This window comes from Pseudomonas sp. IPO3749 (assembly GCF_013386605.1).
GTDB lineage: Bacteria > Pseudomonadota > Gammaproteobacteria > Pseudomonadales > Pseudomonadaceae > Aquipseudomonas > Aquipseudomonas azotoformans_A.
Map to the genome: position 1 here is coordinate 1 of NZ_JACARN010000031.1, position 42,765 is coordinate 42,765.

Below are 42,765 nucleotides of genomic sequence, written 5' to 3' on the forward strand. Positions count from 1 at the left end.
GCCTCTCGCTCAACGCCTCAGGAAACGCCCATGCCCGCCCTCACCTTGCGCAACGCCCTACCCGCCGACGCCGCCCGCTGCTTTGACATCGAGATCAGCGCCTACGAGGGTGACGAAGCCGCGACCCTGGAGAAGATCGCCACGCGTATTGCCCAGTACCCGCAAGGCTTTCTGATCCTGGAAGCCGCGGGTGAAGTGGTGGGTTTCATCAATTGTGGTTGCGCCCACGAAGTGGTGATGTCGGACGAGGCGTTCAAGGAGTTGGTGGGCCACTCGGCCGACGCGCCGAATGTGGTGATCATGTCGGTGGTGGTCGACCCGGCGCATCAGGGCAAGGGCTATTCGACAATGTTGATGACTGAGTTTGTGCAGCGCATGAGCCGCATGGGCAAGCAGACGATTCATTTGATGTGCAAGGAGCAACACGTGCCGCTGTATGAGCGCATGGGCTATCAGTATGTGCAGCCGTCGCCGTCGGATCACGGTGGCATGGCGTGGCATGAAATGGTCATGGCGCTCTAGAGATGAACGCAGCGCATATTGAAATCAGCGACCAACCCAATCCCGACGCCGAGCGTATCCTCGGCGGCGGCTTGGCGGCGTTCAATGAAGCCATCACCGGCTATAACGATCGGCGTCTGCTGACGGTTTTGATCAAGGATCCCGAGACCCAGCAAATCCTCGGTGGCATCACTGGCAAGACCACACTGGGCATGGCCTTTCTCGACCTGTTCCACCTGCCCGACTCGCTGCGTGGCACCGGACTGGGCAGCCAGTTACTGCAAACATTCGAAGAGGAGGCCCGGCGCCGGGGCTGTCGCAACGCGGTGCTGTACACCCTGAGTTTCCAGGCGCCGGGGTTTTACGAGAAGCATGGCTGGGTACGTTTTGGCGAGCTACCGTGTGAGCCAGAGGGCAGCAGCCGGGTATTTTTGTCTAAATCGTTGTGACGCCCAGGGCTCTGCCAAGCAACCCATGCTGCCTCTGCGGATTTGAAGATGCGGTGAGTCCGATACTGCTCAGCGCCAGGTTTTGGGGCCGCTNNTTTTGGGGCCGCTGCGCAGCCCAACGCGGGGCAAGCCCGCTCGCCACACGTGCACTAAAAACCTGAGCCCTTGCTACCAACTGCCGGACGCCCCGCCGCCGCCACTGGAGCCACCGCCGCCGGATGAACTGCTGCTGGAACTGGAGCTGCTGGAGCTCGAACTCGAGCCACCGCCCGAAGACCCCGAGCCGCCGCTGGTCTTGCCAAAGATGAACAGCGCCGCAAACGAGGCAATCGGGAACGCGAACAGCCAGCCATCACGGCCGAGTTCCAGTAACACCCCCGCCGCCACATACACCCCCACCGCCGCCAACAGCCGCGCGATAAAACCCACGCGGCTCTGCTTCCAGGCATCCTTCATGATCACCAGCAGCACCAGGTACAGTCCCAGCACCACCAGCGCGCCCAGTGGAAAGACCAGCCAGTGGATGAAGTTGACATCGGCATAGCGCTGATCAACCACCACCAAGCCCAGGATGTAGGCCAGCAGCCCGATCACGCCGTAAAACACCGAACGCGCCATCCACAATGCGCCGAAGGTCGCGCCGCCGATCAGCAGGGTCAATGGCAGCACCAGCAGGAACATCAGCCAATCGCGGCCCCCGCCAAAAATCGCCAATAACACGGTGACCGCTACCGCGGCAATCAAGGCACGGCGCCAGTGCAGCTTGCCGGCGCTGATCAGCACACCGCCCAGGGCGCCGATAACAAACGCCAGCGCTATCGCAATGAACTGGGGGTTGATCCCTGGCCCGGCCATTGTGGGCAGGTCGCCGCCGTCCACCAGCACCACCAGGTCGCTGACGCCTTGGGAGACACCCCCGACGAAATCACCCTGGCGGAAGGCCGGGGTGATGTGTTCTTCGATGATGCGGTGCGCGAGCAAATCGGTGACCGTGCCTTCCAGGCCATAGCCCACCTCAATGCGCACCTTGCGGTCTTCCTTGGCCACCACCAGCAGGATGCCGTCGTTGACGTCCTTGCGTCCCAGCTTCCAGGCGCGGAACAGTTGGTTGGCGTAGTCCTCGATGCTCACGCCGCCGGTGGTCGGCACCAACAACACGGCCACTTGTGAGCCTTTGCGCTGCTCAAGGTCGGCCAATTGGGTTTTCAGACGGGTGGTGGTCGAGGCATCCAGGGTGTTGGTGAGGTCGATCACCCGCTGGTCGAGGGCGACGCCAATCGGTGAAATGTCTGCCTGGGCGGTGCCTACCAGGCCCAAGACCACCAGTGCCACCAGACTCAAGACGGACTGCCGCAGAATCGCCATCATGTTTGTTACCTGAAGTTTCTTCCTGAAGGCGGCGACTTTACCTTATCCGCGCTATATCGCGTGACCCCGCGCCGTTGACTATCTAAACTCCCTGTACGCATAGCAAAACGCCATAACGGGAAGCCCATGGACCTACACCACCGTAACAATGTCAGTGTGATGGGCAACGGCCGCTCGACCCTGGTGTTTTCCCACGGCTTCGGCTGCAACCAGGCCATGTGGAACTACCTGGCACCGCAATTTTCCGAACGTTTCCGCGTGGTGATGTATGACTTGGTGGGCGCCGGTCTGTCGGACCTCAGTGCGTTCGACAAGACCAAATACAGTGCCCTGGACGGCTACGCCCGTGATTTGAACGAAATCATCGACGCCTTCGCGGTAGGCCCGGTGATCCTGGTGAGCCATTCGGTGAGCGCCATGATCGGCACACTCGCCGACCGCCAGACCCCCGGCCGCATTGCCGCCCACGTCATGATCGGCCCCTCGCCGCGCTATATCGACGCCGACGGCTATGTCGGCGGCTATGTCGGCGGCTTCAAACTGGCGGATATCCAGGACCTGCTCGACACCCTCGACAGCAACTACCTCGGCTGGTCCAGCGCCATGGCCCCGGTAATCATGGGCGCGCCTGGGCAACCGGCGTTGAGCGAGGAATTGACGGACAGTTTCTGTCGCACCGAACCTGAGATCGCCAAGCAATTTGCGCGAGTGACGTTCATGTCGGACAACCGCCAGGACGTGATCGGCCTGGCCACTCCGGTGCTGATCCTGCAATCGAGCGACGACCTGATCGCCCCCGTGGCCGTGGGCGAATACCTGCACAGCGTGTTGCCCAACAGCATCTATTGCCTGGTGGACAACGTCGGCCATTGCCCGCACATGAGCGCGCCGCAAGCGTGCGCGGCAGCGATGGAAAGCTTCCTGGCGCCGTGGACGGCCGCCCATGCCGGCTGAGTTGTTTGACAGTGCCGCCTGCGCCCTCGCTGTGACGGCTGAGGATGGCACGATCCTGCAAGCCAATACGCGTTTCAGCGAGTGGCTGGGGTTCAGCACCACGGAGCTGTGCGGTAAGCGTTTCCAGGATTTGCTGACGATGGGCGGGCGGATCTTCCACCAGACCCACCTGGCGCCGATGCTGCGCCTGCGTGGCAGCGTCACCGAAGTGAAACTCGACATGCTGCACCGTGACGGCCACAAGCTGACCGTGCTGCTCAACGGCATCAAGCGCGAGCAGGACCACGGTGCGGTGTACGACCTGGCGCTGTTCGGCACCACCGACCGCGACAAGTACGAGCGCGAGTTGCTCAATGCACGCAACTTTGCCGAAGCACTGTTGCAGGAAAAGACCGCCACCGAACTCGCGCTCAAACTGGCCCAGGCCGAATTGAGCGAGGCCTATGCCATCGCCCAGCGCCGGGCGCTGTTTGCCGAGCAGATGGTGGCGATTGTCAGCCATGACTTGAAGAACCCGCTCACGGCCATTCGCATGGCCTCGGATTTTCTCAACCGTGGCGAACGCACTGCCAAGGAACGCCAACTGCTCGGGCACATTGGCCAGTCGTCCGAGCGTGCCCAGCGCATGATCGCCGACCTGCTGGACTTCACCCAGGCGCGCGTCGGCCAGGGCATTACCATCAAGGCGGCGCCGTTGGACCTGCATGAGGTGATTCATCGGGCCGTGGATGAACTGCGCGTGGCGTTTCCCACGGCAACGTTGACGCATCTCGCCGAGGGCAGTGGCGAGGCTTGCCTGGACGCCGACCGCGTGCAGCAGATCATTGGCAACCTGGTGGCCAACAGCGTGGCGTATGGCGACCTGCAACGGCCGATCACCGTCACGTCACGGCTGGGACAGGATAGCTGCGAAGTCTCAGTACACAACCACGGCAAGGTAATCCCCGAAGCCTTGCTCGCCGAACTGTTCGAACCCATGACCCGTGGCACCGACCAAGGCAGTGATGTGCGCAGCGTCGGCCTCGGCCTGTATATCGTGCGCGAATTGGCTAAGGTGCATGGCGGCGACGTGGCCGTGAGTTCCTGTGCCACGGGCGGCACCACGTTTACCGTAAACTTTCAGCCTATATAGGCGCTGCCCTGCATCACCGGCTCGACGCTGCCCGTCAGTACCACCCCGCCATCGCCCGCCCAGTGCACGGTTACCGTGCCGCCGTCGCAATGCACTTCGACGGTATCGTCCAGCAGCCCACGACGAATGCCATTGACCACCGCACCACAGCAACAGGAACCCGAGCCCAACGGCACGCCGCCGCCGCGCTCCCAGATGCGCAGGCGGATGTGGCTACGATCAAGCACCTGCACGAAATGCACATTGGTCTTGGCCGGGAACAACGGGTGAATTTCCAGCGCCGGGCCCAAGGCCGCCACGTCGACAGCCGCGATGTCGTCTACAAAAAAGGTGCAATGCGGGTTGCCCATGCTGCACGCCGCCGGGTTGCCATCGATGGGCAAGGTGCGGGTGTCCAGGGCCTCGGCCAGCGGCACGGCTGACCAGTCCAGCGACGGCTCGCCCATGTTCACCGACACCTGCCGCCCCGCTGCCCGCACACAGGTCAGCAAGCCCCGATCGGTACGCAGCACCACCGAGTCCGTGCCGGCTTCACGCATCAAGCGATCAGCCACGCCACGGGTGGCGCTGCCGCAGGTGGCCAGCGGCGTGCCGTTGGGGTTCCAGAACTTGATGCGCGCCGCGGCGTCGTCACAATCGAGCAGCACAGCCAGTTGGTTGAAACCGATACCGGTGTGGCGGTTGCCGAGTTGGCGGGCGATTTTCGCGGTGATCGGATCGTCCAGGCCACGGCGGTCGATGATGATGAAGTCATCGCCATGGGCGTGCATTTTCACAAACGGCAGGGGCATGGGCTGTCCTGTGGTCGACCGGTGAGGAACTGAAGGATACCCTGAACCGGCCCAACCTTATCGAGAGCCCCCCATGCTAATTGTCTTCAGCGGACTGCCCGGCACCGGCAAGACCACCCTGGCCCAGGCACTGGCACGCCAGATCGGCGCGGTGTATCTACGCATTGATGTGATTGAGCAGGCGATCCGTGATGCGGGCGTGCTGGCGGGCGATGTGGGCGCCAGCGGTTATGGGGTGGCGAATGCTTTGGCGTTGAGCAACCTGCAATTGGGGCAGATGGTGGTGGCTGACTGCGTGAACCCGGTCAGGGAAAGCCGGGAGGCATGGAAGACAACGGCGGCAATGGCCGGTGTGGCGTTGCTGGATATTCGGGTGATTTGTTCTGACCGGCAGGAACATCAACGGCGGGTGGAGACCCGAACGGGGGATATTCCCGGCCTGGTTCCACCCAGTTGGGAGTCGGTGTTGGCGCATGAGTACGAAGACTGGGATGAAATACCGCTGACGGTCGACACGGCCTTCACGGCGCCAGATCAGGCAATGGCGGTGATTTTGACGGACCTCACCGCTATGGCGAACTAAGTCTCTCTGTAGTGAGCGGGCTTGCCCGCGCTGGGTGGCGAAGCCGCCCCAAGAAGACCGCCGCGTTTTTTCTGTGAGACCACATGGCACGATTTTAGGGCTGCTGCGCAGCCCAGCGCGGGGCAAGCCCGCTCACCACAGCAAGCCCGCTCACTACAGAAGCACGCTTCAGAGCACACTCCCCATCGCCTTCATCAACACCAGGTCCCGCCCATAGATATCCGGCGCATACACCAACCCGCCCTCGCGATTGACCTCCACCGTCCAGTAACTCAACAACACCGGAACCGGCGTGGCCAGCCGGAATTCATGGGTCACGCCGGTGGCCAGTAGCTCATCGGTGCGAGTACGTTCGGCCGGGCTCACCAGCAAATCCCGCAGCAACAACGGTTGCTCGACCCGCACACACCCGGAGCTGAACGCCCGCGGCCCTTTGGTGAACAGCGGCTGGCTCGGCGTGTCGTGCAGGTAGACCGAGTACGGGTTGGGAAAGCGCATCACGATCTTGCCCAGCGGGTTGCGCGGCCCGGCTTCCTGGCGCAGCAGGATATTACCAGGGCGGGCCCAGTCGATTTGCTCGGGCGCCAGCGGGTGGCCTTCGGCGTCGAGTACTTGCAGGTTCTGCTGGCGCAGGTATTCGGGGTTGAGGCGGATGGCCGGGAGCTTATCCTCGCGCATGATGGTGGGCGGGATGGTCCAGGTGGGGTTGAGGGTCAGGCGGGTGATGCGCGACTTGAGCAGTGGCGTCTGGCGTTCGGCGCGGCCGACTTGCAGGCGGGTTTGCCACACCGGGATGCCGCTCTGGTATACGCTCAGTTGCGCGGCGGCGACATTCACCAGCACGCCTTCTGGCTCCAGGTCCTGGGCCAGCCAGCGAAAGCGTTCAAGGTTGATACGCAGTTGTTCGCGGCGCACCAACGGGCTGATGTTCAATTCGGCCACGGTGCCGGCGCCGATCACGCCATCGGCCTGCAACGAGTGACTGAGCTGGAAGGCCTTCACTGCCTTGACCAGTTCATCGCGGTACTGCTTGCCACTGGGCGCGTTGGCGAGGTAGCCACCACTGACCAGGCGCCGCGCCAGCTCCGGCACGCGGGGGTCTTCCATGCCGGGGCGCAGCAGCGGGCCGCTGGCGACCGGGTCCCAATGCGGCAACGGCTGCTGGCGCACGGTGGAATAGGCGTTGCGCAGGCTGCGGTACAAATCGGCACTGGGCCGCGCCTGGTCGAATGCCTGAGGCATGTCTTGCAAACCTGTGGCGGCAAAGGCCAGCACTTCGACGTTGGGGTCGCGCGTAGGCGGCTGGGAATGCCACAGGGGTTCGAAGCGCGATTGTTGCAGGCGGCCGTAATGCAAATCCTGCAAGGCTTGCAGGTAACGCTGGCTGGTGGCTATATCGCTGCACAGCACGTTGGCCGTGGCATCTGGCGCAGGCAAGCTATAGTGGGTGGGGTCCAGGCCGTCATCGGCGAGCATCAGCAACTGAGATTGCAGGGCTTGTCGACGTGCATCGGCGGACCACAACGGCGCGTTGCCTTGCTGCTGGTAAAAGGCTTGCAGGCGCAGTTGCGTAGCGGCGTCGAGCTGCGGCGCCAGGCCGGGGCAGACACTCGGCAGTTGCGCCAACGCCTGTTGCACATGCGCCAGATCGACCGGCGCCGGCACCGTCACCGGCAACGGCTCGACCGGCAGGGCGTCGGCTGTCGCGACCAATGGTGCAACGAGCAGGCAAATGCTCAAGTAACATGCGTGTTTTTTGAACAATTGACCAGGCTCCAATCCACACCGGGGGACACTTCGTAGATGCTGACTTTCATGCGCCGCCTCGGTTTGATGACCGTGGCGTTGGCTACCTTGAGCAATTTTGCGCTCGCCGCCAATCAGACCTCTCCTAACTTGTATAGCAGCCTGGCGCGCTCGGCTCCAGAACTCAATCCCACCGTACTCAAAAGCGCCCTGAACGCGGTGCAGTGCGCGGTCAATAACGGCGAGGAACGTTCCGAGCGCCTAGCGGTTATTGACTACTCCCAGCCTTCGACCGCCCGTCGGCTGTGGATCTTCGATCTGCGCAAGAAAACCCTGGTACTACGCGACCTGGTCGCCCACGGCGCCAAATCCGGGGAAAACTTCGCGACCCAGTTCTCCAACCTCGAAGGCAGCCACCAGTCCAGCCTTGGATTGTTCCGTACCCAGGAAAGCTACCTGGGCACCCACGGCTACTCACTGCGCATGGATGGCCTGGAACCGGGTTTCAATGACCAGGCCCGCGACCGCGCTATCGTCATCCACGCCGCCGACTACGTGAGCCCCTTGTGGAGCAAGCGCGAAGGCCGTATCGGCCGCAGCCAGGGTTGCCCGGCCGTGCGCCCACAGGTGGCACGCCAGGTGGTGGACAAGCTCAAGGATGGGCAGTTCATGTTTTCGTGGTACCCCGACCAGCGCTGGTTGAAGTATTCGACCTACCTCAATTGCAAACCCCAGCAGGTGGCGAGTAGTCGTACAATCCGTGGCGGATAGCCTGTCCCCATAGATAAGAGAACCTCGCATGCTTCTACATAAGTCCACCTGGATCGAGATCGGGCAGTTTCTGGAACGCAGCCGCACGGTGGTGATCCCCATCGGCTCCAACGAACAGCACGGCCCTACCGGCCTGCTGGGCACCGACTGGATGTGCCCGGAAATCATCGCCCATGAAGCGCAGAAGAACGCCGACCTGCTGATCGGCCCCACCTTCAACATCGGCATGGCCCAGCATCACCTGGGCTTTCCCGGCACCATTTCCCTGCGCCCTTCCACCTTTATCGCCGCGATTGGCGATTGGGTGCGCTCGCTGGCCGGACATGGTTTCGAGAAGATCCTGTTTCTGAACGGCCACGGCGGCAATATCGCCACCATCGAAGCGGCGTTTTCCGAGCTGTACGCCGAAGCCAGCTTCGCCCGCCGCCCGGCCGGGTTTGCCTTGAAACTGGTGAACTGGTGGGACCTGGAAGGCGTGAACGACCTGGCGCAACGCCAATTCCCGGTGGGCCATGGCAGTCATGCCACGCCGTCGGAGATTGCGGTGACGCAGTGGGCCTATCCGGACTCGATCAAGACGGCCGATTATTCGCCGCAGATCGCCAGCACCGGGCCGATCCGTGAAGCGCTGGACTTCCGCGCGCGCTTCCCGGATGGGCGCATGGGCTCGGACCCGGCGCTGGCGACGGTAGAAAAAGGTGGGGAGTTGGTGGCGTTGGCGGCGCAAGGGCTAGTCAAGACGGTGAATGCCTTCAGCAACGAAGCCAAGCCCTAGGCCATACGCAAAATTATTGGCATTCCTTGGCGGCAAGCTCAAGCCGCGACGGCGTAATCGTCGACGCCAGCGGCTTGCGCTCATACAGGAACACTTTGCCGCCGTCCTGGGACTTGTAGGCTTCCAGCACATCATCGGCGGCAATCTTGCTGGTCAACACCACCTTGGCGTGGCGCGAGTTCTGCGTCACGGTGGAGGTGATCTTGTGTTTTTCCAGTTTGGGCAGCACGCACTGCACATAGGCTTCAGGCGTTTTGCTGGTCTGCAAGGTCAGGGTGGGCGCGTTGGGGGCGGACACACAACCGGCCAGCAACAGGGAAGCAAAGGCCAAGGCCGGGGCGAAAAAAGCGCGCATGAAAAATTCCTGATTATAAAAATAAAGGTTCACATCAACCGGCACGGACCAGCGCTTTGAGCGACGCATCGAACTGCTTCAAGGCATCCAGTTGCACATCGCGCTGCTGCTCGATCTGCGCGGCAATTTCCGGCGCTGCCTTGTCATGCACCCACACCGACGGCACCTGCTTGTGCACCGAGCCTTCGGCCTTGGCGATGTATTGCAGGTTCGCATCATAGAACCGCGCAATAAAACGCGCCTCGACCTGGTCGTTGCGCTGGGTCAATAGTTGGTTATGGGTATCGAGCATCACCACCACATCGGGGTGAGCCTGCACCAAGGCATCCAGGTTGTCGTAGACCGTCACCGACAAAAACGTGCCTTGCAGCGAGCTCATCAACCAATCGATGGCCAGTTCCGGGTCGGAACTGTTGACGAACGCCTGGCGGATACGCCCGTCGAGGGCATCCTTGGCGCCATTCAAGGCCATGTCGTGGTAGCGTTCAAGGTAGCTGAGGTTGTCGCGGGTGTTGTCACTCAGCAATACACCCACCGACTGCGCGTGCTGCAGGGAGTCTACGCTACCGTTGATCGGTAGCAAATGGTTCATGGGCTGATCATCGGCAATTGCCGCGTTGTTGATGGCAACCGTGCCAAGCATCAAAGCCATCAACGCCAGCTGAATAAACGTCCTCATCGCGCATTTCCTTGAACAGCGTCTCGATAGCGTGATTTTCCGCTTTTCCCGCAAAAACAGAACTTGCGATCCTTGATGGTGACTATTATCTGAACCGATAGTGCTGACATAAAACTTATAAGGACCACGCCATGAAGCCCCACCAGAAAACCTTCGACCGCATCCGAGAAGCCGTACTACCGGAGTTTCGCGAGCGGGTCGCCGATTACCTGGTCGACTATGAACACGTGCTGCAGGACGAGGCAGCCGACGCCGATCAAATCAGCGCCAGCGCCCAGCAACTGCGGGGTTACCTGCGGGGTTTGAACACCACACGGGTGCTGGGCATGGCGGACTGGGAAGACCTCGACCGCCGTGTCGTGCAAATCACTGAACGTTCTACAGCGCAGGACGTTGCTGATTGACCCACGCCTGCACGGAAGGCCGCTGCCACTGGCGCTGCGCGTATTCCACCAACTCGACGGGCACGCTGTCGCCGTTGAGGATCAGCCGATTGAGCATCACCGCCAGGTCCACATCGGCAATCGACCACGCGCCGAACAGATAGGCTCGATTACCCGCCAACAGCGCCTGGGCCGCGTTGATCAGCTTGCGCGCCGCCGCTTCGGCCACGGGGGACAAGGGCGGCATCTTCTGCCCGTAGAACACCACCATCGTCGAACGCTCCTGGCGGATCGCCAGCAAGTCACTGCGCAACCACGCCTGCACCTGCCGCGCCCTCGCCCGCTGCTGGGGTTCGGTCGGATAGACCGGCGTCTCGGGGTAAGTCTCTTCCAGGTACTCGGTAATTGCCGAAGACTCCGACAGCGCAAAGTCTGCTTCTACCAGCGTCGGTACGCGCTGGGTCAAGGACAGTTGGGCGAAGTCGGCGGTCTGGTTCTGCGCGGCGTCCAAGTCCAGGGTCAAGGTGTCGAACACCAGGCCTTTTTCCCGCAGGGTGACGAACACCGACATCGCGTAGGGGCTGGTGTACAAATGATCAACATACAGGCGCAACGGACGCTGGCTCATAACGATTCTCCATGAGTGGAACACCACGCTACGAGATGTGCGGCGAGAAAGACAATGCGCTGTTTTTATGGGGGCATTCCTACTCGGAATACTGGGCTAACCGGCAAAGCCACCCTTGTCTAAAAAGGCGCGCTCCTCCTGCGTGGTCTCTCGCGCCAACACGCCATTACGATGGGGAAAACGCCCAAACCGCTCGATGATGTCGGCGTGCTCCTTGGCCCAATGGTAAGTGTTGGCGTCCAGTTGCTGGTTCAGGACCAGGGAGCGCTGTTGATCCGCCGAGTCTTCAGAATGTTCGAACGGCAGGTAGCAGAATGCGCGCAATGCCGGCTCAATCTGCTGATCCAATTCGGCGTCGACCATGCGCCTGGCATACAGGCGGGCCAATGGGTCGGTGGCAAACATATGGGCGGTGCCACGAAAGGCGTTGCGCGGGTATTGGTCTAGCAGGATCAGCAGCGCCAGGGCGCCTTGCGCCGAATCCAGCCAGTGTTCCAGTTCGCGCCGGGCGGCTTGCAGGTGGGCGGTATGGAAGGTGTCGCGGAAGATGGCGTCGAAGGCGTCATCCTTGGCGAACCACTGTTTGGGGCCAGCGTGTTTCCAGAAGTCGAGGACAGATTGTGGGGTGTGTTCGGTCGCACTCACGGGGACTATCTCCTTTAGAAGCCGGCTTGCCGGCTCCTACAGTTGACCGTGTTTACCCGCTAGAAGTCCACCGTTGCGGAGAGTTTGACCGTGCGCGGCTCACCCTGGGTCAGGTAGTTGTTGGCCGTCGACGCCGACGCCCAATACGCCTTGTTCGCCACGTTTTCGACGTTGGCGCGCAGCGTGATGTACTTGTCATCGGCCTTGAAGCCATAACGAGCGCCGAGGTCGATACGGGTCCAGGCGGGGATGCTCAGGCTATTGGCCGCGTTGACGTACTCGCCACCGGTGCGCAGCATCCGCGCGTTGACGGCGGCGCCCTGGAGGCCGGGAATGTCCCAGTCGGCACCGACGTTGTACTGGAAACGTGGCACGCCAGCCGCGCGGTTACCGTCGTTGAGGCCGTTGGAGGTGTTCTTCAGTTCGGTGTTCATCCAGGTCGCACCGGCCAGCAGGCGCAGGCCGTCAACCGGCTCACCGAACACGTTCAATTCCACGCCTTTGTTGATCTGCTCGCCATCGACGCTGAAGGTATTGGTGCCATTCGGGTTAGTGTTGGTGGCGCTGCTGGGCTGCTCGATTCGGTAGACACCCAAGGTCGCGCCAAAACTGTCCCAATCCAGCTTGACCCCGGCTTCGGTCTGCTTGCTGCGGTTAGGCGCAAAGACCTCGCCGGGGTTGGTGACGTTGGTCAACGGCGCGGTCGGCCCTTGGGCCAAGCCTTCGATGCGGTTGGCGTAGAACGACACGTGCTCCCACGGCTTCACCACCAGGCCATACACCGGCGTAGTGATGCTCTCGGCATAGTTGGCGTTGCGCACGCCGGTGGTGGTGTTCCACGCGTCTACCTCAATGGTCTGGCGCCGCACGCCCAGGGTCAGCAGCACACGATCATCGATAAAGCCCAGGGTGTCGGACACTGCCGCACTTTTGATGCGATTCTTGCCGACGATGCGCGGGTCGTGGATGTCGCTGCCGAAGTAAGTAACGGACGGACGCGGAATCTGGGTCGGGTTATAGAGGTTGCCCGGCCGGCGATTGGCTTGCAGGATCGCTTCAAACGCCGAACGTTGCTCCCCCCAGATGCCGGACAAACCGAAGTTCACCTGATGGCTCACCGGGCCGGTGTTGAAGCGCCCGTTCAAGCCGGCCATGGCGCTCTTGTTGTCCTCGTCGTGAGGCGAGTACAAAAAGCCCACACGGCCACTGCCATCGTTGCCCACGTACAGCGATGAATACTGCCCGTTCTCCCGCGTGTGCTTGGCCCCGCCACCTACGTAGGCGGTCCAGCTGTCATTCAAATCGTATTCGGCATTGAACATGCCATAGGTGTCTTCCAGCTCCGACCAGCTCCAGTCCTGGGCATAGTTGTGCTTGGCCGATGGCGCCTTCGGTACCTGTGTGCCGTTGGGATAGACCACCGAGCGACCGCTGTTGATACGCTCTTTCTGGTAGCCGAAGTCGGTGGACACGCGCAGTCGATCGCCCCGGTAATCCAGGGCGACGGCCACCAGTTGCGAGCTTTTGAATTCGTCCTCGATGGCCGTGTCGCCGCCATGCTTGGCCAGGTTGACCCGCGCGCCAAAGCGGTTGTCTTCACCGAAACGCTGGCCCAGGTCGAGGTGGCCGCCGCTCTGGCCATCGGTAGTGGTGTCGAGGCTGACGCTACGGGTTGGCACATCTTCGGCACGCTTGGGCACCAGGTTGACGCTGCCGCCAATGCCGCTGCCGGCTGGCGATACACCGTTGACGAAGGCGTTGGGGCCTTTGAACAACTCGACCCGCTCCAAGGCTTCGGTGGTGATGATCTGCCGTGGCAGCACGCCGTACAGGCCGTTGAAGGCAATGTCATCGGTATTCAGCGGCAGGCCGCGAATGGTGAACACCTGGGAAAAGTTGCCGAAGCCCGCCGACTGGCGCACCGACGCATCATTGAGCAGCACATCCCCGACAGTGCGCGCCTGTTGGTCGGCGATGGTCTTGGCGGTGTAGCTGACCACGCTGAACGGCACGTCATTGATCGAGCGATTGCCCAACACGCCCAGGCGCGCCGATCGGGCGACCTGGCCACCGGCATAGGTATCCGCCTGCGCCCCGCTCTCGCCGCTGATGGTGGTCGCACCCAACTGCACGGCGTCACCCGCCATTTCAGGCACCAAGGTATAACCACTGGCGCCGGTGCTTTGCAGTGCATAGCCGCTGCCTTGCAGCAGTTGCATGAAGCCCGCCTGCGCGGTGTAGCTGCCTTGCAAACCAGCGCTTTGCTGGTCGTTGAGCAGCGTGGAATCAAATGACAACGGCACCCCGGACAACGCCGCGAATTGCGCCAACACATTGCCCAACGGCCCCGGCGCAAGGTGGTAGCTGCGTGTCGCACTGGTCGACGGGGCGTCGGCTGCCATGGCGCTGTGTAGCGGCGCGATGGCAGCCAGGGCGACAGCCAGGCTCAAGGCCTTGAAGGGGCGGATCGGGTGCGGGGTGAAGGTCATGGGGGTTCCTGTCGACGCGGTGCAGAGTTGAGGGTTCTCCCCTACACCGGGCGACAACTGAAAAGGTATCAGCGAAACGGGAAAAAAATTCAGCGCGGTTCGATCGTCACCCAGTAGCCGGTCAAGCTGCTGACCTTGACCGGCAGGGTTTCCTGCAACAAACGCAGACTGGCGTCGGTGTCCCGCAGGGGGAACGCCCCGGACACGCTCAGCCCGGCGACGCTGTCGTGGCAGCGCAACACGCCGTGGCGGTAGCGTCCCAGCTCATCGAGCAAGTCCGCCAGGCGCATCTGCTGGGCCAGCAGCATGCCGTTTTCCCAGGTGGTGGCGCCGGCCTCCAGCGGCTGCACCGCGGCCACACTGTCACTGCCGAATGCGCTCTGCTCGCCGGCCTTGAGGATCAGCCCACGACGGGCGTGTTGCGGCAGCATTTCCACCGCACCGTCGAGCACCGCCACGCGGCTGCTCTGCTCGTCCACCCGCACGCTGAAATGCGTGCCCAGGGCGCGGGCGGTGCCGTGGCGGGTCTGCACCACAAACGGACGATGGGTCGGCGCGGGGTCCTTGGCGGTGGTGATCATCACTTCACCCTGCAGCAACTCGAGACGTCGAATCTGGTCGGTGAAGGCGATATTCAATGAGCTGGCCGTGTTGATCAGCAGGCGTGTGCCATCCGGCAAAGTGAGGTTGCGTTGCTCGCCAACGGCGGTGTGCTGGTCGGCGGTCCACGGTTGCCACGGTTTTTGCCGGTAGGCCAGCCAGGCCGCCGGGCCCGCCAGCAGCAACAGGCCAAGGGCCTGGCGGCGGCCGAGGGATTTTTTGCGGCCGATACGCTTGAGGGTGTCGCCCGCAATCGCTGCCGGCACGCTGTTGAAATCCCCCAGAATCGCCTGGGCCCGTTGCCAGGCCTGGGCGTGCTGGGCGCTGCGGCCTTGCCATTGGGCGATGGCGCGACGGTCTTCGTCGGTGGCGCTGCCGGACTGCAGCTGCACCATCCAGTCGGCGGCCTCACCGAGGATCAGCGGGTCGATGGACGGGTTCATGCCACGCTCAGGCACGCAAGGAACGCATCGCGCATGTAGCGTTTGACCGAGACCAGCGACACCTTCAATTCGTCGGCGATCTGCTGATAGGTCAAGCCATCGAGCTGTGACATCAGGAAGGCCTGGCGGGTCTTTTCCGGCAAATCCCGCAACATGGCTTCGATGCGATACAACGCCTCGAGGATCAGCCAGCGGGTTTCCGGCGACGGCACTGCCTGCTCGGGCAGGTGCGCGATGGTTTCCAGGTAGGCGCGCTCGACTTCCTGGCGACGCCAGCTGTCGATCATCAGTCCCTTGGCAATATGGGTGAGCAACGCGCGCGGCTCGCTGCCGAAACCGGCGCTGTTTTGGCGGGTGAGCAGGCGCATGAAGGTGTCGTGGGCCAGGTCGGCCGCATCGTTGGCATTGCCCAGCTTGCGGTCGAGCCAGCGGTACAGCCAACCATGATGTTCGCAGTACAACGCCTGGACAGGCAGATGGAGCGAAGACGACATGCCGATCACCCGAACCCGGTAGTAATTAAGAATTGATCGCATTCTAATCTGGGCAACGAATCGCGGCAACGCGTTAATTAATGTTATAGGATAACAACCCATTTCCGCCCTGCCCTGTGACTTTCGCCCATGACCGATGCTGTTCCCCTGCGCCAACGCCTGCTGTCCATCGATGCCCTGCGCGGCCTGGTGATCCTGTTCATGCTGCTTGACCACGTGCGCGAGACCTTCCTGCTGCACCGTCAGGTCAGCGACCCGATGACCATCGACAGCACCGAGCCCGCGCTGTTTTTCAGCCGCACCCTCGCCCACCTGTGTGCGCCAGTGTTTGTGTTGCTCACGGGTTTGTCGGCGTGGCTGTACGGCCAGAAATATCAGGGCCGGCGCGATGTGTCGGCGTTCCTGTTCAAACGTGGGCTGTTCCTGGTGGTGCTGGAGTTCACCCTGGTCAACTTCGCCTGGACCTTTCAGCTGCCGCCCAGCGTGATCTATCTGCAAGTGATCTGGGCGATTGGAGTGAGCATGATCGCCCTTGCGGCGCTGGTGTGGTTGCCGCGTCCGCTGCTGATCGTGTTGGCCGTGGTGATCATTGCCGGGCACAACCTGCTGGACGGGCTGCACTTCGACGCCGGTTCGGCACTGCATATTCCATGGACGATCCTGCATGAGCGTAGCTGGATCGAAGTGGGCGACTCGCTGCGCCTGCGCATCACCTATCCGGTGCTGCCGTGGATCGGTGTGATTGCCCTGGGTTACAGCCTCGGCCCGTGGTTTGCCCAAGGCATGCCGCCGGCGCTGCGTCAGCGTTATCTGTTGCTCGGCGGTATGAGTGCATTGATAGGGTTCGTGGTGTTGCGAGCAGCCAACGGGTATGGCGAAAAACCCTGGCAAGCCTATGACAATGGCGTGCAGACCCTGATGAGCTTTTTCAACATCACCAAGTACCCGCCTTCGTTGTTGTTTCTGGCGCTGACGCTGGGGATCGGCTTGCTGCTGTTGCTGGCGTTCGAGAAGGCGGGAAGCAAGCGTTGGATCGGCCTGCTCGCCACCTTCGGTGCAGCGCCGATGTTCTTCTATCTGCTGCACCTGTACGTGCTGAAAATCCTCTACGTCGCGTGTGTGGCACTGTTTGGCCTGAACCACGGCAACTACTTCGGCGTCGACGGCATGGGCGCCATTTGGCTGGTGGCGTTGCTGCTGCCGCTGGCGCTGTACGCGCCGGTCCATTGGTTCGCCGGGATCAAGACGCGACGCCGCGACCTGGCCTGGCTCAAGTACCTGTAGAAGCTCGATCTATGCGTGAGTCGAGGTGACAAGCCCCACTCATGTGGCGACCAGATGCACATAGAACGCGTGAAACATGAAATACGCACACACCGCCAGCGCCAGGCCCATGCAGCGGTTGAACACGGTAAACGCCGACGTCCCGTTGATCCGCCGCCCCAGCAATGCGCCGAGCAACGCATAGATCCACGGCGCACCAAATGCGCCAAAGGCCAGCAACGCCGACACCAGCGCAATCGACACCCCAGTGATATGCGCCGCCGGCAGCATGACGCTGGTGATCGGCAGCACCGCCATGATGCCCTTGGGGTTGAGCAACTGGATCACCAGGCCGTTCCAGAACGTGAGCGTCTTGGCCGGTGCGGTAGAGACTTTTTCATCGACCACCGTGCGCGCGGTGAACACCTGATAAGCCAAGTACAAGGTGTACACACCGCCAATCAACGAGATATAGGGCAACACCGCCTGGGAAATGATCGCCTCGCCGGTGTAGCCGAACAGCAAGAACAACACCAGCATCGCGCAGCCTACGCCGATGAAAAACCCGGTGGAGCGCCGGAACTGACCGGTGAGCCCGGCGTTGAGGCCCATGAAGTTCACAGGGCCGGGGCTGTACATGACGCTGAAGGCGTAGAGGAAGATGTCCATGGAAAACCTGCAATAGAGGGAGTGCGGCGAGTCTACTGAGGGGGGTTGGGGGGATTCTTGTACGTTTGTGGTGGGGCTGGATGGGGATGCTGCGCATCCCAGCGGGAGCAAGCTCCCTCGCCACAGGAAGCTCGCTCCGGCGAGGGCTTTACATCAACGGAATCGAGTAATTCACAAACACCCGATTCTGGTCCTGGTCGCGCGCCACTTCACTGCGCGACACGCCGTTGCGCCAACCGAACCCGACGTTCTTGAACGTGCCACTCTGCACCACGTAATCCAGCGAGATATCACGCTCCCACTCGCTGGCGTCGTTGCCGCTGGCGGTGAGGATGTGGTCGCCCTTCAAGTACATCACCGACGCCTTCAACCCCGGCACACCGAGTGACGCGAAGTCGTAGGCGTATTGCGCAAAGGCAGTGCGCTCGCCGGCCTGGATGAAGGTTTGCACGGTACGGTCGGTGTAGAGGTACAGGCTGGAACCGCCCTCCCCTTTGTTCACCAGGCCGCCCTGGTTGAGCTGGGCGAAGTTGCTGTCGTCCGAGACTTGCTGGTAGCCGGCGGTGATCGCGTGCGGGCCCAGGGAGTAGATGAACGCCGCGCTCCAGGTGTTGTTGTCGATTTCACCCGTGCCGTTCTTGGTGTAACCGCCGAGCTTGTAACCTTCGGCACGGCCGGCGGCGCTGCTGTTTTTGCCGTCGGAAGTGGTCTTGAAGTAGCGCAGGTCGGTTTTCAACGAGCCGTAGTCGCCCAGCGGCAATACGTGGATCAGCCCGGCGAAGTGCTGTTGGTAATAGTCTTCAAGGTTGGCGTAGTAGTACTGGACCATCAGGTCCTTGGTCACCTGGTAATCGGCACCGGCGTAGTTGAATTTGTTGCTTTCCTGGGTGCCGCCCGCCGCCGCCAGGCCGCTGCGGTCGCTGGAGCCACGGCCGGTGGTGTGTTGCAGTTGGCCGCCGATCAGGGTCAGGTTGTCGATGTCCTTGCTGGTGATTTGCCCGCCTTCGAACGACTGCGGCAACAGGCGGCCGTCGTTGCTCACCAGGATCGGCAGGTTCGGCCGCAGGTAGCCGTAGCGCAGTTCGCTCTTGGCAAAACGCGCCTTGGCCGTAGCGCCGCCACGGGCCCAGTTGTCGGTGGCCTTGCCGTCGTCGTTGGGGATCATCGAGCTGCCCACGTGGCGGCCGGCACCGCTGTCCAGGGTGATGCCGAGCATGCCGATGGCGTCGAGACCAAAACCGACGGTGCCGTCGGTGAAGCCCGACTGGTAGTTGAGGATAAACGCCTGGCCCCACTCTTCGGTCTTCGACGGTGCGGCGGTGCCGTCCCGGTTGTCGTTGTTGAAGTAGAAGTTGCGCATACTCAAATTGGCTTTGCTGTCACTCAAGAAGTCCGCCGACGCCAAAGGGCTCAGGGCAACGCCCAGGCCGCCGGTCAACACGCTTAACACATTCAAAGTGGCTTTCATCACAACCTCAGTCAATTAACCCATGAGCGTCATAAAACGGATACGGCCCCGGGTACTCCCCGAATACGCCGTTGTGGCTGATCAAACCCTGTTGCGCCTCCCAGCGATGCAACAGATAGCCCGCCGGCTCCAGGTTGAAATGCGCGGGCGCCGCTTCTTGTAGGTCCAACACGATCTGGTGCGAGGTGCCGGGGCACACACAACTCAGGCTGCCGCCAAAACGGCGCTGCATCGGCCGGTGCAAATGCCCGCACAGCAGGCGCTCGACTTGCGGATGGCGGGCGACCACCTGCTCCAGCGCCGCCGCATTGATGAAGGGCTCGCGGTCCATATGGCCGATGCCGCTGACAAATGGCGGGTGATGCAAAATCAGCAAGGTCGGCGCATCCGGGCGCAGCGACAATTGCGCGTCGAGCCAGTGCAATTGACTGTCGAGCAACTGGCCGCCGTGGCCGCCGGGGATGGTGGAGTCGAGGCCGATCAGGCGCAGCGGATGCTCGTCCACCACCCAGTCCAACGGCCCCTCTGCGGACACAGGCAAATACGCGTGATCCCGGAACGCCTCCAGCAGCGGCCCGCGCGTATCGTGGTTGCCGGGCACCAGGTAGCACGGCATGTGCAGGCGGGCGAGTTCGGGGTGCAGCACGGCGTATTCATCGGCGCGGCCGAAGTCCACCAGGTCACCGCTGATCACCACGATATCGGGGCGTGGGTAACTGGCGTTGAGGTGGTCGACGGCGCGGCGCAGTGCGCCCAAGGTATCGACCACCCCATAAGTGAGGCGCTGGCCGGCTTTAAGGTGCAGATCGCTGATCTGCGCGACAAGAAACGGACGATTCACAGTAGATTCTCAAGCATTCAGGGTGAACAACATGTGCGGCGCAATCGCCAGGGCGATCGGCGCGCCGACGGCGTACAGCTGGTTGTCGCTGCTGTCGACCAACAGCGGTTGCGGGCCGCCCACATCCACCAGCAGGCGGCTTTGTGCGCCCTGGAAAAACTGCGCCAACAGACGGCCATGCAAGTGCCCTTCTCCCTCCATCACCTTCAGGTGTTCCGGGCGGCAATAAACCGTGCTGGGCCGCTCGGCGGCCTGCCACGGCAACTCGCCGCCGTGGACTTTCAAGCCATGGGCCGAGAGCTCGATTACCGCAAAGGCATTGAGGTTGCCGACGAAGCCCGCGACGAAGGCGTTGGCGGGTTTCTGGTAGATGTCACGCGGGCTGGCCAGTTGCGCGACACGGCCGTGCTCCATGACCAGGATGCGGTCGCCCAGGGCCATGGCTTCACCCTGGTCGTGAGTGACGAACACCGAGGTGATGCCAAGGCCGCGCAGCAGGTCATTCAGTTCGCTGCGCAGGCGTTCGCGCAATTGCGCGTCGAGGGCCGCCAGAGGTTCGTCCAGCAACAGCACTTTCGGACGCGGCGCCAAGGCACGGGCCAATGCCACGCGCTGGCGCTGGCCGCCGGAGAGTTCGTGGATGCTGCGCTTGCCGTGATGCTGCAAGCCCACCAGCTCCAGCAACTCGTCGCAGCGTTTGTTGCGTTCAGGCACCGACATCCCGCGAATCTTCAAGCCGTAGACGATATTTCCCGCCACATCCAGGTTGGGAAACAACGCGTAGTTCTGGAACACCATGCCCACATCACGGCGCTCGATGGGCAGGCGCGTCACGTCCTGGTCACCGAACAACACCTGGCCCACATCCGGACGCTCCAGGCCGGCGATCAGGCGCAAGGTGGTGGTCTTGCCACAGCCGGACGGGCCGAGAATCGCCAGGGTTTCGCCGCCTTCGACGGTCAGATTCAAGTCATGCACGGCCACGGTGCCGTCGGCGAACGCCTTGCGACAGCCTTGCAGGCGGATAGTGATAGCGGTCATCGACGCTCTCCACGGGACAAACGGGCGCTGATGGCCTGCAACGCAATCAGCAGCGGCACGATCATCAGCAAAAAGATAAGGGTGTAGGCGCTGGCGATTTCCAGGCGCGCCGAGGCGTAGCTGTCGGCCAGGCCCACGGGCAGCGTCTTGGTCATGGGGGTGTGGAGCATCCAGGTCAGGTTGAATTCACCCAGGGACAAGGTCACCACCATCAGCACGCCGGCCAGGATTCCCGCGCGGCAGTTAGGCACCACCACACTGAAAAAGCGCTTGATCGGACCGGCCCCCAAACTGGCCGCCGCCTCTTCCAGCACCGGCAGTTGCTGGCGTTGCATCACCGCCATCACCGGGCGTACCAAAAACGGCAAGGTGAACAGCACATGCCCGACCAGGATGAACAGCCAACTGCTGCGAAAGCTGCCGAACTGGCCGTAGGTGAGCAGCAACGCCAACGCACTGGCCAACCCCGGCATGGCCACGGGCAGCACCATCAGTTCTTCGAAGGCGCGGCTGAAGCGGTTGTTCATCCGCACCAGGGCGTAGGCCGCCGGCACGCCGATCACGCAGACACACACCGCGCAGGCCAGCGCCAATTGCAGCGACAACCACACGGTGGGCGAATAGGCCTGCCACACCTGGACCAACCAATCGAAGGTCAAGCCGCTGGACAGACCGACGAAGAAGTTGCGGGTCAAACCCGCCAGCAACGACATCACCACCGGCACCAACATGAAGGCGCACACCAGCAGGGTAAACAGCAGTTGCAGCACAAACAGCGATGAGCGTTTCACAGCACAGTCCCCGCGTTTTTCACCAGGCGCCGCGTCAGCAGCAACACCGCCCAGGTCACCCCGCCCAGCACCACTGACAGCGCAGCGGCGACGGCAAAGTTGGCGTAGTTGGTGAATACGTTGTAGATCGCCACCGGGGTGACATTCAGGCGCGTGCCCAAGGTAAACGCCGTGCCGAAGGCGCCCATGGACGTGGCAAAACAGATCGCCCCGCAGGACGCCAACGCGGGCGCCAGGCCCGGCACGATCACGTCACACACCACGCGCCAGTGCCCGGCACCCAGGGAGTGCGCGGCTTCTTCCAGGCTGCGATCAAGGCTCTCGCAGGCCGCCATCACCGTGAGGATCACCCGTGGGATCGAGAAGTACAGGTAGCCCACGAACAGCCCCGCCAGCGAGTAGGCAAAGATCCAGCGCTCGCCAGCCAGTTGCAGGCCCAGTGAGGCCAGCAGGCCTTGACGACCGGCCAGCAGAATCACCAGGAAGCCGACCACCACACCGGGAAAGGCCAAAGGAAAAGTGAGCAACGCCACCAGCGCCGAGCGCCCGAAAAACTGGTGCCGGGCGAGGAACACACCGCTGATACCGCCGATCACCAGCGCCACCAGCGTCACCACCACGGCCAGGATCAGCGTTTGCCCAAGGCTGCCCAGATACTGCGCGCTGCTGAGCACCTGCCAGTAACCGCTACCATTGCTGTCGCGACTCTCGGCGCCGAGCACCATCAAGTGCGCCAGCGGCAACAGCCAAAAGGCGAGCAGCACCGCAAAGGCCGGGGCCAATGCCCAGGCGGCATGTTTTGCCGATGCTGCCACTTACTTGACCTCGTTCAGGTAACGGGCGGCGAAGGCTTCCTGCACAGCGGCCATTTTTTCGTAGTCCACTACCCCGGCGCGGGCGTAGTCGCTGTCGGGCAGGAACTGTGCGGCCACGTCAGCCGGCATTTTCATTGGGCGCACTGGGCGCAGGTAGGCCTTGGCCCAGAGTGCCTGGCCTTCGTCCGACAACACGAAGTCGAGGACCTTTTGCGCATTGGCGCGGTGCGGTGCGTTGGCCACCAGGCTCATCACGTAGGGCACGCTGATGCTGCCTTCCTTCGGGATCACGAAGGCGACATTAGCCTTGTCTTTGTAGCGTGCGCGGTAGGCGTTGAAGTCGTAGTCCACCAGGATCGGCAACTCACCGGACAGCACCCGCGCATAGGCCGTTTGCTTGGGCACGATGGGCGCGTTCTTCGCCAACTTCTGGAAGTAGTCGATGGCCGGTGCGAAGTTGTCCAGGTCTCCGCCTAAAGCGCGGTTGATCGCCACGGCCGAGACGTAGCCGACGAAGGCACTGGACGGGTCGAGGTAACCAACCATGCCTTTGTATTCGGGCTTGAGCAGGTCGGCCCAGCTTTGCGGCACCGGCAAACCACCCAGCGCATCAACATTGACCATGATGCCCAAGGTGCCGGAGTGGATCGCGAACCAGTGGCCGGCCGGGTCTTTCAAGCCAGCGGGAATCTGCTCCCAGGCCTTGGGTTTATAGGTGTCGACCACCTCGGCTTTTTGCGCCTGCAGGCCGAAGGTCACGCCGTAGTACACGACGTCGGCCACCGGCGCGGCTTTTTCCGCCACCAACTGCGCCAGGGACTGGCCGGAGTTCTTGTTATCCAGCGGTACTTGCACGCCGGTGCTGGCGGCGATGGCCTTGAGCTGGGTGCCCCAGTCGGCCCAGTCCGGCGGGCAGTTGTAGCAGATCGCGGTTTCGGCGGCCTGGGCCAGGCTGGCCGCACCGCACAGCAGCACGGCTGCCAGGGTTTTACTGAGTGCGCGCATCAAGGGTTTCCTCGTGGGGTTGAGTACTGTCGCCCGGCCGGATATGGCAAGGCAGGCAATGGGACGTCGGAGCGTTGCCGGCGATCTGCGCCAGCAGTTGGTCAATCACGGTGCTGGCCAGCAAGGCGATGGGCTGCACCACGCTGCACAGGGTCGGGTGCATCTGGGTGCCGAGGCTGATGCCGTCGAAGCCCATCACCGACAGTTGTTCGGGCACGTTCCAGGCGTTGCGGCGCAGTTCGGCGATCAGGCTGATCGCCAGGAAATCGTTGGAGCACACCAATGCAGTCGGGGCCTCGGTGCCTCGCAAAAAGGGTTCGATGGCGGCGAATTCGGCCTGGGTGTGGGCCGGCATTTCGATCACCGCGCGGGGTTCCAGGCTGTATTCGCGCATGGCGTCGCAATAACCGGCGTAGCGCAGGCGGGCACGGTCGGACTGCAACGCAGGGCCGGCGACCATGCCGATGCGTCGGTGCCCCGCTTCCAGCAGGTAACGCGTGGCCAGCGCCATGCCCGCGCGGTTGTCCACTGACACGGCGCTGTAGTTGGGATTGCTCGGTTGGTGATAAGCCAGCACGAACGGGGTTTGCTCGGTGTTCAAGCTGCTGAGCACGCTGTTGCTCTCGGCATCGGTGACCGTCAGCACCAGGCCATCGACGCGCTGGCGCAGCAGTTCTTCCACCACGATACATTCGCGCTCGCTGCTGTAATCGGTGGTCGCCAGCAACAGGCTGTAGCCCCGCGCCCGAGCGGCGCGTTCCATGGCCTGGAACTGTTCGGCAAACACCGGGTTGAGCAGGTTCGGCACCACCACACCAATCAACTGGGTGGTTTGCAGGCGCAGCTGGCGGCCCAGCAGATTGGGTCTAAAACCCAGCTCACGGGCGGCGGCGAACACTTGCTCACGGGTGGTCGGGCGCACCTGGTCGGGGGAAGCAAAAGTGCGGGCGGCGGTGGCGCGGGATACGCCCGCCAGCCGGGCTACGTCTTTCAGGTCAGTCATTGTCACTCGCTTGAGATCGATCTCATTGGCGAGGACAGTAGCGGGGGAATGTGGCAGTTCGGCGGTAAGGAGATGACAGTTTGATGGCACCTGGCTTGCTACCCATTGATCCGGGGTATGCCCATAGATGGTCATACTCAGCGGGTATCATTGAAACCAAGGGCAGCAAAATCCGCCCACTAACCTTTCGATTCGATCCAAGTGCGGGCACAATGCGTGTCCTTTTTTGGCAGGCACCGCCGCAGGCTCTCAAAAATGATCAAAACGCCGTACTACCTCATCGATAAACAGAAGCTTCTGGTCAACATGCAGAAGATTGCTTACGTGCGCGAGCAGTCCGGCGCCAAGGCGTTGCTGGCGCTCAAGTGCTTTGCCACCTGGTCGGTGTTCGACCTGATGCAGCAATACATGGACGGCACCACCTCGTCGTCGCTGTATGAGCTCAAGCTCGGTCGCCAGAAGTTCGAAGGCGAGGCGCACGCCTACAGCGTGGCCTGGGCCGACGATGAAATCGAAGAGATGCTGGATAACTGCGACAAGATCATCTTCAACTCGATCAGCCAATTGCAGCGTTTTGCCGCACGTTCCGAAGGTAAGACCCGCGGCCTGCGCGTCAACCCGCAGGTGAGCAGCTCCGACTACCTGCTGGCCGACCCGGCGCGCCCGTTCAGCCGCTTGGGTGAATGGGACCCGGTGAAGATCGAAGGCGTGATCGAACAGATCTCCGGCTTCATGTTCCACAACAACTGCGAGAACGGCGATTTCAGCCTGTTCGACAAGATGCTGGGCACCATCGAAGAACGCTTCGGCGCACTGCTGCATAAGGTCGAGTGGGTCAGCCTCGGCGGCGGCATCCACTTCACCGGTGAAGACTATGCGGTGGACGCGTTCTGCGCACGCCTGAAGGCGTTCTCCGAAAAGTACGGCGTGCAGGTGTACCTGGAACCCGGCGAAGCGGCGATCACCAACAGCGCCTCCCTGGAAGTCACCGTGCTCGACACCCTCTACAACGGCAAGCACCTCGCCGTGGTAGACAGCTCCATCGAAGCCCACTTGCTGGACCTGCTGATCTATCGCCTCAATGCCAAGCTGGCGCCAAGCGACGGTGAACACACCTTCATGGTGTGCGGCAAATCCTGCCTGGCCGGGGACATCTTCGGCGAGTATCAATTTGATCGTCCGCTGGCCATCGGCGATCGGCTGTCGTTCATCGACACCGCAGGCTACACCATGGTCAAGAAAAACTGGTTCAACGGCCTGAAAATGCCGTCCATCGTAGTGAAACAACTCGACGGTACAGTCGAGCTGGTTCGTGAATTTGGTTACGACGACTACCTGTCCAGCCTTTCGTAAGCTGGCGGATAAAGGAGAGATAAAGCAATTGAAAAAGAACGTTCTTATCATTGGTGCAGGAGGTGTCGCCAAGGTGGTGGCCCACAAGTGCGCGCAGCACAACGACGAACTCGGTCGTATTGCTATCGCGTCGCGCAACATCTCCAAATGCCAGGCCATCATCGACAGCGTCAAGGCCAAGGGTAGCCTCAAGGTTCCCGCCGACATCCAAGCCTTCGCGCTGAACGCCCTGGACGTGGAAGCGACCAAGGCCCTGATCCGCGAGACACAATCGCAGATCGTCATCAACGTAGGTTCCGCGTTCCTCAACATGTCGGTACTGCGTGCCTGCATCGACACGGGCGTTGCCTACCTCGACACCGCCATCCACGAAGAGCCGGGCAAGGTCTGCGAGACCCCGCCGTGGTACGGCAACTACGAATGGAACCACCTGGAAGAGTGCAAACAGAAGAACATCACCGCCATCCTTGGCGTGGGCTTCGACCCGGGTGTCGTCAACGCGTACGCCGCGCTGGCGCAGCAACAGCATTTCGACCGTATTGATTCGATCGACATCCTCGACGTCAATGCCGGCTCCCATGGCAAATACTTCGCCACCAACTTCGACCCGGAAATCAACTTCCGCGAGTTCACCGGACAGGTGTGGAGCTGGCAGAACAGCCAGTGGACCAGCAACACCATGTTCGAAGTCAAACGCACTGATGACCTGCCGGTCGTCGGTTCGCAGAACCTCTACCTCACCGGCCACGATGAAGTGCACTCGCTGTCGAAAAACCTCGACGTGCCCAACGTGCGTTTCTGGATGAGCTTCGGCGAACACTACATCAACGTGTTCACCGTGCTGAAAAACCTCGGCCTGCTCTCCGAAAAACCGGTCACCACCGCCGAAGGCCTGGAAGTCGTGCCGTTGAAACTGGTCAAGGCCGTGCTGCCCGACCCGTCTTCGCTCGCCCCCGGCTACACCGGCAAGACCTGCATCGGTGACCTGGTCAAAGGCACCAAAAATGGCCAGCCCCACGAGATGTTCATCTACAACGTGGCCTGCCATGAAGAAGCCTTCGCTGAAACTGACAGCCAGGGCATCTCCTACACCGCAGGTGTGCCACCGGTGGCCGCTGCGCTGCTGGTTGCCCGTGGCGAGTGGGATGTGAAACACATGGCCAACGTCGAGGAACTGCCGGCTGAGCCGTTCCTGAAGGCGCTGGACGTGATGGGGTTGCCGACTCGGATCAAAGACGAGAATGGTGATCGGGCTTGGGATGCGATTGCCTGATAGGCGATAGCGACCCGAACAAAAAAATGCGCCTCCAGGGGCGCATTTTTTTTGGGCCAACATGGCCCTCACGACCAATGAGGTCAACTGTGGGAGCTGGCTTGCCTGCGATAGCCGTGTGTCAGACAGCACATCTGGTACTGCAAGACCGTTATCGCAGGCAAGCCAGCTCCCACATTTGATCTCCAGCGGATGTGAGATAGATTCATTCGAGGTTGCGCGCCGAATTACTCAGAGCCCTAGAACATTGCAACAACGCCGGCGCCAACTGCTTCTCTGCATCCGCCCTGCTCCACCGACTGGTCGGCGCCACCACATGCACCGCCGCCACCGGTCGGCCATTGGCGCCCAGCACTGGCGCGCCGATGGTCATGTCGCCCAGGAACAGCTCCTGGCCATTCACCGCGTAGCCCTGCTCGCGCACCTGTTGCAACGACTCCAGAATCTGCTCGACGTCAGTCAGCGTCTGGCTGGTGTGGGCAATGCGCTGGCTGTTCTCGATCAACACCAACGCCTCCTCCTGCGGCAACGCGCTCAAATACGCGCGCCCCGACGCCGTGCAATACATCGGCACACGCGAACCGATCGGCATGTGCACCGGCACGAACCCTGAGCTGACGAAACGCGCGATATAGGTCATGTCGTAGCCCGCAGGCTCGGTTAGGCATGACGTCTCGCCGGTCAATCGCGTCAGCTCCGACAGAAACGGATTGGCCACCTCGATCAACGAATGCGCATCCAGATAACTGAAACCCAACTCCAGCACCCGGGGTGTGAGTTGGTAATGCCGTGTGCGGGAGTGTTTCCGAAGGTAACCCAGGCTTTCCAGGGTAAACACCATGCGCTGGGCCGAGCTTTTGGTCATGCCGGCGGCCTCGGCCACCTCTGCAAGGCTCATGCTGCGGCGCTGTGCGCTGAATGCCTTGAGCACCGACAGGCCTTTTTCCAGGGATTGGTTGTGCAGACTGTTGCGTTCTTCGGACATGGAGGACTCGCGGTCAGGTCGATCAGGCGTGGCGTTATTTTTACCTCAAATCACAAAAATAGACCATTAAATATCGCATATCGATACGAACAGTTCATTTTGTCGATTTTTAATAGCGAATATCGATTCTTATCAATCGAAATGGCACAGAGCTTGCGATTTCATCAATAACCGCTCGCGGTACTGACGATCCGTTTTCCTTCTGGAGTAACCCGATGAACAGTCTTTCGCCCTTGTTTCGCCGCCTTGCCTTCGGTCTGTGCGCCGCCGTTTGTGTCAGCGCCGCGCACGCAGACAGTGCGTCCTCGTACAAAGTCGGTGCAACGGCCAGTGGCTCGCCGTTTACCTTTCTTGACATCAAGAGCAACAGCATCCAGGGCGTGATGGTGGATGTGGCTGAGGCCGTGGGCAAGGCTGGCGGGTTCACCAGCCAGATCGAACAGACCAACTTTGCCGCGCTGATTCCGTCGCTCACCTCGGGCAAGTTGGACTTCATTTCCGCCGGCATGCTCAAGACCGAAGAGCGCACCAAGGTGGTCGACTTCAGCGCCCCGGTGTATGCCTACGGTGAAGGCCTGATCGTCAATGCCGACGACAACACCGCCTACCCGGAACTTATGCCACTCAAGGACCAAGTGGTCGGCGTGCAAGCCGGCACCGTCTTCTATGACCAACTGAACAAGCTCGGTATTTTCAAGGAAATCCGCACCTACGACTCCATCGGCGAGATGGTCCGCGACCTGTCCCTGGGCCGCATCAAGGCTGCCGTGGGCGACCAGCCGGTGGTGGCCTACCAGATCCGCCAGAAGTTGTTCAAAGGCGTGAAACTCGCCCCGGACTACAAGCCCACCAATGTCGGCGAAGTGTGCCTGGTGGTGCGCAAGGGTGACGCACAAACCCTGGAGCGCCTGAACACCGCTATCGCCAGCATCAAGGCCGACGGCACCCTGGACAGCATCCTCAAGAAGTGGGGACTTGATACCCAGGTGCGCCCATGAACCCGGCTGAGTTCCTGCAAAACGCCCAGGACTTCTTGCCGATCCTGCTGCAAGGCGCCTGGGTGACGATCCAGATCACGGTGCTGTCGTTCCTGCTCAGCAGCGCGATCGGCCTGGTGCTGGCGCTGCTCAAGCTGTCGCCGATCCGCGCGCTGTCGTGGACGGCCAGCACCATCATCAACGTGATCCGTGGCCTGCCGATCATTGTGCAGCTGTTCTACATCTACTTTGTGCTGCCGGACATGGGTGTGCACCTCACCGCGTTCTACGCGGGCGTGATCGGCATGGGCATCGCCTACTCGGCGTACCAGGCCGAGAACTTCCGCACCGGGATCATTGCCGTCGAACAGGGCCAGCGTGAGGCCGCCGAAGCCTTGGGCATGCGCTCGGCACTGATGATGCGCCGGGTGATCCTGCCGCAAGCGTTTCGCATCGCCCTGCCGCCCTACGGCAACACCCTGGTGATGATGCTCAAGGACTCGTCGCTGGTATCGACTATTACCGTGGCCGAGATGACCCGCCAGGGCCAACTCATTGCCTCGTCCACCTTCCAGAACATGACCGTCTACACCCTGGTCGCCCTGCTCTACCTGCTGATGAGCCTGCCGCTGGTGTATGGCCTGCGTCGTATGGAACAGCACCTGGGCCGGAGGAAAAAAGCATGATCGAAATTCGCCAACTGCAAAAACATTACGGCAGCCACCGCGTGCTGCACGGCGTCGACCTGGACGTGGCCAAGGGCGAAGTGGTGTGCCTGATCGGCCCTTCGGGTTCAGGCAAGTCCACCTTGCTGCGCTGCATCAATGCGCTGGAAGCTTATGACGGCGGCGTCATCACCGTGTTCGGCCAAACCGTACAACGCGGCAGCAAGACCGTGCACGCCCTGCGCAGCCGCATGGGCATGGTGTTCCAGCGCTTCAACCTGTTCCCCCATCGCACCGTGCTGGAAAACGTCATGGAAGGCCCGGTGTATGTCAAAGGCGAACCTGCGCAACAAGCCCGCGAGGAAGCCCTGGTGTTGCTGGAAAAAGTCGGCTTGAGTGCCAAGGCCGACGCCTACCCGGAGCAACTCTCCGGTGGCCAGCAACAACGCGTAGCCATCGCCCGCGCCCTGGCGATGAAACCCGAAGCGATGTTGTTCGACGAACCCACCTCGGCCCTCGACCCGGAGCTGGTGGGCGATGTGTTGGCGGTGATGCGCACCCTGGCCGATGAGGGCATGACCATGATCGTGGTGACCCATGAAATGGGTTTTGCCCGCGAAGTGGCCGACCGCGTGTGCTTCCTGCATGGCGGCTACATCGTCGAAAGCGGTGCGGCGGAGCAGGTGCTGGGCAATCCGCAGCATCCACGCACCCAGGACTTCCTGCGCCGTGTGCTGCATCCCACTGGCGATACGCGGAGCCTGTCATGAAATCATTGTGGTCCGCGACCGCACCGTCGGTGGTGCCGACGCCTGCGTTGAGTGAATCGGTGAAGGTCGATGTGGCGATTGTCGGTGCGGGCTATACCGGCTTGTCCACGGCGCTGCATTTGGCCGAGCGAGGCGTGAGCGTCTGCGTGTTGGAAGCCAATGAGCCGGGTTGGGGGGCGTCCGGGCGCAACGGTGGGCAGGTCAACCCCACCCTCAAATATGACCCGGAACAACTGGTGCAGATGTATGGACCGGAACGTGCCGAGCCGTTGATCTCAACCGTGTCGAACTCGGCGGACCTGGTGTTCAAGCTGATCGAAAAACACCGCATCGATTGCGCGCCGATACGCAAGGGTTGGATGCAGGTGTCGTACACCGAAAAAGGCGTCGCCGGGTTGCATGCGCGAGCAGATCAGTGGGCCCGGCGTGGTGTGCCGGTGCAGCGGTTGGATGCTGCGGCGGTAGCTTTACGCATGGGCAGTGACGCGTTTGCCGGTGGTTGGCTGGACGGCCGCGCCGGCGCGATTCAGCCGTTGGCGTATGCCCGTGGGTTGGTGGGCGCTGCGTTGGCGGCAGGTGTAAGGATTCATGGGCAGAGTGCGGTGACAGGCTTGCAGCGTCAGGGGTTCGGCTGGCAATTGCAGACCGCCTCCGGTGCGCAGGTGACCGCTGACCAAGTGGTGCTCGCCACCAACGGCTACAGCGGCAACCTGTGGCCGGGCATGGCGCAAAGCATCCTCGCGGCGAACAGTTTTATCGTCGCGACCAAGCCTCTGACGGGGCATGCAGCCGAGAGCATTTTGCCGGGCAAGGAAACCGTCTCTACCGCACAAAGGCTGCTGCTGTACTTTCGCAAAGACAGCCATGGCCGCTTGCTGATGGGCGGACGCGGGCTGTTCAACGACCCCACTTCGCCCACCGACTTTGCTCACCTGGAGCGTTCGTTGGCGCTGCTGTTTCCGCAGTTGGGGCCATTGGAATTCGAATACCGCTGGGCTGGGCGAATCGCGATCACGCGGGACTTCATGCCCCATGTCCACGAACCTGCGCCAGGCCTCACGTTGGCGCTGGGTTGTAATGGTAGGGGGATTGCGTTGTGTACCAGCCTGGGGCAGCAACTGGCGGGGCGGTTGTGTGACCGCAAGGCAGAGTTTGCCTACCCGGTGACGCCGTTGCAGCGCTTGCCGATGCATGGGTTGCAGCGGTTTTATATCGGGGCGGGGGTGGCTTGGTATAGCTTGTTGGATCGGCTCAATATCAGCTGATATGCGATCCAGGACTTTTCCCACAAGGGTTTCAGGTTGTCGCTCGGAACCTGGCTAATTAACCTCTCCGCCGTCGCTGCCAATTCGGCGTCCGGATTTGACCGTCTGACTTTGTTAACGAACTGCTACGCCCTGCACCCGCCTTAGGCGTTTTTTTGTGCCTGAGGTATTGTGTCGCGGCAGTTGTGCGCGGGATACCTTCGGGTATGCCGGGTTCGTTGACAACCGGTCGGTCAACCCGCGTACAGCTGCCACCCTCTTCGTTTGACCGCGTACGTTGGTAGCTCCACTTGTCAACAGAGTTTCACCACCCAAATCCCCCAGAAACACTCTTCACCGTACGTAGACGACATAAGGCGCCTGAGCTATCTTCGGACGCCTTATCGATCGACCCGGAACAGGAAGTCACCGCTTGAGCACGTCGTCCCTACTGCGAAGCCGCACCTTTGCCCTCTTCGCAGGCATCGCCTTTGTTGCCATAGACCAGCTCGTCAAACTACTGGCCCTGGTTTCACTGCAAGCCAACAGCTTCAAATTCGGCGCCAGCCCCCTCAACCTCGCGCTGGAACTGAGCCTGAACCCAGGCGCCTTCCTGAGCCTGGGCGCGGCGCTACCGTCGCAGGTCAAACAGCTGATCTTTATCGTGGGTGTGGCGGTCGTGGTGGCTTGGGCGTTGGGGTGGTCGCTTTCCAATTGGAACCAACCGCTGCGTAAAGTCTTGCCACTGTATGCGATTGCGCTGGGCGGTATCGCCAACCTGATTGACCGCGTGTTTCGCGACGGGCATGTGGTTGACTACATGGTGCTGAATGTTGGGCCGACGCACACTGGCGTGTTCAATATTGCTGATATCGCTATTACGGCCGGTGCCTTGTTTTTGATGCTCGATCTAATCGTAAAACCACGCAAAGCCTGATGATCTGGGGAATTCAGGGCAACGGCCATCAATTCCCCGCACTCAAAACACCGACCACCCAATCCGCTCGCTCAACAACTCCAACGCCTTCATCCCCGCCAGCGAATTCCCCGCCGCGTTCAACTCCGGCGACCACACGCACACTGTGAACTGCCCCGGCACCACCGCGACAATCCCGCCCCCTACCCCGCTCTTGCCGGGCAACCCGACGCGATAGGCAAAATTGCCCGCCTCGTCATACAGCCCGCTGGTGGCCATGATCGAGTTGACCTGCTTGGTCTGGCGGGCCGTCAAAATCTGCTCGCCGCTGTGGGCGCTTATGCCTTCGTTGGCCAGGAAACTGAACGCGCGGGCCAAGTCCAGGCAGCTCATCTGCAACGCGCAGTAGTTGAAGTAGCTGTGCAGCACCGCATCCACGTCATTGTGGAAGTTGCCGAACGATTTCATCAGATAGGCCATGGCCGCGTTACGCGCACCGTGTTGCGCTTCGGACTCGGCGACGATGCTATTGACCAGGATTTGCGGGTTACCCGACAGGCGCCGCACAAAGTCGCGCATCGACAAGATCGGCACGGCAAAGCGCGACTGGTTGATGTCGCAGATCACCAGCGCACCGGCATTGATGAATGGATTACGCGGGCGGCCGCGCTCGAACTCCAGTTGCACCATGGAGTTGAAAGGCTGTCCGGAAGGCTCATGCCCCAGGCGCTCCCAGATGGTTTCACCGCCGTGGTCGATGGCTTGCACCAGGCTGAACACCTTGGAAATGCTCTGCACCGAGAACAAGGTGTCGGCGTCGCCGGCGCAATAGGCCGCGCCATCGTTGCCGTACACGGCGATGCCCAGTTGGTTGGCCGGCACGTCGGCCAATGCGGGGATGTAGTCGGCAACCTTGCCGAGGCCGATCAGGGGGCGCACTTCGTCGAGGATCGAGGAGAGCATCGCCTGCATGTCTTGTCCGGTCATTTGTCTTTGAATCGGTGGAAAACGAGGCGCGGAGGATACCTGAAACACCCAGGTCAGGTGGCGTACTACAGAACGTGAAGCCTCCCCCGTCCCCCCTGTGGCGAGCGGGAACCTCCTCGTCACAGCGCGACCGTGCGGGCGTTCAGAAGTGCGCCACATCCGACACCCGCTCATCCAGCACATCCCGCGCCAGCGCCCAGGCCTGGTCCTTGGATTCCACCACCAACAACGGATAGCCCCAGGCCTTGCCGAACATCACGGCAAACGGCTTGAGCGCCAGGCGCTGTGCAGCGCTGGGTTCCACCTGGATCATGCCTCGGACGTAGGTGCGCAGCGCCTGCTTGTTTTTCTTCATCCAGATCGAGGCTTGCTTGCGCTCTTCGTGGGAGTGTTCGTGGTTGTTTTCGTCCACGGATTTTTCATGCAGCAGCAGGAAGGGTTGCTGGCGGGCCAGCAGGTTTTCGAAGACCAGGAAGGCATCTTCCGGCCCGCCCTCGTTGGGCGCGTCGAAAACGATTTTGACCACCGGGAATGTTGTGCTGTCGAGTCGCATGGCAGAGCTCCTTGTTGAGAATGGCTCTCACTTTAACGACCCACCCACTAGACGGCATTGCACAGAATAGCCAGACTGTTTCGCAATTCAGCCAACCTGCGATCCTTCTCATGAAACACCATCGCCTTGAAATGCATGACCGCTCGATGGTCAAGGATGCAGATCTATTCCCCCGCGCGGTGGTAGCCGTGGGCGCCACCAGCACGTCGGACACCTGGGAGCATGCGCAGCACGCCCACCGCAAGGGCCAGTTGCTGTACACCCTGCGCGGGGTCATCCATTGCGAGATCGAGGCGGGTATCTGGATCGTGCCACCGCAATGCGCACTGTGGATTCCCGGCGGTACGTCCCATGCGGCACGCGGCTCCGGCGAAGCGGAAGTCTATTGTCTGTTGATCGACCCCGACGCCGCCTGCGCCCTGCCCCCGCAATGCTGCACCCTGGCCGTGTCAGGGCTGTTGCACGAGCTGATCAGCAAGGCCGTGAGTTTCCCGCTGCTCTACGACGAAAGCGGCGCCCAGGGCCGCTTGATCAACACCTTGCTGGATGAGTTGGCCGCTGCACCTGTCGAAGCCTTGCACTTGCCGATGCCTCAGGACCCGCGATTGCGCCGACTGGCCGATAGCCTGCTGGCCGAACCGGCAGACAAGGCCACGCTTAGTCAATGGGCCGTGCGCATCGGCATGAGCGAGCGCAGCATGACGCGCCTGTTGCTGGAGGAACTGGGGCTGAGTTTTGGCCGCTGGCGCCGGCAGTTGCATGTGATCTTGTCACTGCAACGGCTGGCCAAGGGTGAGAGTGTGCAGCGCGTGGCCCTGGACTTGGGCTATGAGAACGCCAGCGGTTTTATCACCATGTTCCGCAAGACCATGGGCCAGCCGCCGGCGCGTTACCTGGCAGACCGTGCCGGGGCCTTGAATGCCCTTGCGCCGGCGACGATTGCGCTCAACTGAGCCCGCGGGTTACCAGTTTTCGCCCAGCCCCAGCAAACCCAGGATCTGCCGCCGCAAGTCCACCAGATATGGATCATCCCGGTGCCGAGGATACGGCCGTTCGATGGTCAACTGCGCCTGGATTTTCGCCGGACGGTCGCTGAACACGATCACGCGGTTGGCCAGCAGCAAGGCTTCTTCCACATCATGGGTCACCAGCAACGCCGTGTAGCCCTGGCGTTGCCACAGGTCGATCAGCTCTTTTTGCATGGTGATGCGGGTCAGTGAGTCGAGTTTGCCCAGGGGCTCGTCGAGGATCAGCAGGCGTGGTTGATTGACCAGTGCGCGAGCCAAGGCAACCCGTTGCGCCATGCCGCCGGACAGCTGCGGTGGATACGCGCGGGTGAACTGGCTGAGGCCGACTTTTTCCAGGGCTTCATCGACCTTGGCCGAATGGCTCTTGAGCAGGCCCTGGGCTTCCAGGCCGACGGCGACGGTGTCCCACACCCGGCGCCATGGGTAGAGCGTCGGGTCCTGGAACACCACCACGCGGCTCGGGTCCGGGCCGGTGATGGCGGCACCGTCGGCCAACAAGCGGCCGGAGTCCGCCGGTTCCAGGCCGGCCACCAGACGCAGCAAGGTTGACTTGCCGCACCCCGAAGGCCCGAGCAGGGCCACGAACTCGCCGGGTGCCACGTCCAACGAAACCCGTTCCAGCACCGGCAGATGCTGGCCGTCCAAGGCAAAGCCATGGCTGAGGTTTTCGATGCGCAACGCCAAACCCTCCGACGCCGATACGGCGTGTGCCCGGGCTACCATTTCATCGATCCTTTCTGCCAGGCCAATAACCGGTCACGCACCAGGAACAAACCGGTGATCAACCCCGAACAGGCGAGTGCCATGATGAGCAAGGCGGCGTACATATTCGCGTAGGCGGCCCAGCCCTGGGCCCATTGCAGGTACCAGCCGATGCCGGATTTAACGCCCATCATCTCCGCCACCACCAAGGTCGAAAACGACGCGCCCAGGCCCATGAACAAACCGACAAATACATGCGGCAAGGCTGCGGGAATCGCCACCTTGAAAATCAGGAAACCTTGCTTGGCGCCGAGGGTGCGGGCCACGTCGTAATAGGCTTTATCCACGCTCGCCACGCCCGACCAGGTGAGCACCGTGACCGGAAACCAGGTGGCCAGGGCGATCAGGAATACGCTGGCGCTCCAACTGCTCGGAAACAGGAAAAAGCACAGCGGCAATAATGCCGTCGACGGCACCGGGCCGAGGATGCGCAGTACCGGGTGCAGCCAGTAGCCGATGCGCGTGGACCACCCGATCGCCACACCCGCAATGAACCCGGTGATCGCCCCCAGCGCCACGCCCGAACCCAGCAGCAACGCCGAGTGCAGCAGGCTGTCGGCCAGGCGTGCGTAGTCTTCGATATACACCGCCAGCAAGGCCTGGGGCGGCGCAAAAAACGGCACCGGCAACAGCGCCAGTTTGGCGGTGAGCAGCTCCCAGATACCCAGCAGCGCCGGCAAGGCAATCAGCCAGGGACCCGCGTTGCGCAGACGCAGGCCCAGCTTCGCTACCTTGCGCCCCAACAGGCTCAACACGACGAACAGCGCTGCGATGCCCACGCTCAGATTGGCCAAGCCCTGGGTCATCGGCCAGTTACGCGTCGCGTTGGGCCAGTAGCTGATCAGCAACGCGACAGCCAGCCAGGCCCCGACCACTGCCACATCCTGCCACCCGACTTTGTAGACCAGGGCTGGCGCCAGAGTTGTTGCATCAGCTGAAGACATCGGCGGTGATCTCCTTGGCAAACTCCACCGGGTCAGTGCTCTTGCTGATCACTTCGACGGTTTTCAGGTCGGTCACGTAGGTGAGGATTTCCTGGGTCAGCGCCGCGCCCACCGCGTGATGGCCGTGGGTGTGGTCGTGGAGGATCGCCTGCACTTCCTCTACCGACGTATTCAGCGCATGGGCCTGGAAGCCTTTGGCGACTTCTTCGGGGTGCTGCACGGAATAGTCGTGGGCTTCCAGAATCGCTTGGGTCAGCGCCGCAACCACGCGTTTGTCTTCGCGTACCAATTTGCCGGTGACGCCGACCACGCAGCAGCTGAGGTTGGCGTATTCCTCCACCAGGTTGGTGGACAGTTCACGGGCCACGCCGGATTTGATCAGGCGGTACATGAACGGGTCACTGCCACTCACCGCCTGCACTTCGCCGCGCTCCAGGGCCGTGCCGAGCAGGTCGGCCGGGTACAGGCGCCACTCCACGTCGCGCACCGGGTCCACGCCGTGTTTTTTCAGCAGGATCGAGAAGAAATTGCGGTCCGGGCTGGCCATATCGGTCACGCCGATGGCCTTGCCCTTGAGGTCTTCCAGCTTGCTCACGCCGCCATTCGCCGCACTGAGCAAACGCAGGCAACCACCATGGGTGCCCGCCGTGAGTTTTACGTCAAAACCCTGCTCCAGGGCCTTGAGCCAACGCAGCGCCATGCCCACGCCCGCGTCGGCTTTACCGGTGGCGATGGCTTCCAGCAGCACCTCGGTGGAGTTGCCGAAGTTGACCAACTCCACGTCCAGATTGTGCTTGGTAAAAAAGCCCTGGCCGTGGGCGATTACTACGGGTGCCAGGCACACGGCGTTGAGGTTGACTGCCAGTTTCAACTTGCGTGGCGCGTCGAGGCGGATGAATTCACCGGTGCCGGCGGGTTCCTGTGAAGTGTTATGGCCAGCGTGTTCGTCAGCGGCGAAACCCAGGCGTGGCAGCGACAGGCTGGCCAGGGTGATACCGGCCAGGCCGAGTAGGCGGCGGCGGGTTAAATGATCGAAATCAGCCATGCGAAATATCCTTTTTATCAATTCTGTTGTTGAGATCAGCCAATCCCAAATGCTCGCGCAACGTCGCCCCTTCGTACGCCGTGCGAAACAATCCCTTGCGCTGCAAATGTGGAATCACGCTCTCGACAAACTCGGTGAACGAGCCCGGCAGGTACCCCGGTGAAATCACAAACCCATCGCATCCACCCTGCTCAAACAGCTCGGCCAATTGATCGGCCACCTGTGCCCCCGTGCCCACCAGCTGCGGCACGCGCACGCTGCTGGCGAAGATGCGCCCGAGTTGTTCCAGGGTGGTGTCCGGGCCCTGCATCAACAGCTTCTCGGCGGCAGCCGGGTGGATCAGCGGCGACTGGGCGATCTCAGCCAGCGTCGCCGAAAGCGGGAATGGCGACAGGTCGACATTCAACTGTGAAGCCAATGTCACCAGCCCCAACTCAGGCCGCGCCAAAGCGTTGTGTTTGTCGCGCTTGGCCCGGGCCTCGGCCTCGCTGCCACCAATAAACGGCATCACCGCCGTCAGCACCTTGCAGCTGTCAGCCTCACGGCCTTGCTGCACCACCTGCGCACGCACGTCATCGCGAAACGCACGCATCGCCGCCAAGTGCGGGTGGATGGTAAAAATCGCCTCGGCCCACCGCGCGCCAAAGCGCCGACCACGCCCGGAAGAACCGGCCTGGATCAGCACCGGTCGGCCCTGGGGTGTGCGTGGAATATTCAGCGGGCCTTCAACCCGGAACCACTCGCCCTGATGCTGCACCGAACGGATCAACGCGGGGTCCGCCAACACCCCGCTTTGGCGATCCAGCTTCAGCGCGTCCTTGCCCCAGCTGTTCCAGAGTTTGAGCGCGACTTCGACAAACTCATCGGCGCGGTCATAACGCAGGTCGTGTTCCAGGTGCTTGTCCTTGCCGAACAGGCGCCCTTCGCTGTCGTTCATCGAAGTGACGATATTCCACGCCGCACGGCCCTTGGACAGATGGTCGAGGGTGGCGAATTCACGGGCGATGTGCGCCGGTTCGTAATAGGTGGTAGAACGGGTCGCACCGAGCCCCAGCTTGGAGGTCTTGCCGACCAGGTAAGAGAGGATCGGCAACGGGTCCAGCCGCGTGGCGTCCTGGGCGCCGTAGCGCAAGGCGAACTCGCGGGAGCCACCCATCTGGTCGCCCACGGCCAGGCGATCAGCGAAGAACAGGAAGTCGAACATCCCCTCCTCCACCACCTTGGCCACCCGTGCGTAGTACTCGGGGTCGAGGTAATTGCCGACGGTTTCCGGATGGCGCCACACCGCGTGGCTGTGCACCACCGGCCCACTCAACAGGAACGCAGATAAATGGATTTGGCGGCTCATGGTTTTGGCGTCCACACAGTGATTGCGCTGACCTTCAACGGCTTGGGAATCAGCTTGGCGGCGTAGTAGGTGTCGGCAATGCGCTGTTGCTCGGCGAGGTTTTCCAGCTTGACCGGGATGATGTCGTAGCTGCGGCGGCTATTGGCGCGCTCTACCGTGGCCGGGGCGATGTTGCCCCACAGCGGGCCGAGGATTTCAGCAGCTTCCTTGGGGTGGGCCTTCACCCATTGGCCGGTCTCGCGCAGGGTGTCGAAGGTCACCTGCAACACGTCCGGATGAGCCTTGGCGAATTTCGTCGTAGCCAGGTAGAAGCGGTTGTAGTCGGCCAGGCCGTCCTTGCCGTCGGCAATCACTCGCACGTGGTGGTCCAGTTGCTGGGTGGCGAGGAACGGGTCCCAGATCACCCAGGCATCCACGCTGCCATTGGCGAAGGCGGCACCGCCGTCCGGGGCTTCCAGATAACGGGGGGTGATATCGGCCAGGGTCAGGCCAGCTTTTTTCAGGGCCGAGATCAGCAAATAGTTGCTGCCCGAGCCCTTGGACACGGCGACGGTCTTGCCCTTGAGGTCGGCGATGCTGTGGATCGACGATGTGTCCTGCACGATGATCGCCTGGGCGCCCGGCGACGAGTTTTCCTGGGCGTAGTAGGTCAATGGCGCGTCGGCGGCCTGGGTGAACAGGGCAAAGGCATCGGCCACATCGGCATGGAGGTCGACGCTGCCGGCGTTCAAGGAACTGAGCAAACCGGTGCTGAATTCATGCCAGTTCACGGTGAAGCCCAGCGGTTTGAGGCGCTGTTCCAACTGGCCATTTTGCTTGAGCAGGATCCACAAGGTGGACGAACGCTGGTAGCTGATGTCCAGGGTTTGCTCGGCTTGGGCCGCCGCCGCGGCGAACAGCAGACTGGCGGTAACGATAAGTTTCTTGAACGTCATGGAAGGCCTTGGCGTGAGAGAAATAGAAGGAGCTGCATATGCCAAAAAACCGCGTAAGGCCTGGCAGAAAAACTCATTCGATTATATTAACGACGAGAAATGATGAAAGAATCTTATAATTCTATGGTTATGCCCAATTCGTCGGATCGCGGGAAAAGCGCCCTAAGCTAAGATCTAAAGAGTATTTAACGAATGGTTTTTAGAACTTTAAGCTCGACGCTATTTCGTTGAAGATCGAGCTCGCCATGTCCATACGTCGTCCCCTCGCCGCGGTACTCGGGTTGCTGGCCTTTTCTGTCGCCGTGAGCGCCGAGGCCCAGGAAACCGTGCGCATCGGCTACCAGAAATCCTCGACCCTGATCACCCTGCTGAAAACCCAGGGCACCCTGGAAAAAGCCCTCAAGGCCGACAATATCGATGTGAGCTGGCATGAGTTCCCCAGCGGCCTACCGCTGCTCGAAGCGCTCAACGTGGGCAACGTCGACATCAGTGCCGACGTGGCCGACACCGTGCCGATCTTCGCCCAGGCCGCCCAAGCCAAACTCACCTACTTCGCCCAGGAAGCACCCTCGCCCTCAGCCCAAGCCATCGTGGTGCGCAAGGACTCGCCGATCCAGCAACTGGCGGACCTCAAAGGCAAGAAAATCGCCGTGACCAAGGCGGCGGGCACCCACTATTTGTTGATCGCGGCGTTGGCCAAGGCGGGCCTGGAGTTTTCGGATATCACGCCGGCTTATTTGACCCCTGCTGATGGTCGCGCGGCGTTCGAGAACAACAAGGTGGACGCCTGGGTTACCTGGGAACCCTTCCTCACCAGCGTGCAGCGCCAACTGCCGACACGGACCCTGGCCGACGGCGCCGGCTTGGCCAGTTACAAGCGTTACTACCTGACCGGCACGCCTTACGCCAAAGCTCACCCGGAGGTGTTGAAGGTGGTGTATGAGCAGCTGGAAAAAGCTGGCCAGTGGGTGAAAACCAACCCGCAGGACGCGGCCAAGATACTCGGCCCGCTGTGGGGCAACCTGGATGTGGCTACCGTTGAAGCGGCCAATGCGCACCGCAGCTACCAAGTGCAACCGGTAACGCTCGACCAACTGGGCGAGCAGCAGAAAATCGCCGATGCCTTCTTCAAGGCGGGACTGCTGCCCAAGGCAGTGGATGCCAAGGATGTGCAGACCTGGAAGCCTTGAGGGGGTGAGCAAGGAGTGCGGTAAATGGTACAACGGCTGAGCCTTGCTCCCCGTCTCCAGGATAACGCCCCCATGTCACCGATCGTTCCACTCGCTCAAACGCGTACCCTGGTGTTCCTGGCCTACCCGCAAATGGGCCTGCTCGACCTGACCGGCGCCCAGACCGTGTTCTGGGCCGCCACCAAAGCCATGGCCGAACGCGGCTTGCCGGGGTACGTGATGCACACCGCCAGCCTGGCTGGAGGCTTGATGCAGACCGCCGAAGGCTTGAGCGTAGACACGGTGGCACTCGGCCAATTGGCTGATACGCCCATCGACACCCTGATCGTGCCTGGCGCCCCGGCCATTCAACAGGCGATGGCGGCCAATACAGAACTGGTCGAATGGCTGCGCATCGCCTCGGCCACCGCCGGGCGCACTGCCTCGGTGTGCAGCGGCACCTTTCTGTTGGCGATGGCCGGTTTGCTCGACGGCCGCCGCGCCGCGACCCACTGGGCCATGTGCGACATGCTCAAGCACGGCTTCCCGGCTATCGTGGTGGACATGGACGCGATCTTTATCCAGCAGGGCAATGTGTGGACCTCGGCCGGCGTGACAGCGGGGATCGACCTGGCATTGGCCCTGGTCGAAATCGACTGCGGCCGCGATGTGGCGTTGCAGGTGGCCCGCGAGCTGGTGGTGTTCCTCAAGCGCCCCGGCGGGCAGGCGCAGTTCAGCCAACTGCTGCAGGCACAGACCGATGACAGCGCGGGTTTTGATGAACTGCACCTGTGGGTTGCCGACAACTTGCAGGACTCGGACCTGTCCGTGGAGCGTCTGGCGCACCAGGCCCAGATGAGCCCGCGCAACTTTGCGCGGGTCTACAAACAACGCACCGGGCGCACACCGGCCAAGGCCATCGAGTTGTTCCGCATGGAAGCGGCGCGCCGCCTGCTGGAAGACTCGGACCGCAATATCGACCAGATCGCCCGGCTGTGTGGGTTCGGCGATGAGGAGCGGATGCGGTATACCTTTCACCGCCACCTGACGATTTCGCCACGGGAGTATCGGGAGCGGTTTTCCCGCTAGGTTGTTGAGGTGATCTGGCTTCTTGTGGTGAGCGGGCTTG

General features: G+C 61.9%; 45 protein-coding genes. 19 read left to right on the plus strand and 26 right to left on the minus strand.

Annotated elements, in window-relative coordinates; genetic code table 11:
- Window positions 1-30 precede the first annotated feature (30 nt).
- Complete coding sequence (locus HX812_RS13550; RefSeq protein ID WP_038846900.1) at window positions 31-522, plus strand: GNAT family N-acetyltransferase; 492 nt, start codon at window positions 31-33, stop codon at window positions 520-522.
- 2 nt (window positions 523-524) lie between these two features.
- Entirely contained in the window at window positions 525-950 is a 426-nt protein-coding gene (locus HX812_RS13555; protein WP_038846903.1) for a GNAT family N-acetyltransferase, read from the plus strand.
- Between the two features lie 168 nt (window positions 951-1,118).
- On the opposite strand, the gene HX812_RS13560 is transcribed toward HX812_RS13555, so the two are convergent.
- Window positions 1,119-2,318 carry a YgcG family protein gene (locus HX812_RS13560; protein ID WP_038846904.1) on the minus strand — a complete coding sequence of 400 codons (1,200 nt, stop codon included), beginning with the start codon at window positions 2,316-2,318 and terminating at the stop codon, window positions 1,119-1,121.
- Window positions 2,319-2,444: 126 nt separating this feature from the next.
- Here HX812_RS13560 and HX812_RS13565 point away from each other — a divergent pair, with 126 nt between their 5' ends.
- Both HX812_RS13565 and HX812_RS13570 read left to right on the plus strand, forming a co-directional pair.
- Entirely contained in the window at window positions 2,445-3,272 is an 828-nt protein-coding gene (locus HX812_RS13565) for an alpha/beta fold hydrolase (protein WP_038846906.1), read from the plus strand.
- Window positions 3,262-4,404: a PAS domain-containing sensor histidine kinase gene (locus HX812_RS13570; RefSeq protein WP_038846908.1), complete on the plus strand. Its 1,143-nt coding sequence runs from the start codon at window positions 3,262-3,264 to the stop codon at window positions 4,402-4,404. Before HX812_RS13565 ends, HX812_RS13570 begins: the two co-directional genes overlap by 11 nt.
- Here HX812_RS13570 and dapF read toward each other — a convergent pair.
- Window positions 4,392-5,195 carry a diaminopimelate epimerase gene (gene dapF, locus HX812_RS13575; protein ID WP_038846910.1) on the minus strand — a complete coding sequence of 268 codons (804 nt, stop codon included), beginning with the start codon at window positions 5,193-5,195 and terminating at the stop codon, window positions 4,392-4,394. The genes HX812_RS13570 and dapF overlap by 13 nt on opposite strands.
- Window positions 5,196-5,268: 73 nt before the next feature.
- Between dapF and HX812_RS13580 the strand changes: the two genes are divergently transcribed.
- Window positions 5,269-5,778, plus strand: coding sequence for an AAA family ATPase (locus HX812_RS13580; RefSeq protein WP_038846912.1), 510 nt, complete (start codon window positions 5,269-5,271; stop codon window positions 5,776-5,778).
- A 168-nt stretch (window positions 5,779-5,946) separates the two neighbouring features.
- On the opposite strand, the gene HX812_RS13585 is transcribed toward HX812_RS13580, so the two are convergent.
- Complete coding sequence (locus tag HX812_RS13585; protein WP_038846914.1) at window positions 5,947-7,542, minus strand: murein L,D-transpeptidase; 1,596 nt, start codon at window positions 7,540-7,542, stop codon at window positions 5,947-5,949.
- Between the two features lie 39 nt (window positions 7,543-7,581).
- Between HX812_RS13585 and HX812_RS13590 the strand changes: the two genes are divergently transcribed.
- Together HX812_RS13590 and HX812_RS13595 are read left to right on the plus strand one after the other, a co-directional pair.
- Window positions 7,582-8,295 (plus strand): murein L,D-transpeptidase catalytic domain family protein, encoded by a 714-nt coding sequence (locus HX812_RS13590; RefSeq protein ID WP_038846916.1) that lies wholly within the window; start codon window positions 7,582-7,584, stop codon window positions 8,293-8,295.
- A 28-nt stretch (window positions 8,296-8,323) separates the two neighbouring features.
- Window positions 8,324-9,070, plus strand: a complete 747-nt coding sequence (locus HX812_RS13595) for a creatininase family protein (RefSeq protein WP_038846917.1) — start codon at window positions 8,324-8,326, stop codon at window positions 9,068-9,070.
- A 13-nt stretch (window positions 9,071-9,083) separates the two neighbouring features.
- Here HX812_RS13595 and HX812_RS13600 read toward each other — a convergent pair whose 3' ends face one another.
- Window positions 9,084-9,425, minus strand: coding sequence for a hypothetical protein (locus tag HX812_RS13600; protein WP_033896691.1), 342 nt, complete (start codon window positions 9,423-9,425; stop codon window positions 9,084-9,086).
- A gap of 34 nt (window positions 9,426-9,459) precedes the next feature.
- Window positions 9,460-10,104, minus strand: coding sequence for a hypothetical protein (locus tag HX812_RS13605; RefSeq protein WP_038846919.1), 645 nt, complete (start codon window positions 10,102-10,104; stop codon window positions 9,460-9,462).
- Between the two features lie 131 nt (window positions 10,105-10,235).
- Here HX812_RS13605 and HX812_RS13610 point away from each other — a divergent pair, with 131 nt between their 5' ends.
- A complete protein-coding gene (locus HX812_RS13610; protein ID WP_038846922.1) occupies window positions 10,236-10,508 on the plus strand; it encodes a hypothetical protein in 273 nt (90 codons plus the stop codon).
- Here the strand turns inward: HX812_RS13610 and yfcF are convergent.
- From yfcF to HX812_RS13635, 5 genes are all read right to left on the minus strand, one after another.
- Window positions 10,483-11,115, minus strand: coding sequence for a glutathione transferase (gene yfcF / locus HX812_RS13615; protein WP_038846924.1), 633 nt, complete (start codon window positions 11,113-11,115; stop codon window positions 10,483-10,485). The two genes, HX812_RS13610 and yfcF, sit on opposite strands and share 26 nt — an antisense overlap.
- A gap of 96 nt (window positions 11,116-11,211) precedes the next feature.
- Window positions 11,212-11,760: a DUF924 family protein gene (locus HX812_RS13620; RefSeq protein ID WP_038846927.1), complete on the minus strand. Its 549-nt coding sequence runs from the start codon at window positions 11,758-11,760 to the stop codon at window positions 11,212-11,214.
- A gap of 59 nt (window positions 11,761-11,819) precedes the next feature.
- Complete coding sequence (locus HX812_RS13625) at window positions 11,820-14,249, minus strand: TonB-dependent receptor (RefSeq protein WP_038846928.1); 2,430 nt, start codon at window positions 14,247-14,249, stop codon at window positions 11,820-11,822.
- Window positions 14,250-14,338: 89 nt separating this feature from the next.
- The gene (locus tag HX812_RS13630) at window positions 14,339-15,292 is read right to left on the minus strand and encodes a FecR domain-containing protein (RefSeq protein ID WP_038846930.1); all 954 of its coding nucleotides are present in this window, start codon (window positions 15,290-15,292) and stop codon (window positions 14,339-14,341) included.
- Window positions 15,289-15,786, minus strand: coding sequence for a sigma-70 family RNA polymerase sigma factor (locus tag HX812_RS13635; protein WP_016977154.1), 498 nt, complete (start codon window positions 15,784-15,786; stop codon window positions 15,289-15,291). Before HX812_RS13635 ends, HX812_RS13630 begins: the two co-directional genes overlap by 4 nt.
- Window positions 15,787-15,915: 129 nt before the next feature.
- Between HX812_RS13635 and HX812_RS13640 the strand changes: the two genes are divergently transcribed.
- Window positions 15,916-17,070, plus strand: coding sequence for a DUF1624 domain-containing protein (locus tag HX812_RS13640; protein ID WP_038846932.1), 1,155 nt, complete (start codon window positions 15,916-15,918; stop codon window positions 17,068-17,070).
- 39 nt (window positions 17,071-17,109) lie between these two features.
- Here the strand turns inward: HX812_RS13640 and HX812_RS13645 are convergent, their stop codons facing one another.
- From HX812_RS13645 to HX812_RS13680, 8 genes are all read right to left on the minus strand, one after another.
- Window positions 17,110-17,718: a LysE family translocator gene (locus HX812_RS13645; RefSeq protein ID WP_038846934.1), complete on the minus strand. Its 609-nt coding sequence runs from the start codon at window positions 17,716-17,718 to the stop codon at window positions 17,110-17,112.
- Between the two features lie 148 nt (window positions 17,719-17,866).
- Window positions 17,867-19,186, minus strand: a complete 1,320-nt coding sequence (locus HX812_RS13650; RefSeq protein ID WP_038846936.1) for an OprD family porin — start codon at window positions 19,184-19,186, stop codon at window positions 17,867-17,869.
- Window positions 19,187-19,193: 7 nt separating this feature from the next.
- Complete coding sequence (locus tag HX812_RS13655) at window positions 19,194-20,027, minus strand: phosphodiesterase (protein ID WP_038846938.1); 834 nt, start codon at window positions 20,025-20,027, stop codon at window positions 19,194-19,196.
- A gap of 9 nt (window positions 20,028-20,036) precedes the next feature.
- Window positions 20,037-21,068 carry an ABC transporter ATP-binding protein gene (locus HX812_RS13660; protein WP_038846941.1) on the minus strand — a complete coding sequence of 344 codons (1,032 nt, stop codon included), beginning with the start codon at window positions 21,066-21,068 and terminating at the stop codon, window positions 20,037-20,039.
- Window positions 21,065-21,859 carry an ABC transporter permease gene (locus HX812_RS13665; protein WP_038846943.1) on the minus strand — a complete coding sequence of 265 codons (795 nt, stop codon included), beginning with the start codon at window positions 21,857-21,859 and terminating at the stop codon, window positions 21,065-21,067. Before HX812_RS13665 ends, HX812_RS13660 begins: the two co-directional genes overlap by 4 nt.
- Entirely contained in the window at window positions 21,856-22,674 is an 819-nt protein-coding gene (locus HX812_RS13670) for an iron ABC transporter permease (RefSeq protein ID WP_038846945.1), read from the minus strand. Before HX812_RS13670 ends, HX812_RS13665 begins: the two co-directional genes overlap by 4 nt.
- Window positions 22,675-23,679, minus strand: coding sequence for an ABC transporter substrate-binding protein (locus tag HX812_RS13675; RefSeq protein WP_033896710.1), 1,005 nt, complete (start codon window positions 23,677-23,679; stop codon window positions 22,675-22,677).
- Window positions 23,663-24,682: a LacI family DNA-binding transcriptional regulator gene (locus HX812_RS13680; protein WP_038846947.1), complete on the minus strand. Its 1,020-nt coding sequence runs from the start codon at window positions 24,680-24,682 to the stop codon at window positions 23,663-23,665. The genes HX812_RS13675 and HX812_RS13680 overlap by 17 nt, the downstream gene beginning before the upstream one ends.
- A gap of 255 nt (window positions 24,683-24,937) precedes the next feature.
- On the opposite strand from HX812_RS13680, the gene HX812_RS13685 reads away from it, so the two are divergent.
- Both HX812_RS13685 and HX812_RS13690 read left to right on the plus strand, forming a co-directional pair.
- Window positions 24,938-26,035 carry a carboxynorspermidine decarboxylase gene (locus HX812_RS13685; RefSeq protein ID WP_038846950.1) on the plus strand — a complete coding sequence of 366 codons (1,098 nt, stop codon included), beginning with the start codon at window positions 24,938-24,940 and terminating at the stop codon, window positions 26,033-26,035.
- 28 nt (window positions 26,036-26,063) lie between these two features.
- Window positions 26,064-27,308, plus strand: coding sequence for a saccharopine dehydrogenase family protein (locus tag HX812_RS13690; protein WP_038846952.1), 1,245 nt, complete (start codon window positions 26,064-26,066; stop codon window positions 27,306-27,308).
- Window positions 27,309-27,513: 205 nt separating this feature from the next.
- Here the strand turns inward: HX812_RS13690 and HX812_RS13695 are convergent, their stop codons facing one another.
- Window positions 27,514-28,293 carry an IclR family transcriptional regulator gene (locus tag HX812_RS13695; protein WP_016977166.1) on the minus strand — a complete coding sequence of 260 codons (780 nt, stop codon included), beginning with the start codon at window positions 28,291-28,293 and terminating at the stop codon, window positions 27,514-27,516.
- 215 nt (window positions 28,294-28,508) lie between these two features.
- Here HX812_RS13695 and HX812_RS13700 point away from each other — a divergent pair, with 215 nt between their 5' ends.
- From HX812_RS13700 to HX812_RS13720, 5 genes are all read left to right on the plus strand, one after another.
- Window positions 28,509-29,291 (plus strand): ABC transporter substrate-binding protein, encoded by a 783-nt coding sequence (locus tag HX812_RS13700; protein ID WP_038846953.1) that lies wholly within the window; start codon window positions 28,509-28,511, stop codon window positions 29,289-29,291.
- Window positions 29,288-29,956, plus strand: coding sequence for an amino acid ABC transporter permease (locus HX812_RS13705; protein ID WP_034106261.1), 669 nt, complete (start codon window positions 29,288-29,290; stop codon window positions 29,954-29,956). Before HX812_RS13700 ends, HX812_RS13705 begins: the two co-directional genes overlap by 4 nt.
- On the plus strand, window positions 29,953-30,705 hold the full coding sequence (locus tag HX812_RS13710; RefSeq protein WP_038846955.1) for an amino acid ABC transporter ATP-binding protein: 753 nt from the start codon (window positions 29,953-29,955) through the stop codon (window positions 30,703-30,705). The genes HX812_RS13705 and HX812_RS13710 overlap by 4 nt, the downstream gene beginning before the upstream one ends.
- Entirely contained in the window at window positions 30,702-31,970 is a 1,269-nt protein-coding gene (locus HX812_RS13715; RefSeq protein WP_038846957.1) for an FAD-binding oxidoreductase, read from the plus strand. The genes HX812_RS13710 and HX812_RS13715 overlap by 4 nt, the downstream gene beginning before the upstream one ends.
- 412 nt (window positions 31,971-32,382) lie before the next feature.
- Window positions 32,383-32,886: a signal peptidase II gene (locus HX812_RS13720; protein ID WP_038846958.1), complete on the plus strand. Its 504-nt coding sequence runs from the start codon at window positions 32,383-32,385 to the stop codon at window positions 32,884-32,886.
- Window positions 32,887-32,928: 42 nt separating this feature from the next.
- On the opposite strand, the gene glsB is transcribed toward HX812_RS13720, so the two are convergent.
- Both glsB and HX812_RS13730 read right to left on the minus strand, forming a co-directional pair.
- A complete protein-coding gene (gene glsB, locus HX812_RS13725; protein ID WP_038846959.1) occupies window positions 32,929-33,837 on the minus strand; it encodes a glutaminase B in 909 nt (302 codons plus the stop codon).
- Window positions 33,838-33,994: 157 nt separating this feature from the next.
- Entirely contained in the window at window positions 33,995-34,405 is a 411-nt protein-coding gene (locus tag HX812_RS13730) for a hypothetical protein (RefSeq protein ID WP_038846960.1), read from the minus strand.
- 110 nt (window positions 34,406-34,515) lie between these two features.
- Between HX812_RS13730 and HX812_RS13735 the strand changes: the two genes are divergently transcribed.
- Complete coding sequence (locus HX812_RS13735) at window positions 34,516-35,358, plus strand: helix-turn-helix domain-containing protein (protein WP_038846961.1); 843 nt, start codon at window positions 34,516-34,518, stop codon at window positions 35,356-35,358.
- 9 nt (window positions 35,359-35,367) lie between these two features.
- Here HX812_RS13735 and HX812_RS13740 read toward each other — a convergent pair whose 3' ends face one another.
- From HX812_RS13740 to HX812_RS13760, 5 genes are read right to left on the minus strand one after another with little or no spacing between them, the layout of a single operon-like run.
- Window positions 35,368-36,156: an ABC transporter ATP-binding protein gene (locus HX812_RS13740; RefSeq protein WP_038846963.1), complete on the minus strand. Its 789-nt coding sequence runs from the start codon at window positions 36,154-36,156 to the stop codon at window positions 35,368-35,370.
- Entirely contained in the window at window positions 36,150-37,139 is a 990-nt protein-coding gene (locus tag HX812_RS13745; RefSeq protein WP_038846966.1) for an ABC transporter permease, read from the minus strand. Before HX812_RS13745 ends, HX812_RS13740 begins: the two co-directional genes overlap by 7 nt.
- Window positions 37,126-38,184 carry an ABC transporter substrate-binding protein gene (locus tag HX812_RS13750; RefSeq protein ID WP_038846967.1) on the minus strand — a complete coding sequence of 353 codons (1,059 nt, stop codon included), beginning with the start codon at window positions 38,182-38,184 and terminating at the stop codon, window positions 37,126-37,128. Before HX812_RS13750 ends, HX812_RS13745 begins: the two co-directional genes overlap by 14 nt.
- Window positions 38,177-39,532, minus strand: coding sequence for an LLM class flavin-dependent oxidoreductase (locus HX812_RS13755; RefSeq protein WP_038846970.1), 1,356 nt, complete (start codon window positions 39,530-39,532; stop codon window positions 38,177-38,179). Before HX812_RS13755 ends, HX812_RS13750 begins: the two co-directional genes overlap by 8 nt.
- Window positions 39,529-40,467, minus strand: a complete 939-nt coding sequence (locus HX812_RS13760) for an aliphatic sulfonate ABC transporter substrate-binding protein (protein ID WP_038846973.1) — start codon at window positions 40,465-40,467, stop codon at window positions 39,529-39,531. Before HX812_RS13760 ends, HX812_RS13755 begins: the two co-directional genes overlap by 4 nt.
- A 245-nt stretch (window positions 40,468-40,712) precedes the next feature.
- Between HX812_RS13760 and HX812_RS13765 the strand changes: the two genes are divergently transcribed.
- A complete protein-coding gene (locus HX812_RS13765; protein WP_038846974.1) occupies window positions 40,713-41,657 on the plus strand; it encodes an aliphatic sulfonate ABC transporter substrate-binding protein in 945 nt (314 codons plus the stop codon).
- 72 nt (window positions 41,658-41,729) lie between these two features.
- Window positions 41,730-42,725 (plus strand): GlxA family transcriptional regulator, encoded by a 996-nt coding sequence (locus HX812_RS13770; RefSeq protein ID WP_038846977.1) that lies wholly within the window; start codon window positions 41,730-41,732, stop codon window positions 42,723-42,725.
- Window positions 42,726-42,765 lie beyond the last annotated feature (40 nt).

What these genes read in the sequence shown, in the direction of transcription:
- HX812_RS13605 (WP_038846919.1), bottom strand. Translation starts at nt 10,104, where the DNA reads ATGAGGACGTTTATTCAGCTGGCGTTGATGGCTTTGATGCTTGGCACG.
- HX812_RS13550 (WP_038846900.1), top strand. Translation starts at nt 31, where the DNA reads ATGCCCGCCCTCACCTTGCGCAACGCCCTACCCGCCGACGCCGCCCGC.
- HX812_RS13755 (WP_038846970.1), bottom strand. Translation starts at nt 39,532, where the DNA reads ATGAGCCGCCAAATCCATTTATCTGCGTTCCTGTTGAGTGGGCCGGTG.
- HX812_RS13765 (WP_038846974.1), top strand. Translation starts at nt 40,713, where the DNA reads ATGTCCATACGTCGTCCCCTCGCCGCGGTACTCGGGTTGCTGGCCTTT.
- HX812_RS13760 (WP_038846973.1), bottom strand. Translation starts at nt 40,467, where the DNA reads ATGACGTTCAAGAAACTTATCGTTACCGCCAGTCTGCTGTTCGCCGCG.
- HX812_RS13570 (WP_038846908.1), top strand. Translation starts at nt 3,262, where the DNA reads ATGCCGGCTGAGTTGTTTGACAGTGCCGCCTGCGCCCTCGCTGTGACG.
- HX812_RS13740 (WP_038846963.1), bottom strand. Translation starts at nt 36,156, where the DNA reads ATGGTAGCCCGGGCACACGCCGTATCGGCGTCGGAGGGTTTGGCGTTG.
- HX812_RS13555 (WP_038846903.1), top strand. Translation starts at nt 525, where the DNA reads ATGAACGCAGCGCATATTGAAATCAGCGACCAACCCAATCCCGACGCC.
- HX812_RS13680 (WP_038846947.1), bottom strand. Translation starts at nt 24,682, where the DNA reads ATGACTGACCTGAAAGACGTAGCCCGGCTGGCGGGCGTATCCCGCGCC.
- HX812_RS13770 (WP_038846977.1), top strand. Translation starts at nt 41,730, where the DNA reads ATGTCACCGATCGTTCCACTCGCTCAAACGCGTACCCTGGTGTTCCTG.
- HX812_RS13590 (WP_038846916.1), top strand. Translation starts at nt 7,582, where the DNA reads ATGCTGACTTTCATGCGCCGCCTCGGTTTGATGACCGTGGCGTTGGCT.
- HX812_RS13700 (WP_038846953.1), top strand. Translation starts at nt 28,509, where the DNA reads ATGAACAGTCTTTCGCCCTTGTTTCGCCGCCTTGCCTTCGGTCTGTGC.
- HX812_RS13625 (WP_038846928.1), bottom strand. Translation starts at nt 14,249, where the DNA reads ATGACCTTCACCCCGCACCCGATCCGCCCCTTCAAGGCCTTGAGCCTG.
- HX812_RS13565 (WP_038846906.1), top strand. Translation starts at nt 2,445, where the DNA reads ATGGACCTACACCACCGTAACAATGTCAGTGTGATGGGCAACGGCCGC.
- HX812_RS13685 (WP_038846950.1), top strand. Translation starts at nt 24,938, where the DNA reads ATGATCAAAACGCCGTACTACCTCATCGATAAACAGAAGCTTCTGGTC.
- HX812_RS13745 (WP_038846966.1), bottom strand. Translation starts at nt 37,139, where the DNA reads ATGTCTTCAGCTGATGCAACAACTCTGGCGCCAGCCCTGGTCTACAAA.
- glsB (WP_038846959.1), bottom strand. Translation starts at nt 33,837, where the DNA reads ATGCAGGCGATGCTCTCCTCGATCCTCGACGAAGTGCGCCCCCTGATC.
- HX812_RS13600 (WP_033896691.1), bottom strand. Translation starts at nt 9,425, where the DNA reads ATGCGCGCTTTTTTCGCCCCGGCCTTGGCCTTTGCTTCCCTGTTGCTG.
- HX812_RS13750 (WP_038846967.1), bottom strand. Translation starts at nt 38,184, where the DNA reads ATGGCTGATTTCGATCATTTAACCCGCCGCCGCCTACTCGGCCTGGCC.
- HX812_RS13610 (WP_038846922.1), top strand. Translation starts at nt 10,236, where the DNA reads ATGAAGCCCCACCAGAAAACCTTCGACCGCATCCGAGAAGCCGTACTA.
- HX812_RS13595 (WP_038846917.1), top strand. Translation starts at nt 8,324, where the DNA reads ATGCTTCTACATAAGTCCACCTGGATCGAGATCGGGCAGTTTCTGGAA.
- yfcF (WP_038846924.1), bottom strand. Translation starts at nt 11,115, where the DNA reads ATGAGCCAGCGTCCGTTGCGCCTGTATGTTGATCATTTGTACACCAGC.
- HX812_RS13580 (WP_038846912.1), top strand. Translation starts at nt 5,269, where the DNA reads ATGCTAATTGTCTTCAGCGGACTGCCCGGCACCGGCAAGACCACCCTG.
- HX812_RS13730 (WP_038846960.1), bottom strand. Translation starts at nt 34,405, where the DNA reads ATGCGACTCGACAGCACAACATTCCCGGTGGTCAAAATCGTTTTCGAC.
- HX812_RS13660 (WP_038846941.1), bottom strand. Translation starts at nt 21,068, where the DNA reads ATGACCGCTATCACTATCCGCCTGCAAGGCTGTCGCAAGGCGTTCGCC.
- HX812_RS13635 (WP_016977154.1), bottom strand. Translation starts at nt 15,786, where the DNA reads ATGTCGTCTTCGCTCCATCTGCCTGTCCAGGCGTTGTACTGCGAACAT.
- HX812_RS13695 (WP_016977166.1), bottom strand. Translation starts at nt 28,293, where the DNA reads ATGTCCGAAGAACGCAACAGTCTGCACAACCAATCCCTGGAAAAAGGC.
- HX812_RS13715 (WP_038846957.1), top strand. Translation starts at nt 30,702, where the DNA reads ATGAAATCATTGTGGTCCGCGACCGCACCGTCGGTGGTGCCGACGCCT.
- HX812_RS13675 (WP_033896710.1), bottom strand. Translation starts at nt 23,679, where the DNA reads ATGCGCGCACTCAGTAAAACCCTGGCAGCCGTGCTGCTGTGCGGTGCG.
- HX812_RS13640 (WP_038846932.1), top strand. Translation starts at nt 15,916, where the DNA reads ATGACCGATGCTGTTCCCCTGCGCCAACGCCTGCTGTCCATCGATGCC.
- dapF (WP_038846910.1), bottom strand. Translation starts at nt 5,195, where the DNA reads ATGCCCCTGCCGTTTGTGAAAATGCACGCCCATGGCGATGACTTCATC.
- HX812_RS13705 (WP_034106261.1), top strand. Translation starts at nt 29,288, where the DNA reads ATGAACCCGGCTGAGTTCCTGCAAAACGCCCAGGACTTCTTGCCGATC.
- HX812_RS13645 (WP_038846934.1), bottom strand. Translation starts at nt 17,718, where the DNA reads ATGGACATCTTCCTCTACGCCTTCAGCGTCATGTACAGCCCCGGCCCT.
- HX812_RS13560 (WP_038846904.1), bottom strand. Translation starts at nt 2,318, where the DNA reads ATGATGGCGATTCTGCGGCAGTCCGTCTTGAGTCTGGTGGCACTGGTG.
- HX812_RS13735 (WP_038846961.1), top strand. Translation starts at nt 34,516, where the DNA reads ATGAAACACCATCGCCTTGAAATGCATGACCGCTCGATGGTCAAGGAT.
- HX812_RS13630 (WP_038846930.1), bottom strand. Translation starts at nt 15,292, where the DNA reads ATGAACCCGTCCATCGACCCGCTGATCCTCGGTGAGGCCGCCGACTGG.
- HX812_RS13710 (WP_038846955.1), top strand. Translation starts at nt 29,953, where the DNA reads ATGATCGAAATTCGCCAACTGCAAAAACATTACGGCAGCCACCGCGTG.
- HX812_RS13650 (WP_038846936.1), bottom strand. Translation starts at nt 19,186, where the DNA reads ATGAAAGCCACTTTGAATGTGTTAAGCGTGTTGACCGGCGGCCTGGGC.